This is a genomic window from Leifsonia poae, assembly GCF_050632865.1.
In the GTDB taxonomy this organism is placed as follows: Bacteria; Actinomycetota; Actinomycetes; order Actinomycetales; family Microbacteriaceae; genus Leifsonia; species Leifsonia poae_B.
On the sequence record NZ_JBODSA010000003.1, the window covers coordinates 1,387,180 to 1,440,850 of the forward strand.

A 53,671-nucleotide genomic window follows, 5' to 3' on the forward strand; every position below is an offset into this window, starting at 1 on the left:
TCTTCGTGCTGCGCGGGCGGGCGCGGCTGCGCGCGGGCCGGAGCACCATGCTCGCGCTCGATCTGTTCCGCATCCCGTCGTTCCGCAACGGGAACATCGCCGCGACGATCGTGTCCCTGGGCGAGTTCGGCATCGTCCTGGCTCTGCCGATCTGGCTGCAGAACGTGCTCGGCTACAGCGCACTCGACACCGGCCTCATCCTGCTGGCGCTCGCGATCGGCTCGTTCGTAGCGAGCGGATTCGCAGGCGCGTTCGGCAACCGCATCCCCGCGGTGACGGTCGTGCGCGTCGGCCTCGTGGCCGAGATCGTCGGGGTCGCGGGCCTGGGGTTCGTCATCTCGCCGACGACGCCGTGGGGCGCGCTGCTGCCGTTCCTCTTCGTCTACGGGTTCGGCGTGGGACTCGCGACCGCCCAGCTGACCGGTGTCGTGCTCCGGGATGTGCCGGTCGAGCAGAGCGGTCAGGGTTCCGGAACGCAGAGCACGGCCCGGCAGATCGGCTCGGCCCTGGGCATCGCGGTGCTGGGGACGGTGCTGTTCGCGTCCGCGACCACGGTGCTCGACAGCAGCCTCCAGGACCGCGGGCTCCCCGCCGCGCAGCGCGACGAGGTGGTCTCGGCGGTGATCGACAGCTCCGGCGCCGCCATCGCCGGCCTCGAGAAGGACCCGCGCACGGCACCGATCGCCGAGGATGCGAAGGCGGCCTTCAGCGACGGGACCCGATGGGCTGCGTTCGCCGCCGCGGGGTTCCTCGTCGTCGGTCTCGCCGCCACGCTGTCGCTCGGCAGCGGGCGCCGCGAGCACGACGGCGAAGACGCGCCCGAGGAGGCTGCGGCGGTCAGCCCCGCGCCTCCTGCACATCCCGCGCCTTGAGCGTGCGGTAGGTCGTGACGGGATGCGTCCCCAGCACGATCTTGCCGCGCGAGTGCAGGTTCTGGAGGTCGTCATAGGCGTAGCGGATCTCGTCCAACGGGTAGAAGCCCGAGATGAGGAGGGTGAACGCCCGCTCGTCTGCCAGCTGCGCCAGTCGCGCCAGCTGCGCCGTGCCGTGGGCCACGGACTCCGGGTCGTCCTGCAGCAGCCGCAGCTCGGTGTCGCGGCGATCCGCACTCGACCGGTAGCGGGACGCGGGCACACCCAGCGACTCCGCCAGCGCCCGTCCGTCCTGACCGAAGTTGTCGATGAGGGCGGTGACGCCGCCGGGCGCCTTCTCGCGGATGCGCTCCTCGATCGCCTCGCCGTAGCGCACGGGCGTGATGCCGAGCTGGCGGAGGTAGTCGAAGTTGCGGTCGCCGCAGGTGCCGATGACGCGCGCCCCGCGGTGCTTCGCGAGCTGCGCCTCGATGCTGCCGACGCCGCCCGCCGCCGCCGAGATCACGACGGTGTCTCCGGGACCGATGCGCAGGTCGTCGAGGGTGTCGAGCGCGGTCACGCCTGCGAGATACAGGCCCCCGGCGACCTCCCATGTCACATGCGGCGGCTTCGGCACGAGCGCCGCCACCGGCACGACGAGGTGTGTCGCGTGCGCGCCGCTGCGGACGTGACCGATCACCTCGTCGCCCTTCCGGAACCGGCCGGCTGCGTCTGCTGTTGCGACGATTCCGGCGAAGTCGCTGCCCGAGCCGCGCGGGAAGGGCTCGTCCGCCCAGGCCTCCTCGCGGCCGCTGCGGATGAACCCGTCGATGTGGTTGATCCCCGTCGCCACGATCTCGACCAGCACCTCGTCGGGCCCGGGCGTCGGGAGCGGGCGCGTGCGCTTCTCGAGCACGTCCACATCGCCGTTGCCGTCGTACTCGACGTACATCACCTCTCCGGACTTCCTCGCCATGGGATGCTCCTTCCGCGGGGGCCGCTGCGCCCGACGCCAGGATATGCCTAGCCAGGCTAGAAGCTCTATAGGCTACCGTTCAGGTTCAGTCCCATCCGGACTAGCGTGAAGGCGTGCTGATCTACTCGATGGGCGTTTCGGCCGACGGCTTCATCGCCGACGAGCAGGGCGGCTTCGACTTCACCGCGCCGGGCGACGAGCAGTTCCGGTTCCAGGTGGCCCAGATCGGCCGGCTCGGCGGCTACCTCATGGGGAGGAAGCTCTACCAGACCATGCGGGTGTGGGAGACGGACGACTCGCTGCGCACCCCCGGGGTGGCCACCGTCTTCGCCGACACGTGGGCCGCGCTCCCGAAGGTCGTGTTCAGCCACACCCTGACGTCCGTCGAGGGCAACGCGCGCCTGGCGACCGGGACCGTCGAGGAGGAGATCGCCGCGGCGCTCGCCTCATCGCCGGGGGACGTCTCCATCGGCGGCGCCGACTTGGCCGCAGAGGCCATCCACCTAGACCTCATCGACGAGTACCGCCTTTTCCGCTACCCCGTCGTGATCGGCAACGGGACGCGCTACTGGCCGCCGCTTGAACGGCGGATGCCGCTCACCCTGGTCGGCACTCGGACGTTCGGCGGGCGGGTCGTCTACGAGGAGTACCGCAGGCTCCGCTACGGGGTCACGCCGGATTCCGCCGCAGGTCCTGGGCCAGCATGACGATGATGCCGCTCGGTCCGCGCAGGTAGGTCAGTCTGTAGACGTCCTCGTACTGCGCGACGCCTCGCAGCGGCTCGCAGCCGTGGCGCGCCGCGATGGCGAGCGCCGCGTCCAGATCGTCGACCTGGAAGGCGACGCGGTGCATCCCGATCTCGTTCGGCAGCGTCGGGTCGGTCTCGATCGCATCGGGGTGCAGGTACTCGAACAGCTCGAGCCGGCCGGCGCCGTCCGGGGTCTGCAGCATCGCGATCTTCGCGTGGTTGCCGTCGAGGCCGACCGCGGTGTCGGCCCAGGCGCCGCTCACCGTGTCACGCCCGAGCACGGTCAGGCCGAGGGCGGTGAAGAACGACACGGCCTCCTCGATGTCGCGGACCGCGATGCCCACGTTCTCCAGCCGGATGTCCATGCTGCATGGTACGGCGAAGGGCCGCCGCCCGACGGGACGACGGCCCTTCGCTGCGCCCGCTAGGACTGCAGCCACTCCAGCAGGTCGGCGTTGATCGTGTCCGCCTGCGTGGTCGGCATGCCGTGCGGGAAGCCCGGGTACGACTTCAGCGTGCCGTTCTGCACGAGCTTGGCCGAGAGGGGGCCGGAGTCGGCGTAGGGAACGATCTGGTCGTCTTCGCCGTGCATGACCAGCACCGGGACGCTGATCTTCTTCAGGTCCTCGGTGAAGTCGGTCTGCGAGAAGGCGACGATGCCGTCGTAGTGCGCCTTGGCGCCGCCCATCATGCCCTGGCGCCACCAGTTCTCGATGATCGCCTCCGACGACTCCACACCCGGGCGGTTGAAGCCGTAGAACGGACCGGACGGCAGCGCCCGGTAGAACTCCGACCGGTTCTTGGCGAGCTGCGCCTGCAGGTCGTCGAAGACGCTCTTCGGCAGGCCGCCGGGGTTGTTCTCGGTCTGCACCATGATCGGCGGAACGGCGCTGATCAGCACCGCGCGCGCGACACGGTCTTCGCCGTAGGTGGCGATGTAGTGCGCGACCTCGCCGCCTCCGGTGGAGTGGCCGACGTGGATGGCGTCGTGCAGGTCGAGGGCTTCGACGACCGCGCGCAGGTCGGCGGCGTAGTGGTCCATGTCGTGGCCCTCGCCGGTCTGGGTGGAGCGGCCGTGGCCGCGGCGGTCGGCGGCGACGACGCGGTAGCCGTGCTGCAGGAAGAACAGCAGCTGCGTGTCCCAGTCGTCGGCCGACAGCGGCCAGCCGTGGCTGAAGACGATCGGCTGACCCGTTCCCCAATCCTTGTAGAAGATCTCGACGCCGTCTGACGTGGTGACTGTGCCCATGGTTTTCCTCCCGGATGAGCTTCGCGATGCTGTGGGTCGGTGCTGCAGAACGTGGATGCGCTCTCACCGTAACTTCGGCGCGTTATGGGATGCCAGGGTGCAGCGTTAACGGCAGATGACGAACGCCTCCCAATACGCTGTACGGCGCGGCCAGCGGCGGCCGCGGAATATACACGCTGTACATGCACAGGGCGCAGCCGCCCGCACTAGCCTTCCGGACATGAGCACGAACGCCGACGTCGAGGCCGAGCGGTCCAGCACCGTCCGGGATGCCGTGACGGCCATGCTCTGGACGGGGCCCATCCGCGGTTTCGAAGGACTCGACCCGGTCATCCTCGGGTACGACTGAGCCCCGAGAACGTCGCCCCCGTCGCCGCGCCGTAGACGAGGTGGGCGGCGAGATCCTTGCCCAGCGTCTTCGCGTCGTACTCCGTGATCGGCTTGTACAGGTGCATCGGCGGCAGGATCGCGTAGCCGGACAGCCACATCCCGACGCCGAGCAGCAGGCCGTAACCGGTGTGCGGTCGCCGAAGGGACCCGGCGAGCACCCCGTACGCGGTTGCACCGCCCAGCGCGTACGCCCAGTGCGCGATGTTGTTGAAGAGAGCCGCCCGGCTGTCGGGCAGGTCGGTCTCGAACAGGCCGTTCACGATCCTCCGGCCGACCTGCGCGGGGGCGGGGGCGCCGTCCCATCCGGTGACGTCGGCGGAGAACTCCCAGTCCGCGAACTCCTCCCGGCCGTGGCCGCGCCGGTACTGGAGGTACAGCCAGAGGTCGAAGGCGAGCGTGCCGACGACGCCGGCGGCGACGCCCCGGGCGATGCCGCCGACGGGTGTCTGCGGCCCGGAGGGCCTGCCGCGTCGGCCGCCGATCGCCGCAGCGAGGGCGACCGCCGATCCGGCGGCGGCCGCCACCCCGGTAAGCAGGCGTCGGGTCGTCCGTGCACCGCGCTCGGCGGCATCCGCTTCGCTCATGCGCCCAGGATGCCCGGCGCGGCGCCCGGATGGGAAGAACCGGTTACGACGTGCGCGTGGCCGCGATCACGGACGTCATGGTCCGGTGCAGGGCCCGGAGCTCGTCCGCGTCCATCCCCAGCCGCTGCATCATGGCCGCCGGGATGGTCTCCGCGTAGGAGCGCAGCTCGCGCCCGCGGTCGGTGAGCCGGATCTCCATCACGCGCTCGTCGGCCGCGGAGCGCCGCCGGATGACGTAGTCCAGCGCCTCCAGCCGCTTCACCAGCGGCGAGATGGTGGCGGGCTCCAGTGCCAGCAGCTCGGCGAGCCTGCGAACCGACAGGGGTTCGTTCTCCCAGAGGGCGAGCATCACCAGGTACTGCGGGTGCGTCAGCCCGACCGGCTCGAGCACGGGCCGGTAGGCCGCGATGACGGACCGGGCTGCGACCGACAGCGCGAAGCAGACCTGGCTCTCGAGGGCCAGCGGGTTCGCGTCCGCGCTCACGGGCAGTGGATGCGCGTGGAGGTGCGCGAGTCGGCGAAGCGCTCGATGCGGTGCTGGTCCAGCGGCTTGCCGCAGAGCGGGCAGGCGGCGTCGGCACGTCGCACGTCGGGCCCCTCGGGGTGGCCGGCGCCGAGCTGCGCCGGACCGGTGAAGGTGCGGACGACGTCGTTGGCGCGTTCGTAGAACCGCCAGAAACGGCCGGCCATGGTTCCTCCTGTGCTAATGATTAGGACGCTAACCATTATTGCACGAACGGTGCGACCTGCGCGAGAAGCGTCTGCACCCGGCGCTTGATCTCGTCGCGGATCGGGCGGACCTCCTCGAGAGGACGCCCGGCCGGGTCGTCCAGCTCCCAGTCCTCGTACCGCTTGCCGGGGAAGACGGGACACGTGTCGCCGCAGCCCATGGTGATCACGACATCCGACTCCTGCACCGCCTCGGTCGTGAGGACCTTCGGCGTGCTGCCGGCGATGTCGATGCCCTCCTCGGCCATCGCAGCGACGGCGACGGGATTGATCCGATCGCCCGGCTCCGAACCCGCGGAGAGCACATCCACGCGGTCGCCCGCCAGCGCCCGCAGGTAGCCGGCCGCCATCTGCGAGCGGCCCGCGTTGTGCACGCAGACGAACAGGACGGTGGGAATGCGCTCGGTCATACGTCGATTGTGCCAGCGCGCCTAGAATCGACGCGGTCGGCGCTTGCGAGTCCGCAATGGATGCCGGCCGAAGGGAGCCGACCCATGGACCTGACGCGACTGCTGGGCGTCGACACGCCGATCGTTCTCGGCCCGTTCGGCGGCCTGTCGTCGGTGGAGCTCACCGCGGCGGTCAGCGAGGCCGGAGGGCTCGGATCGTTCGGCCTGTACGGGCTCGGCCCCGAGCGGATCGCCGAGATCGCCCGCGAGCTGCGCGCTCGCACCGCCCGGCCGTTCAACCTCAACCTCTGGCTTCCCTTCCAAGCGCCGGGGAGCGTCCACCAGCAGAGGCCTTCGACCGTGCGGAGTTCGACCGCGCCGTCGAAGCGCTGCGCCCTCTCTTCGAAGCGGCGGGTATCGAGCCGCCGGCGTGGCCCGTGCAGCCGCTCCCGTCGTTCGACGAGCAGCTGGAGGCGGCGCTCGCCGCAGGGCCGGCGGTGCTGAGCTTCGTCTTCGGCGTGCCGCCCGCGGCGGTCGTCGAGGCGGCGCACCGCCGCGGCATCCGGGTGGTCGGCGCCGCGACGACGGTGCCGGAAGCGCGGGCGCTCGCCGACGGCGGAATGGACGCGATCGTCGTGACCGGCCTCGAGGCGGCGGGCCACCGCCCGGCCTTCCTGGCCGAACCGGAGCGCGGTCTCGTCGGCGGCCTCGCCCTCATCCCGCAGGTGGTCGACGCCGTCGACGTGCCGGTGATCGCGGCCGGAGGCATCGCCGACCGGCGCGGCGTGGCGGCCGCTTTCGCCCTCGGCGCGGCCGGTGTCCAGGTCGGGTCGGCCTTCCTCGCCACCCGGCAGTCGGCGGCTCCGGCAGTGCACCGGGAGCGCATCCGCACCGCCGACGCCCACGAGACGGTGCTCACCCGGGCGATGAGCGGCCGCGCGGCCCGAGGGTTGCCCAACCGCGCCGTTCGAACGATCGAGCAGGCCGGCGGGCGCGCGTCGTTCCCGCTGCAGAACATCCTCACCGGCGCCTTCCGCCGCCGCGCCGCCGAACTCGGCGACCCCGAGCTCCTGTCGCTCTGGATGGGTCAGGCTGCCGGCCTCGCACACTTCGACGACGCCGCTGAAGTCTTCGCCGAGCTCGCCGCAGGCATCCCGGACGCGCGCTCCTGACCCGTCGCCGCCACAATGGGAGCGTGCAGCAGCACCTGACGCGCGTCACCACGGCGGACGGCACCGGGATCGCCGTCGCGACGGTCGGCGATGGCCGCCCGATCCTGTTCGTCTCCGGATGGCTGAGCCACCTCGAGCTCGGCTGGCAGCTGCCGGAGGAGCGCTCCTTCGACGAAGCGCTTGCGCGCGGCGCCCGGCTCATCCGCTACGACCGGGCCGGATGCGGTCTGTCCGATCGCACCGATCGTCCGCCGTCGCTCGAGTTCGAACTCGAGCAGGTGGACGCGGTCGCTCGCGGCCTCGGCCTCGACCGGTTCGACCTCGTCGGCGCGTCCCTCGGGGCGCCGGTCGCCGTGGCATGGGCGGCCGCGCATCCCGAGACCGTCCGGCGCCTCGTGCTCTATGGCGGCTGGGCGCATGGCGAGGCCATCTCGCCGCCCAGCGCCCGCGAGCACATCCTGGCGCTGGTCGCCTCGCACTGGGGCCTCGGCTCGGACGTGCTCACCGACCTGTTCGCGCCGGATGCCTCCGCCTCGGCCCGCGCAGGGCTCGGACGCTACCAGCGTGCCTCCTCCGACGCCGAGACCGCTCGCGCGCTGCTCGAGCTGAGCTATCGGATGGATGTGCGCGCGCTCCTGCCGCAGGTCGCCGCCCCGACGCTCGTCGTCCACCGCGCCGAGGACCGCGCCGCACCCGTCGCGCAGGCGGAGGCGCTGGCCGCCGGCATCCCGGACGCACGCCTGACCGTGCTGCCCGGCCGCTCGCACCTGCCCTGGGCCGGGGACCCCGCCGAACTGGTCGCCGTCATCCGCCGCTTCCTGGGACTCCGCGTCGCGCGCACCGAATCCGGGATGCTGACCCCGCGCCAGCGGGAGGTGGCGGCGCTGGTCGGCGCCGGGCTCACGAATCGCGAGATCGCGGCCCGGCTGGGGATCGAGGAGCGGTCGGCGGAAGGGCATGTCGAGCGCATCCGCCTCCGACTCGGGGTGCGGTCGCGGGCGCAGATCGCGGCGTGGGACGCGGCGCAGCGTTGAGTGGGGTATTCCTACGCCTGTGCGGCGCGCGTCGAGTCGCGACGCTGGAGGCATGACAGAGACCACAGAGCGCTCCCCGTCGGCCTTCCACCAGCACGCGGGCCGCGGCGCCTTCAACGCCGCCTTCTTCGCGGCCGTCGGCCCTTATCTGAACGCTGCCCAGCGTCGGTACAAGGGGGCCGTCTTCGCCGACCTGCCCGAGGTCGTCGTCGAGTTCGGCTCCGGTGTCGGCGCCAACCTGCCGTACCTGACGCCGGGTGGGACGCTCATCGCGATCGAACCCAACCGCTCCATGCATGCGCGACTGCGGGCGGCCGCCGCGCGCCGCGGCGTCCACCTCGACCTGCGGGAGCGCACGGCCGAGGACACCGGGCTGCCCGACCGGAGCGTCGACACGGTGATCTCGTCGCTGGTGCTGTGCACGGTGACCGACCCGGCGGGTGTCCTCGCCGAGGTGCGGCGCATCCTGCGCCCGGGCGGGACGTTCCGCTTCGTGGAGCACGTCGTCGCGCCGGAGGGCACGCCGACCCGCACCGCGCAGCGGGTGCTGCGCCGGCCGTGGGCGTGGACGTTCGAGGGATGCTCGTGCGAGCGCGACCTCGAGAGCGCGGTGCGCAGCGCCGGCTTCGCCGACGTGGAGGTCGAGCGCTACCGCCTCCACACCCCGTTCGTGCCGTTCAACCCGCAGATCGCGGGCATCGCGCGGGCGTAGCTGTCACTGGTCGGTCAGTAGTCCTCGCGGCGGTCGCGCTCCGCGTCGGCGACCGGCTCGACGTCGGCGAGCTCTTCCAGCGCTGCGCGCAGCTGCTTCTCCAGCCACTCCGCCGAGGCGCCGCGCGCGACGGCGGCGTCGAGCTGGGTCAGGCGCTCCCGTGCGGAACCGTGCAGATCGTCCATCATGTCCTCCCGGCTTCCCGGCCCCGTGGGGCTGCTGCTCCCGAGGCTAGCGGCCGCCGCCCGGGATGGCGACGTCGTCGCCGCGCAGGATCGACGACATCTTCTTGCCGCGCGCCACCTCGTCCACCAGCTTGTCGAGGTACCGGATCTTCTGCATCAGCGGGTCGTCGATCTCCTCGACCCGGACGCCGCAGATCACGCCGGTGATGAGCGACGCGTTCGGGTTGAGGCGCGGCGCCTGGTCGAAGAACGTCTCGAAGTCGACGCGCTCGTCGACCGCTGCCTCCAACCCGTCCTGGTCGTAGCCGGTCAGCCAGCGGGTGACGGTGTCGACGTCTTCCTTGCTGTGTCCCTTCCGCTCGACCTTCGCGATGTACAGCGGGTACACGTCGGCGAACGGCATGGCGAAGATGCGTTGTGCTGCCATGCCGTCCACCGTAGCCGTCGACCGCGGGACGCGGGCTAGCGGACCTGCTGCGTCTCGCCCGGCTGCGTGCTCGGGCGGGAGCGGCGGAGGTAGTCGCGGGAGCGGGCGACCTGCTGGTCGAGCGCGTCCACCGTCTTCGCCATGCTGGCGATCGCGCCGGTGCGATACGTGTCGATGCTGTCCATGGTCGCGAAGACGTTGTCGAACGCGCGCTGCAGCACCTCCACATCCACCGCGGTCGAGGTCTGCTCCTTCTGCACCTGCTCGGTCTGCGTGCGCAGCACCTCGCCGGTGCGGCCGATCAGCGCGTTCGTGCTGTCATGCAGCGCGCCCAACTGGTCGATGACGAGCCGCTGGTTCTCGAGCGCCTGGGCGACTACGACGGCGGTGCGCAGCGCGGACACCGTGGTGGTCTTCGCGCGCTCGACGCCCTTGATGAGCTCGACGTTGTTCTTCTTGATCACGTCGAGAGCGAGGTACGCCTGCACCGAGACGGCGATCTGGGCCGTGAGGTCCTGGCGCCGCTGGCGGATGGGGAACAGCGCCTCCTTCTCGAGCAGCGTCGCGCGGTCGGGATCGGTCATGCGCAGCTCGGCCGCGGCATCCACCGTCGCCCGGTCCAGCGCGGCCGTCAGGACGACGTACTCATTGAGCCGTTCGGTCGTCTTCCAGAGGGAGGCGCGCTCCTTCTCGATCTCGACGTTGTCCTGGGCCAGCCACTGCTGCCCGTGGTCGAGGGCGGTGACGATGCCGTCGAGCTGCTTCTGCGCCGACTCGAACCGCTGCACGTACTGCCGGAGGCGGCGGCCTCCGGGCATGCGGGCGAGCATCCGGTTGCGTCCGGTGAGGTGCGTCGGGTCGAAGTCGCTGACCGTGGCGCGCAGGTCCTGCAGGGTTCGGATGACGCCGTACTGCGGGTCGGTGCGGATCGCCTTCCCCTTTGCCGCGGCCAGGGAGGTCGCAGGGCGGTTCAGCAGTTGGCGGGACGAATCGCTGGACGCCCGCATCTCCGCATCGCCCAGGTGCGAGAAGCCCGTGATCTTGCGGGTGAACGCGTCCGAGCCGGGCTCGGCGGCGGCCAGCTCGCGGATGAACTCGCGGGCGCGCGTCTCCAGCTCGGCCTCGCGCTCGGCGGAGACGGCGACCATCCCCACCGCTTGCTCCTCCGGCAGCTCGGGCACGGCCTCCGGCGGCCGCAGGTTCTCTTCGCGGGTGTCGCTCATGACTGATCCTCCCCATCGGACGACGATCTGAGGACACGATATATCGCGATTGCCGTCTTGGCGAGAGGTCGCAGAGAACGCTCAGCCGGAATGGCCGGCGCGCGCGTAGCGTTCCGGATGGTGAACGTCGAGGAGGAGCGCATGACCGACACGCAGCAGGGTCAGGAGACCGAGTTCTATGCGGGAGTGGCGGCGGAATTCCTGCAGCACTACGGCCGGGGACCGCGGTTCGTCGCCGTGACCGGCGTGCCGGACGCCGACCCGGCGCGGGTGGCGGACGCATTCGCGGCGGCGTTGCGCGACGCGGGCCAAGACGTCGAGCGTGCGACGCTCGCGAGCGGCACGACGGCCGACGCCTTCCGCGAGGACGTCGTCGCGCCCTTCCGCTCGCGCCAGGGCGTGCTCGTGGTCGAGGGCTCCGGGCTGCTCGCGCCGGAATTCCGCGGCTTCTGGAACTTCTCGTTGTGGGTTGAGCACGACCCGGAGCGGAGCCCCGACTGGTCGTTCGTGACGACCGGCCAGAAGGATCCGCTCGGCGCGCCGCGCGAGGTCGCGTCCGTCCTGCTGGACGACACCGACCCCGAGCGGCCGCGCCGGCTGTGGGCCGACTCCTGCTGACGCGAGAGTCGGCCCGACGTCGCCGCTAGGGGCGCGGGCGGTCGAAGCGAGCGCCCTCGGGCTTCGGCGGAAGCAGCAGCAGCACCAGCAGGATGATCCCGCCGACGAACGGGATCAGCCCGAGGAAGAAGAACGGGCCGGCGAAGTTCGCGTCGTGCAGCCGACGCCAGGTGAGGGCGAGGTGCGGGACGATCGTGCCGACGATCCAGCCGAAGATCAGCAGGGCGGGCAGCCAGAACAGCGGGCCGGGGTTCGTGCCGCCGTTGCCGTTCGGCGTTGCGCCGACGCTGCCGAGGGTGAGGGCCAGGACCTCGAGCACCACCGCGACGATGATGGTGACCAGGTACCACCACCAGTACTCGCTGCGGCTGGCGCGGCCGGTGAAGTCCGCGTACTTCTTGAAGAAGCGCTGGACGGCCTGGGGCAGCGTCGCACCGTAGAGCGGCGCCCAGAGTGGAGCCTCGCCCGCGGGCGAGGCGGGGAAGTGGTCGGATACTGCGGAGACGTCACGAGGAGTCCTTTCCAAACAGGTGTTCTGGTGAGGTGAAGCGCGCACAGTCAAGCGCATGCGTGCGTCCCGCGCTCCTTTCGTGACGCGGCGTGTCCGCCGCCGCCCCGGTCGGGGGAGCGTCACCCGAGCGAGTCGAGCTCTTCGTGGACGAAGCGCGCGAACTGCTCCGCCGCCGCCGACTGCGACCGCGTGCGGTTGCGGGCGAGGCCGATGATGCGGGTCGCCTCGTCGCGGAGCGGGACGGCGACGATGCCGGGTTCCGCGGGGGTGTCCGGGATGAGCGCGACGCCCACCCCGTCGCGGACCAGCCCGCGCAGGGTGGAGAGCTCCGTCACCTCGATGACCGGGTTCATCACCACGCCGTGCGCTGCGAAGTACGCGTCGGCGATATGCCGCAGGCCGGATCCGGTGCGGAGCGCCACGAGATCGTAGGGGTCGAGGTCGGGCACACTTACCGCGTCCCGGCCGGCGAGGGGATGCGCCTCGGGCACGCCGAGCACGAGCCGTTCGGCGGTGAGCGGCTTCCATTCGATGTCGGCGTCGCGCGGGTCGGGGCTGAGGAAGGCGAGGTCGGCGGCGCCGTCGCGCAGCGCGTCCAGGACGGTGTCGGCCGTGCCGCCGCGCAGCACGAACCGGATGTCGGGGAACAGTCCGCGGTACTCGCTGATCACACGGGGGATGAGCCACCCGCCGAACGACGACACGTACGCCAGCGAGACCGTGCCGCCGGACGGGTCGCGCAGCGCCTCGATGCGGGCGCGGGCGTTGTCGAGCTCCGACTCGGCGCGCACCGCGTGAGCGAGCAGGATCTCGCCGTACTGGTTGAGCTCCAGGTGACCGCGGCGGCGGTCGAACAGCTCGACGCCCATCTCCTGCTCCAGCCGGGCGAGGGATCGGGTCAGCGTCGACTGCGAGACGCCCAGAGTCTCCGCCGCGAGGGCCGGGTACCCCTCGGCGACCAGGGCCCGGAAGTGGGCGAGCTCGTCGATGCGCATGCCTCTCATCATGGCGCAAACCGAACGTCACCCGATCGGTGCTCAAATGAGCGTCCTACCCCCGTACGAGTTCTCTGTACGTTCACACACGAGAAACAGTCCCGTTTCACAGCTTCCCTAGCGTGGCCCGCGGACTCATCCCGCACCTCACCGACCGAGGAGAACAATGTCAACCAGATTCGGCAGGCTGGCGCGCGCCGCCGCCGCCGCGATCGCCGGAGCCGGACTCGCTGCCGGGGCGCTCGTCGCCACTCCCGCCTTCGCGACCACCGACGGCACCGGTGTCGTCATCAACGAGGCCTACCTCTCCGGCGGAAGCGCCGGTGCGGCCTACACCAACAAGTTCGTGGAGCTCTACAACCCGGGCGACAGCGCCGTCAGCCTCAGCGGCTGGAGCCTCCAGTACCGCCCGGCGACCGGCACCGCCGCGTCCACCGGCGTGGTCCCCCTGACCGGATCCATCGCTGCGAAGGGCTACTACCTCGTCGGCGGCGGCTCGAACGGCACGAACGGCCAGGCGCTCCCGACGCCGGATGTCGCGAGCAACGCCCTCAACCCGAGCGGCACCACCGGCACCCTCATCCTCGCGAAGTCCGCGTCGGCCCTCACGCTGCCGACCGGCTCGGTCACCGGCAACGCGAGCGTCGCCGATCTCCTCGGCTACGGCACCTCGAACACCTTCGAGACCGCGAAGGCCACCGCGCCGTCGGGCAACACCGACGTGAAGTCGCTGGTGCGCAACGCCGCGAAGGACACCGACGACAACAGCGCCGACTTCACCCTCAGCGCCACCATCACCCCGCAGAACGCGGCCTCCACCCCGGGCGACCCGGGCACGGGCGACCCCGGCAACGGGGACCCGGGAACGCCGGCCGACACGACCCCGATCGCCGAGATCCAGGGGACGGGCGACGCCAGCCCGAAGGCCGGCCAGACGGTCACCACGGTCGGTGTCGTCACCGCGCAGTATGCGACGGGCGGCTTCAACGGCTTCTACCTCCAGACCCCCGGCACCGGCGGCGCGGTCGACCTCGCGACGCACACGGCGTCCGACGCGGTCTTCGTGTTCGGCTCGTCCTTCGCCGGGACGGTCGCCGTCGGCGACTACGTGAAGGTCACGGGCGCGGTCAGCGAGTTCAACGGCCTCACCGAGATCACCGCGACCGCGGTCGCCAAGCAGGACGGCACCGGCATCGTCGCACCGACGCCCGCGACGGTCGGCCTGCCCGGCACCGCGGCGCAGCGCGAGAGCCTGGAGGGGATGCTGGTCGCACCGCAGGGCGCGTTCACCGTCACCGACGTCTACTCCGCCAACCAGTACGGCGAGATCGGACTGGCTGAGGGCGACAAGACGCTCGTGCAGCCGACCGAGGCCGCGCGTCCGGGCACCCCGGAGTACGCGGCCGTCGTCGCCGACAACGCGGCCCGCGCGGTCACGCTCGACGACGGAGCCTCGACCAACTTCCTGAGCAATGCGAACAAGTCGAAGCCGCTGCCGTACCTGTCGCTCGACAACCCCGTGCGCGTGGGCGAGCCGGTGACCTTCACCAAGCCGGTCATCCTCGACTACCGCAACAACGCCTGGAAGTTCCAGCCGACCTCCGAGCTCACCCCGGCGAACGCCGCGACGGTGCAGCCGGTCACCTTCGCGAACACGCGCACCGCGGCCCCGGAGAACGTCGGCGGCGACCTGCGCCTGGCGACGTTCAACGTGCTGAACTACTTCACCACCACGGGTGACCAGCTCAGCGGCTGCACGTTCTACACCGACCGCGACGGCAACCCGATCACGGTGAACAGTGGATGCGACGCCCGCGGCGCCGCGAACGCGGAGAACCTGAAGCGCCAGCAGGACAAGATCGTCGCGGCGATCAACGGCCTCGGCGCGGACGTCGTCTCGCTCGAGGAGATCGAGAACTCGGCCCGCTTCGGCGAGGACCGCGACTCGGCTCTCTCCACCCTGGTCGGCGCGCTCAACGCGGCCGCAGGCGGAGAGGTGTGGGCGTTCGTGAAGTCGCCGTCGCAGCTCCCCGCGACGGAGGATGTTATCCGCACGGCCTTCATCTACAAGAAGGCCAACGCGGTCCCCGTCGGCGACTCGAAGATCCTCGACGACCCGGCGTTCTCGAACGCCCGTCAGCCGCTCGCGCAGGCCTTCAAGAAGGTCGGCGAGAAGGATTCGCAGGCGTTCCTCGCCATCGTGAACCACTTCAAGTCGAAGGGCTCCGGCTCGGGCGCCGACGCCGATCAGGGCGACGGCCAGGGCGCGTCCAACGCCTCCCGCGTGAACCAGGCCAAGGCACTCGTCGCCTTCGCCGACGAGCGCAAGGCGGCGCTGAACACCGACAAGGTGCTCCTCATCGGCGACTTCAACGCGTACCTCAAGGAGGACCCGATCAAGGTCCTGACCGACGCCGGTTACGTCGACCAGGTCAGCACCCGCACCTCCAAGGCCACGTACTCCTTCGGCGGCACGACCGGTTCGCTGGACCACGTGCTCGCGTCGCCGGCGGCGAACGCGGCCATCACGGGCGCGGACGTCTGGAACATCAACTCGGGTGAGTCGGTGGCCCTGGAGTACAGCCGCTACAACTACAACGTCACGAACTTCTACGCGGCGGACCCGTACCGGTCCTCCGACCACGACCCGATCGTGGTGGGCCTGGGTCTCGCGGCCAAGCCCGTGACGCTGAACCTGATGAACATCAACGACTTCCACGGCCGGATCGACGCCAACACCGTGAAGTTCGCCGGCACCATCGAGAAGCTGCGCGCGGAGGCCGGCGAGTCGAACTCGCTGTTCCTCTCGGCGGGCGACAACATCGGCGCCTCCCTGTTCGCCTCGGCCTCGGCCGGCGACATCCCGACCCTCGACGTGCTGAACGCCCTCGAGCTCAAGACGAGCGCGGTGGGCAACCACGAGTTCGACAAGGGGTACGCGGACCTCACCGGCCGGGTGAAGGATGCGGCCGACTTCTCGTACCTCGGGGCGAACGTCTACCAGAAGGGCACCAAGACGCCGGCGCTGCCGGAGTACGCGGTGTTCGATGTGGACGGCCTGAAGGTCGGCGTCATCGGCGCTGTCACGCAGGAGACGCCCACCCTGGTCTCGCCCGGCGGCGTCTCGACGCTCGACTTCGGCGACCCGGTGGAGGCTGTCAACCGCGTCGCCGGTGAGCTCACCGACGGCGACCCCGCCAACGGCGAGGCCGACGTGCTGGTCGCGGAGTATCACGAGGGCGCGGGCTTCGGCACGCCCGAGGGTGCGACGCTCGATCAGGAGGTCGCGGCCGGGGGCGCCTTCGCCGACATCGTCACCAAGACCAGCGCCAAGGTCGCTGCGATCTTCACCGGTCACACGCACAAGCAGTACGCGTGGGATGCGCCCATCCCGGGCGTGACCGGCAAGACGCGCCCGATCCTCCAGACCGGCAGCTACGGCGAGAACATCGGGCAGATCACGCTGACGGTGGACCCGGAGACCGACGGGGTCACCGCGTACACCGCCCGCAACGTCGCCCGCACGACCGACGCCGACAGTGCACTGGTCGCCGCGTACCCGCGGGTCGCGGCCGTGAAGACGATCGTCGACAAGGCGCTCGCCGACGCGGCGGTCATCGGCAACCAGAAGGTCGGCTCGGTGACGAAGGACATCACCACCGCCTACCTGAACGGCGCCCGCGACGACCGGTCGAGCGAGTCCACCCTGGGCAACCTCGTGGCCGACTCGCTGCTGGCGACGCTGTCGCCGGCCGACCAGGGCGGCGCCGAGATCGGCGTCGTGAACCCGGGCGGCCTGCGTGCGGAGCTGCTGTACGGCACCGACGGATCGGTCACCTACGCCCAGGCCAACGCGGTGCTGCCGTTCGTGAACAACCTGTGGACCACGACCCTCACCGGGGCGCAGTTCAAGCAGGCGCTGGAGCAGCAGTGGCAGCGGGACGCGCAGGGCAACGTTCCGAGCCGGCCGTTCCTCAACCTGGGGCTGTCGAAGAACGTCCACTACACGTACGACGCCAGCCGGCCGGAGGGCGACCGCATCACCAGCATCCTGGTGAACGGTGCGCCGATCGACCCGGCGAAGTCCTACCGGATCGGGTCGTTCTCGTTCCTCCTCCAGGGCGGTGACAACTTCCGCGCCTTCGCGGCCGGGACCAACACCAAGGACTCGGGCCTCATCGACCGGGACGCCTGGATCAGCTACATCCAGAAGAACAGCCCGCTCTCGCCCAGCTTCGAAAAGCTCGGCGTCGGCGTGAGCGGCGTGCCGACCGGCACCCTGCAGCGCGGTCAGCTGGTCACCCTCCAGGTGTCCAAGCTGAACCTCACCTCGCTCGGCAGCCCGGCGAACACGAAGCTCGACCTCTCCTGGAACGGCACGACCGCCCTCGGCAGCGCGCCGGTGGACGCGGCCGGCAACGCGACCGTGACGTTCACCGTCCCGGCCGACGCCGCCGGTGCGAGCACCCTCGTGCTGACCGCTCCGGACTCGGGAACGACGGTCCGCGTCCCGCTCGCCGTGGCGGACGCCCCGACGAACCCGAAGCCGGGCACCGACCCGAAGGCGGCCAAGGAGTCGGCGCTCACCAAGGCGCTCGAGGACAAGGTCACCGTCGACAAGGACACCTACCGTCCGGGCGACACCGTCCTGGTCGCCGTCGGCGCGAAGCACGCCGGCGAATGGGTCTCGGTGTGGCTGTACTCGAAGCCGCAGAACATCAGCGGCGGCTGGGTGCAGGTCCCGGCCGACGGCGTGGTGAAGGTCACGCTCCCGAAGGACGCCGGCAACGGCCAGCACAAGCTGTCCGTGCAGAACGCGTCCAACGGGGTCGTGGGCTGGACCACGCTCAAGGTCAAGGCCGACAAGCCCTCGACGGGCATCCCGGCCCTCGACTGGCTCATCGACCTCCTGGACCGCATCTTCAGCTGGTTCTGACCTGATCGCCTAGCCGCCGAGCACAGGGAAAACGTCGCCGATCAGCCCGATCGGCGACGTTTTTCCTGTGCTCGCGGGCTGCGTCAGACCTCGAAGTAGAGGGGGTGGAGATGGCAGCCGGGGTTGAAGGGGGCGGCGCAGCGAGGGCAGGACTCGGCGGCCAGGTACTCGGCGATGGTCAGCTCGCTGCCGCAGACGCCGCAGAGGACGGCCTCGCGGTCGCGGTCGGCGATGGGCCACTGGCGGGCGGGGTGGTCGGCGGCCTCGGCGTGGCAGAGGTGGCACGGGTAGTACTCGCCGCAGCACGCGAAGCGGATCGCGATCACGTCGAGCGGCGAGTGGTAGTGGATGCAGCGGGTCTCGTCGTCGACGACCGGCCCGAGGACGCGCGGGCGGCTCATCGCACACCCCGCGCGGACAGCGCCTCGCCGAGCTGGTCGGCGTGCTTGAGCGACAGGATGAGGAACGGCACCGCGAAGAAGCGTACGCCCGGCCGGACGCCGCGAGCGCGCTGCGCCTCCCGCACCTCGCCTGCGAGGCGTGCGAGCACCGGGACCGTCGTGATCGTCACGGTCAGCAGAACGGCGGCGCGTTCGGAGTCGAACCGCAGCCGGTCGAGCGGGCGCAGCCCACGCTCCACCGCGTCCAGCAGGTCGGTCACACGGGTGGTCAGGGACAGGAGACCGGCCAGCAGCACCGCGGCGGTGACCCGGGTCGTGTTGGCGACGGCCGCCTCGGGCCCCAGGAAGATCAGCTGCAACGCCAGGGTGACGATGATCAGCCAGCGGAGCGCCACCGTCTGCCGGGCCAGCTCGCGCATCCCGAGCAGGCCGTCGCGCAACCCGGCGCAGGCGTAGACGACCACGACGACACCGGCGGCGACGGCGGCCGACCACCAGTGCGAGGGAAGGAGCGACACCGCGAGCACCAGCACCAGCAGGAGCAGCAGCTTCGGCCCGGCGGGCATCCGGTGCAGGATGCCGTTCCCCGGCCGGTAGAGGCTCAGCACGCGAGCACCGTCTCGTACTCGGCGATGACGTCCGCCGGACGCCCCACCGCCGCGACCGCGCCGCCCGCGAACAGCAGGGCGACGTCGCAGCGTGCCGCCAGCGCGAGGTCGTGCGTCACCAGCACGAGCCGGTGGCCGGCGTCGGCCAGGAGGTGATCCGCGACGAGTCGTGCGTTGCGCGCGTCGAGGTACGTTGTCGGCTCGTCGGCGATCACCAGCTCGGGCCGGCGCACGAAGGCCCCGGCCAGCGCGAGCAGCTGCTTCTGGCCGCCCGAGAGCTCGTGCGACGACCGCTCGCGCAGCTCCGAGAGCCCGAAGCGCGCGAGCGTGTCCTCCACCCGCCGCCGGGTCTCCTCCCGGCCCAGCCGGTCGGGGCGCAGGGAGAATGCGACGTCCTCCGCGACCGTCGGCATGACGATCTGCGCGTCGGGGTTGCTGAACACCACGGCCACGCGACGGCGCAGCTCGGTCGCCTGCCGCGCCGGGTCCAGGCCCAGGATGCGCGCGGTGCCGGCGGTCGGGGCGACCAGCCCGGCGGCCAGGCGCGCGAAGGTCGACTTGCCGGAGCCGTTCTCGCCGATGACCGCGATGGTCCGCGCGTCGAGGTCGAGGTCGACGCCGCGCAGGGCGTCCACGTCGCCCAGGCGCACGCCGACCCCGTCGAGCACGAGCGCGCGCGGCGTCACGGCACCCGGGGCTCGGCCGGCTCCGACGGGGTGGAGGCCTCGGCGGTGGGCGCCGTCGCCGGGCGCGGCGTCACCCAGTTCCGCCGGAAGGCCCGCGGGTACGCGCGCACCAGGGTCATCACGATCGCGGTCGCGATCACCGCCTTGGCCAGGTCGCCCGGCACGAACACCAGGGCGGACTTCGCGATCACGTCCAGCGGCAGCCGCAGCACCAGGCTCGTCACGGGCACGCCGAACGCGTAGACGACGAGGATGCCGCCCACGACCATCCCGAGCAGCGTGCGCCACCACACCGGCTTCCGGTTGCCCGCGTGGACGATGAGGCCGATCACGAACGCCCCGACGATCCAGCCGAACAGGTAGCCGGCGGTCGGACCGACGAACACTCCGAGGCCGCCGGTGCCGCCGGAGAGGAGGGGAGGCCGAGGGCGACGAGCGCGAGGAGGACGGCCATCGAGAGCGCGCCGAGCCACGGGCCCAGGATGGCGCCGGCCAGCATCACGCCGAGGGTCTGCGCGGTGATGGGCACCGAGCCGAAGACGCTGATGCCGCCGGGGAGGCCGAGGACGGCGACGATCGCGGCGAAGACGGCGACGCGGGCGAGGTCGGTGGCGTCGAGCCTGCGGCGGGCGGGGGTGGAGAGGGTCACGGGAGCATCCTTACCTGAACGGTGTTCACCTGAACAGCGTTCACTATACTGACGACGTGGCAGGGAACGAAACCGGACGACGGCACTCACGCGACGACGTGGCCGAGGCCGCGCTGCGCATCCTCGACGACCTGGGCCTGCCCGACCTGACGATGCGGCGCCTGGCGTCGGCGCTCGACGTGCAGCCGAGCGCGCTGTACTGGCACTTCCCGAACAAGCAGTCGATGCTGGCGGAGGTCGCCGATCGCATCGTCGCGGCCCGTCGACCAGCTGCTCTGCCCGACGACGCGCCGTGGCAGGACGCCGTGCGGGCCGAGGCGGACGCCCTCCGCGACGCGCTGCTGTCGTACCGCGACGGAGCGGAGGTCGTGTCCAGCACCCTCGCGCTCGGCCTCGGCTCGCCCGCGACGCTCGACCGCCTTGCTCGCGCCGTCGCTCGGGGCGGCTTCGACGCCGAGACTTCGCGGCGCGCCGCGACGGCTCTGCTCCACTTCGTGCTCGGTCACGTCTCCCACGAGCAGCAGCGCATCCAGTACGACTCGCTCGGCGTGCTCGCGGACCAGCCGGCATCGCCGCTCGACGAGGACGACCCGGCCGCGGCGTTCGCCTTCGGCGTCGGACTGCTCGTCGGCGGCCTGGAGCTCAGTCGCTCCCGAAGGTGACCTTCCAGCCGCCGACCACGTGGACGGCCAGGTTGTAGAGCGCCGCGAAGATCGCACCGAGGGCGGAGACGACGATGACCTCGAGCAGCGCGACCACCAGCGTGAACGTCATCACGTTCGGGAAGGTGAGCCCCGCGACGAGGTTGGCCCCCTGCGCTCCCGCGATGTCCTCGAGGAACGCGCTCACGCCCGAGACGACGCCGAACCGCTCCATGAGCGACCAGACGATCAGGCCCAGGACCATCGTGATCGCGGCGACGATGATGCTCACGAGGAACGACATCTTCAACGCCGACCAGAAGTCGATGTAGACCAGTCGCATCGTCGCGCGCCGGTTCTTCGGCTTGCCCTTCGGCGGCATACAGCATCCTCCCCAACCGCTTCCGCCGTCGCCGGCGCTCCCCGTCGGGCAAGTCTACGGGACGTCCGCAGCGCAGCCCGGCAGGGCGTGCTGTGAGCGAGCAGCGAGTTCATACCGATCGTCCGGTTATCCCGTAGAATGCATGAATGCCCGGCACGGCCGTAGCGGATTGGGGGCGCTGCGGCCGGGTCGGCCGCGTCCCCGGCTCAGCGGATGAGCTCGGGGAGGTCTCCCAGCGTCTCTCTCCGGCCTGGGGCCACGATGCCGGGCAGCAGCACGATCCACAGCTCGCGCACGCGCTGGAGCAGATCGGCACGGTGCGTGAACGTCTCCGATACCAGCTGCACGCCGGTGTACGACGCGACGACGACGCGGGACAGCACGGCCGCATCCAGATCCGCCCGCAGGTCGCCCTCCTCGACGCCCTGCCGGAACAGCTGTTCGGCCGTGCGCAGCCAGTCGCGGTACGGCCCGGTCACGGGGTCGTCGAGGGATGCCACATCGGTCGTCAGCCGGATGCCCGCCTGCACGACGGGGTCGGTGAGCAGCTGGCGGGCGAGCGCGGCGCTCAGCAGCACCATCGTCTCCAGCCCGGGGCGCCCCTCGGCGACGACGGCGCCGGCGGCTTCCATCGTCCTCCGGTGCTGCTCGTCGATGACGGCCCGCGCCAGCTCGTCCTTCGATGGGAAGTGGAAGTACAGAGCGCCCTTCGTGACGCCCGCGGCCTCCGCGATGTCCGCGATCGAGGCGAGCCCGTACCCACGCCGTCCGAACACCTGCGCCGCTCCGTCGACGATGGTGTCGCGCGTGACCTGCGCCCTCGCCTGCTTGATCATGATGCGCTCACGTTAATGCACAGTTCCTCTGTGCAGGATGAACGATGTTCGCTCCGAGGCGTAGCGTTGCCCTGTCGGACGTGCACAGGGGCCGACCGGCGTCGCAACCATCGCCCATCGAGGGGAGTCCGCCATGCCCACCGTCGCCGACACCATCGTCGAAATCCTTGAAGACGCGGGGGTGAGCCGGGTCTACGGCATCCCCGGCGACTCGCTCAACGGGTTCACCGACGCGATCCGCCGCAGCCGCGGCGGCCTGCACTGGGAGCACGTGCGACATGAGGAGGCGGCCGCCTTCGCCGCGTCGGCGGATGCCGCGCTGACCGGCGAGCTCGCCGTGTGCGCCGGCAGCTGCGGGCCGGGCAACACACACCTCATCAACGGGCTGTACGACGCCAACCGGAGCCGCGTCCCGGTGCTGGCGATCGCCGCGCAGATCCCCGGCGCCGAGATCGGCAGCGGGTACTTCCAGGAGACGCACCCGCAGGAGCTGTTCCGTGAGGCCGCCGTCTACACGGAGCTCGTGAGTCAGGCCGACCAGATGCCGCGCATCCTGGAGATCGCGATGCGCACCGCGGTGGAGCGCCGCGGCGTGGCGGTGGTCGTCGTCCCGGGTGAGATCTTCCTGGCCGACAGCGCGGGGCGCCGCAAGTCCGCGCCGATCACGTTCTCTCCGCGCGTCACGCGGCCGACCGACCCCGAGCTGCAGGCGGCGGCCGACATCCTGAACTCCGCCAAGAAGGTCACCATCCTCTCCGGCGCGGGAGCGGAGGGTGCGCATCCCCAGCTCGTCGCCATCGCGGACGCGCTCAAGGCCCCGATCGTGCACGCCATGCGCGGCAAGGAGTTCATCGAGTACGACAACCCGTACGACGTGGGAATGACCGGCCTGCTCGGCTTCTCCTCCGGTTACCGGGCGATGGAGTCCTGCGACGCGCTGCTCATGCTCGGCACCGACTTCCCGTACCAGCAGTTCTTCCCGTCGAAGGCGAAGATCATCCAGGTCGACCTCCGGGGAGAGAACCTGGGCCGCCGCGTCCCGCTCGACCTCGGCCTCGTCGGCAGCGTGAAGGACACGGTGGAGGCGCTGCTCCCGCTGCTCAGCGCACGGAAGGACCGCAAGCACCTCGACGCGTCGCTCGCGCACTACGAGAAGACGCGCAAGAGCCTCGATGACCTGGCCGTCAACGACCGCAACCGCACGCCCATCCACCCGCAGTACGTCGCGCGGCTGATCAGCGAGTTGGCGACGGAGGACGCGGTGTTCATCCCGGATGTCGGCTCGCCGGTGGTGTGGGCCGCCCGCTACCTGAAGATGAACGGGCGGCGGCGCTTGATCGGGTCGTTCACCCACGGCAGCATGGCGAACGCCCTGCCGCAGGCGATCGGCGCGCAGACGGCGTTCCGGGACCGGCAGGTGGTCGCGCTCGCCGGGGACGGCGGCCTCGCGATGCTGCTCGGCGAGCTGCTGACGCTGCGCCAGAACAAGCTGCCGGTGAAGATCGTCGTCTTCAACAACTCCTCGCTGAACTTCGTCGAGGTGGAGATGAAGGCTGCCGGTTTCGTCAACTTCGGCACCGGCCTTGAGAACCCGGACTTCGCCGAGGTCGCGCGGGCGATCGGGCTGCACGGTCAGCGCGTCGAGAAGCCGGACGACCTCGAGGGCGCGCTGCGGGCGGCCTTCGCGCACGACGGCCCGGCGCTGGTGGATGTGGTGACCGCGCGCCAGGAGCTCAGCATCCCGCCCGCGATCACGGCGAAGCAGGTGAGCGGCTTCACGCTCTACGCGCTGCGCACGATCATGAACGGCCGCGGCGACGAGCTGATCGACCTCGCCGACACGAACGTCTTCCGCCGCCTCTTCGACTAGTTGATGCAGACGGTGGAGCTGTAGTTCGTCGCGGGTCCGGAGGGAGTTGGAGCCGGGGCGGCGGGCGCTGCGGGTGCGGAGCCGGCCGCGGCGGGGGCGGTCGGCATGATGCCGTCGTCGCCGAGCACCACGGTGACGGTGCTCACCGAGTCGGTCTGCTGCACCGACGCGCCCGGGAGGTAGGCGGCGACGGCCTTGGCCTGCGCCTCCTGGCCCGCCTTGTACTGGATGACCGTCGTCGCGTGCGTGTCGGCGTCGCCGGGGGTGCCGGTCTTGAAGCCTGCGGCGGCGAGGGTCTGCGTCGCCGTGGTCGCCGCGCCGTTCGCGCTGCCGCCGTTGAGAACGGTGACCGTCGTGTCGGCCGGCTTCGCCGCGGTCGCGTTGTCGTACGCAGTCGGCGTGCCCATCAGGCTTTGGATGAACGCGGGCATGGCGGCCGTGTCCACCTCGACGATCGACACGTCGTCCCCGTCGACCGTGATCGTCGGCGTGCCGGAGATCGGGATGGTCGCCGACTGGATCTTGCCGCCGGTCAGCCCCTGCAGCTGCGCCGCGAGCTGAAGGAAGTTGAGGCCAGGGTCGGTCTCGAGCGAACCGCTCACCGCGTCCAACGTGTTGGTCAGCTTGGCCGGGTTGAGCAGCGTCCCCGCCGACAGGAACTTGTGCGCCTCGACCGACAAGAAGTATTGCTGCCGCACCACGCGGTCCAGGTCGCCGCGCGGCAGCCCGTGCCGCTGGCGCACGAACGACAGCGCCTGCTTCGCATCCAGCGTCGAGACGCCGGCCGGGAAGTTCGCGCCCGAGTACGGGTCGTCGACCGCGTTGTTGAGGCACACCTGCACCGGGCCCAGCGCCTGCGCGATCGTGTAGAAGCCGAGCAGGGACACGCGCACGTAGTGGTCGATGCTCAGACCTGTGAGGTTCTGCACGGTCTGGATGAGCAGCTTCGCCCCGGCGGTCGGGTCGCTGCCGCCGCCGCCCAGCGAGAAGGCGGAGTTGAGCTTGTTCATGCCGTGGCCCGGCACATCCACCCAGGAGTCGCGGGGGAGTGAGATGAGGGTCGCCGACTTCCCGTTCGCGGGGATGTGCAGCACCATCATCGTGTCGGTGTTCGTGCCGCCGCCGTCGTCCGTCGTGCTCAGCTGGTCGAGCTCGGCCTGGCTCGCGCCGTCGGGGCGGTGGTCGTCGCCGACCAGCAGGATGTTCTGGTCCTGGCCGTCCACGTCGTTGGCCGGCTTCGAGATCACGTCGACGTGCTTGACGCCACCGACGAAGCGGAAGTAGCTGTACGCGGCGTAGCCGCCGACGACCACGAGGATGATCGCGAGAGCGGCCGCGGTCCAGGCGACGATGCGCTTGGTGCGGCGGCGCTTGCGCGGCGGCTTGCCCGGGGTCGGGCCGGTGCCGTCGCCGCCGTCGCCGCCGTCGCCGTTTCCGCCGCCGTTTCCGCCGCGACCGTTGTCGCGGCCGTCGCCGCCGCGACCGTTGCTCCCGTCGCGTCCGGCGCCCGAGCCGCCGAGACCGGGCGCGTCCCCGCCCATCCCGAACGGATCGAACGGCGCGGGCGAGCCTCCGGTGGGCACGCCGGACGCCGGCCGGGTGGCCCGGACCGGGCGTCGCGGGTCCGCGGGTGGCACGCGTCCGAAGACCTCGGTCGCCGGCAGCTGCTCGTCGCGGCCGTCGGCACCGGATCCGGAAGCGGGATAGTTCGGGCGTCGCACACGAAAACGCTAGGGGGAGCCGCCTTGGAACCGGCTGGTTTCCGCCGGTGTTCCCGACGAATGACCAGCGAATCCGCGAGGGCTTCCCAGCAGAAGTACGACCTGCGATGGACGCGGTCTGCGAGAACCCTCAGTCGTCGCAATCGTCCGGGGGTGCGCAGTCCTCGGCGGTGATGGCCGCGTTCATGGTCCGGGCGATGCCCAGCAGCTCGTCCTGCTGCTCGGGCGACAGGGCGTCGAACAGGATGCGACGGATGGTCGCCGAGTGCTTCGGGAGCGCCCGCACGACGACACGACGCCCGTCGCCGGTGAGGTGGATCCAGGTGGCCCGGCGGTCCTCCGCGCACTCCTGCCGTTCGACGAAACCGCGGCCCGTCATCCGGCTCACCTGGTGCGAGACGCGGCTCTTCTCCCAGCCCGTCGCATCCACCAGGTCGCGCACCCGCAGGCGGCGCCCGGGCGCCCGAGTGAGCGCCATGAGCACTTCCAGCTCGGAGATCGAGATGCCGTCGTCGTGCTGGAGCTGCGCATCCAGGGTGCGGTCGAACCCGCGGCGCATCAGGTGGAAGGCGCGGAACAGCTCCAGCTCGTCGTCCGACAGCTTCCTCGGGTCCGGACGGGTGCGCACGGTGGCCATAGCCCATCCTGACACGCGCGCGCTGACTAGTGGACGAGCGCCTCCAGGAACACGACGAGCACGCCGAGCCCCACCAGCACCGCGAGTGCGAGGAACCGCCGCCACCCCGTCAGACCCGTCCGCGAGATGGCGATGCGCGCGATCACGGCGAGCGACACGATGAGCGCGACGATGGCGATCGTCATGCCGGTGCGTGCCTCGATCACGTCGAACACGGCCAGGGCGACCGCGATCACCGGCACCACCAGCACGCCGAGCGCCCGCGACGAGACGGCCGCCATGTGCCGGAACTCCTTAGCCGACGGCAGGCTGCTGTGCACGATCATGTGCGAGACCAGGTCGGACGCCAACCCGGCCAGCAGGACGCCGAGCACCGAGACGACGAGCGTCCAGAGGACCGAGGGCGAGTCCAGCTCGCCGTGTCCGTTCATGGCCATGAGGATCGCCAGCGCCGTGAACGTCACGTAGATGCGCTCGCGCAACCGGTCGCCGGCCTGGCGCCGCTGCTCCTCGGTCGCGTCGGCGGGCAGGTGGATGTCGTCTGTGCGGTCGGCGCGGTCGTCGGACATGCGGCGAGCCTAGCGGGAATGCATCCCGGGGCGAGGTGGTTCAGAATAGGTGACACGTCATCAAAAGGAAGGCTGACATGACGAAGATCGCGATCATCATCGGTAGCACGCGCCCCGGACGCAACGGCGAGGCCGTCGCCCGCTGGGTGTACGAGAACGCTGCGAAGCGCACGGGCGTCGAGTACGAGCTCGTCGACCTGGCGGAGTGGAACCTCCCTCACCTCGACGAGGCGATGCCCGCCGCCATGGGGCAGTACGCAGGCGAGCACACCAAGGCCTGGGCGGCGAAGATCGCCGAGTTCGACGGCTTCGTGTTCGTCACCCCCGAGTACAACCACAGCACCTCCGGAGCCCTCAAGAACGCCATCGACTACGTCGGCGCCGAGTGGTACAACAAGGCGGCCGGCTTCGTCAGCTACGGCGTCTTCGGCGGCGCCCGCGCGGTCGAGCACCTGCGCCTCGTGCTGTCGCAGCTCCAGGTCGCCACGGTCAGCGCCCACGTGGGCCTGAGCCTGGCGCACGACTTCGAGAACTGGCAGCTCAAGCCGACCGAGCAGCAGACCGCGGCGCTCACGCCGCTGTTCGACCAGCTCGAGGCCTGGTCCGCTGCGCTCGAGACCGTCCGCGCGGCGGCCGACGAGGACGAGGACGAGGCGGCGGCGTAACCAGCCCCTCACCCGACCTGCTTCTGCCCGGTGCTGCCTACGTCTGGCACACCGGGCAGAAGTACGTCACCCGTTCTTCGAGCTCGGTGCGGCCGAGCGAGCCGGAGCGGATCGGCGTCCCGCAGCGCCGGCACGGCTGGCCCTTGCGTCCGTAGACCCAGGTGTTGCGGCCGCGGCGGGTGTCTCCGGTGGTGACGCGCAGCGGGCGGTCGCGGTTGGCCACGATCAGCCGGTGGCCCAGGTCGACGGCGGCGGCGAGGTCGGTCTCGCCGGCCGGGCGCGTGGGCAGCATCCCGCGCAGGAAGCACAGCTCGTTCGCGTAGACGTTGCCGAGGCCTGCCAGGTTGCGCTGGTCGAGCAGGGCGACCGCGACCGGGACCTCCGGGTGCTCCTGCAGACGGCGCAACGCCTCGTCGGCGTCCCAGTCGGGGCCGAGCAGGTCGGGACCCAGGTACCCGACCACGTCGTCCTCCCGGTCGCGGGGGATCACTTCGAGAACGCCGAGCAGGAAACCGACGGCCTGTGCGTCCTCGGTGCGCAGGACTGCGCGCGCCTGGTAGCCGGGATGCCTCCAGCGGCCGCCGAGCGGGTACACCTCCCACGAGCCCTCCATCTTCAGGTGGCTGTGGATGGTGTGCTCGCCGACGTGCATCAGGAGGTGCTTGCCGCGCGGGACGACCTCGTCCATCCGTTGGCCGGAGAGGTCGACGGTCGCGTAGGCGGGCACGCGGAAGTCCGTCTCGGTGAGGATGCGGCCGGCGAGGGCGCGGTCGAGCCGCTGTGCCGCCTGGTAGACGGTGTCGCCCTCAGGCACGGGCCGCCCCGGTCGTCGCGCAGAGCCTCATCCGCGGGGCCTCATCCGCGCAGCCGCAATCCGCGGGGAGTCGCGAGGAAGCCCGCCTCCGAGAGGGCGTCGCCCAGCGGTGAGCCGATCACGAACTCGCCGTTGACCGTCTCGATCGCCAGCTTGTCGACGCGGCGCGACGTGACCAGTGCGGCCAGCGCGCGGGCCGCGGCCCGCAGCACGGTGCCCGCGGTCTCGTCGGCGCCATCGGCGCCCGGATCGACGAAGCACAGCAGGCTCTTGCCACCGCGCTCGACGTAGAGCGTCAGCTCGCCGTCGACCAGCACGACGAGGGCACCCGCCTTCCGGCCCGGGCGGTGGCCCGTCCCGGTCTCACCCGGGACGGCCGGCCACGGGAGGGCTGCCCCGTATGCGTTGGCAGGATCGGTCGCGGCGAGGGCGACCGCCTCGTTCGGCCGCTCCTGGGTGTGGTCGCGCGCGTACGACCGCAGCCGGTCCACCGTGGCACCGCTGGCGAACTGCGCGCCGCCGAGGGTTTCGATGAAGTAGCCCCGGCGGGCCCGCCCGGTCTCCTCGAAGCCGCTCAGGACCTTGTAGGCGAGGGCGAAGCCACCGGGTGTGCCCTCGTTCATCACCGAGCCGCGCGTCACGACGCCGTAGCGATCGAGCAGCGTCTCCGCCTGGCCGTGCGCGCGAACGGTCGAGTCGAGGTCGCGCTCGGGGAGCAGCGACCACCGGCCGGCGACCGTCGGGGGTCCCATCCGGGTGACCATCGCGGAACGGGTGGGGACGCGTCCCCGATACATCCGCGCGCGGGTCGGCTGGCGCGGACGCTTGTGCGCGCCGGATCCGCCCGCCGTGAGGGTGCGAAGCGGGGCGAGGGTGTCGTTGGTGACGCGGCCCGCCCAGACGAGATCCCACAGCGCCGTCACCAGCTCGGAGTCGTCGATCGCCGACCCGCGCTCGGTGCCGAGCGCCTCGGACAGCTGCCGGAAGAAGTACCCGCCGCCGCGACCGAGCGCGTCGAGGATTCCGCGCTGCAGCTCATCCGGCTCGTGGTCGGAGGGCGGCGCGAGGGTCAGCGGGGCCGAGTCGGCGAGATGCAGGCTGATCCAGCCGTCGTCGCCGGGGAGGCTGCCATCCCCCGCCCAGATCACCTCGCCCGTGGCGGTGAGCTCGTCCAGCATCGCGGGGCTGTAGTCGGAGACACGGCTGGGGAGGATCAGCGACTCCCACGCGGAGGCCGGGATGCGCGCGCCGGCCAGCTGCTCGATCACCGAGGCGACGGCGTCCACCCCGCGGAGCGTCGAGCCGACGTGCTGCCACTCGGGCAGGAAGCGCCCGAACGTGGGGGTGTCGACCGGCTCGACCTCGTGCCGGAGCGCCGCCAGCGACATCCGCCGCAGGCGCCGAAGCACCTCGGCGTCGCTCCACTCGCTGCCCTGGGCGTGCGGACGGAACTCGCCCTCGACCACACGCCCGTCGCGGGCGAGGCGGCGCAGGGCGTCGTGGACGATCGCCGGCCCGAGGCCGAGTCGGGACGCGACGTCGGCCGTCTCGAACGGACCGTGCGTGCGCGCGAATCGGCTGACCAGGTCGCCGAGCGGGTCGTCGACCGGCTCGATGAACGCCAGCGGCACGCCGATCGGAAGCGGGACGCCGAGGGCGTCGCGCAGCCGCGACGCGTCTTCGATGGCGGCGAAGCGCTCGACGCCGGCGATGGAGACCGCGAGGGCGCGGTGGGAGTCGACCAGGGTGGCGAGATGCGCGGCGGCCGTCGCGCGGTCGGCGTGCGGTGCTGCGACCTCGGCGTCGGCGTCGGCGTCCGCGTCCGCGTCTGCATCCGCATGCAGGTCGGGGCTCGCTGCGCTGCCTTCGGCCTCCAGGCGCTCCGCGACCTCCTCCACCGACAGCGGGCCCAGCAGCCGCAGCAGATCGGCCACCCCCTCCACCCCGCGCACCCGGCGCTCGGGCGCGAGGCGCTGCAGCTGCAGCTCCACCCGCTCGATGACCTGCGGGTCGAGCAGTTCGCGCAGTTCCGCCCGGCCCAGGAGTTCCGCGAGCAGGCCCGCGTCGAGCGAGAGCGCGGCGGCGCGCCGCTCCGCGAGCGGGCTGTCGCCCTCGTACATGAATGCGGCGACATATCCGAAGAGCAGCGATCGGGCGAAGGGCGACGCTGTCTCGGTGGCGGCCTCGACCAGACGGATGCTGCGCTGCTCGATCTGCTTGGCGATGTCGGTCAGTGCGCCGAGGTCGTAGACGTCCTGCAGCACCTCGCGGATGGTCTCCAGGATGATCGGGAACGTCGGGTACTTGCGCGCCACATCCAGCAGCTGCGCAGCCTTCTGCCGCTGCTGCCAGAGCGGCGAGCGCTTGCCCGGGTTGTACTTGGGCAGCAGCAGCGCCCGAGCGGCCGACTCGCGGAAACGCGACGCAAACAGCGCCGACCCGCCGACCTCGGACGTCACCAGCTCGTCCAGCTCCTGCGGCTCGAACACGAACAGCTCGCCCCCGGGCGGCTGCGCCTCGGTGTCGGGGATGCGCACCACGATGCCGTCGTCGGCCGCCATGGCCCCCGCGTCGATCCCGTACCGCTCGCGCACCCGCGCCTGCACGGCGAGCGCCCACGGTGAGTGCACCTGCATGCCGAACGGGGAATGCAGCACGACGCGCCAGTCGCCGAGCTCGTCGCGGAACCGCTCGACCACCAGCGTGCGGTCGGTCGGCACGTGGCCGGTGGCCTCCTTCTGCTCGCGCAGGAAGGCCAGCAGATTGTTCGTCGCCCACGCATCGAGTCCCGCCTCGACGCAGCGCAACTCGGCGTCGGCGGGGGAGGCAGTGCTCAGCTCGCGGGTGAACGCGCCGACCGCGCGCCCCAGCTCCGCCGGCCGCCCGATCCCGTCGCCCTTCCAGAACGGCAGCCGTCCGGGCTCGCCGAACGCGGGCGTCACCAGCACGCGGTCGTGGGTGATCTCCTGGATGCGCCAGCTCGTCGAGCCGAGCGCGAACACGTCGCCGACGCGCGACTCGTAGACCATCTCCTCGTCGAGCTCGCCGACCCGGCTGGCCTTCTCGCCGACCATGTAGACGCCGAAGAGTCCGCGGTCGGGGATGGTGCCGCCGCTCGTCACCGCGAGCCGCTGGGCGCCGGGCCGGCCGGTCAGGGTGCCGGTGTCCCGGTCCCAGACGATGCGCGGCCGCAGCTCGGCGAACTCGTCAGAGGGATAGCGCCCGGCCAGCAGGTCGAGCGTCGCGTCGTAGGCACTCCGCGGCAGGGTCGAGAAGGGCGCGCTGCGGCGCACGGCATCGAACCAGTCGTCCGCGTCCACCGGTTCGAGCGCGACGGCCGCCACCGTCTGCTGCGCGAGGATGTCGAGCGGGTTCGCGGGCACCTTCAGCGACTCGATGAGCCCGGCGGTCATCCGCTCTGTGGCGACCGTCGAGTGGATGAGGTCGGCCCGGTGCTTGGGGAAGACCACGCCGCGGGAGATCTCGCCGACCTGGTGACCGGCGCGTCCCACGCGCTGCAGACCGCTCGCGACCGACGGAGGAGCCTCGACCTGGATCACAAGGTCGACCGCGCCCATGTCGATGCCGAGCTCGAGGCTGGAGGTGGCGACGACGCAGCGCAGGCGGCCCGTCTTGAGGTCGTCCTCGATCAGCGCCCGCTGCTCCTTGCTCACGGAGCCGTGGTGAGCGCGGGCGAGCACCAGCGTGTCCTCGTCGGCGACGGCCTGCGAGCCCCGGGTCTGGCCGGAGCCTCCCATGAGCTCGGCCGGCGCGCGCCGTGCGCCGGCCTCGTCGACCTCGCCGACCTCGCCGCCGAGCAGCCGCTCCTCGTAGATCTCGTTGAGGCGCGCGGTCAGCCGCTCGGCCAGGCGCCGCGAGTTGGCGAACACGATCGTGGACCGGTTCTCGAGCACGCGGTCGACGATCGCCTCCTCGACGTGCGGCCAGATCGAGCCCGCTTGCGGCGGCGACCCGTCTCCGGGGTTCTCGCTCGCGTAGGTGGACGTGCCGAGCTCGCTCATGTCCTCGACCGGGACCACGACGCGCAGATCGAAGCGCTTGCCGGCCGGCGGCGCGACGACCTCGACGGGCGCCTGCCCGCCCAGGAACCGGGCGACCTCCTCCGGCGGACGCACCGTCGCCGAGAGGCCGATGCGCTGTGCCGGCTTCTCGAGCAGCTGGTCCAGCCGCTCGAGCGACAGCGCCAGGTGCGCGCCGCGCTTGGTCGAGGCGACCGCGTGCACTTCGTCGACGATCACCGTCTCGACCGAGGTCAACGTCTCGCGCGCCTGTGAGGTGAGCATGAGGAACAGGGACTCGGGGGTCGTGATGAGGATGTCCGGCGGACTGCTCAGCAGCGCCCGGCGATCGGAGGCCGGGGTGTCGCCCGAGCGCACGCCCACACTGACGTGCGGAGGCTCGTCCCCGAGCCGCTTCGCCGTCTGCGTCACGCCGACCAGCGGCGCGCGCAGGTTGCGCTCGACGTCGACGCCCAGTGCCTTGAGCGGGGAGATGTAGAGGACGCGCGTGCCCGGCTTCGCGTCGGCCGCCCGCGGCGCGCTCGCCAGCCGGTCGATCGCCCACAGGAACGACGCCAGCGTCTTGCCCGAACCGGTCGGCGCGATCACCAGCGCGTGCTTGCCGTGGGAGATCGCCTCCCACGCGCCCTGCTGCGCCGCCGTGGGCGCGGCGAAGGCCCCGCGGAACCATTCGCGGGTCGCGGGGAGAATCGGTCGAGCACGTCGCTCATCCCTCCATCCTCCACCCGACCACCGACACTGTCAGGGCCGTCGGCCGGACCTGTGGAGAACGCTCAGCGGGGCAGATGCGTGCGGATGAAGGAGGAGATGTCGCCGAGCTCCGTCGGCGAGATGGCGTGCCCCATCCCCTCGTAGATGCGGGCGTCGAGGGTCGCGTGCTCCGGAAGCCACTCGGTCGTGCGGTCGAGCGACGCGGAGGGGATGGTGTCGTCGAGCGTGCCGCGCCCCCAGAAGACCGGCACGGGCGCCTCGGCGAGCTCGGCGTCTCCCGGCTGGTCGCCCTTCACGACGAACCCCGACAGCTGGACGGCGTAGTCGAAGCGCTCGGGCGCGAGCCGCAGCAGCTGGAGGGCCATCGCGCCGCCCTGGGAGAAGCCGAGCAGCCCGGTGGGCACGGAAGGCTGGTCGTCGAGCCAGTTCAGGACCGCCCGCGCCGCGGCGTCAGCGTTGCCCGCCAGCGGATCGCCGGGGACGTTGGTGAAGCGCGAGAACCACGCGAAGCCCGGGCCCTCGGGGATCGGCGCCCGCAGGGACGCGATCACCGGCTCCAACGGCAGGTAGGCCGCGATGCCGAAGAGGTCGGCCTCATCTGACGCGTACCCGTGCATCAGGACGAGCAGCGGACGGCCGGCGCGATCACGTTCGGACGCGGACCACAGCACAGCATCGCGGTCGATGCGGAGGTCGGGGGCGGGAAACGGCACCCTCCATTCTCTGCCGGATCCAGAAGTCGTCCACAGCCCCCGTCGGAGTGCCGCCCATCCACAGATCCGGCTGTGCCCCGTAGACGCGGTGGTCGCCTTCCGTAGGATTCATGCATGAGCGTTCGCACCCCGGATCCGGATCCCACTCCCGACCCGCTCCCCGGCAACGGTCCGCAGCCCGGCCCGGCCTGGCTCTCCGACCTCGAGCTGGCGCAGATCCGGGGGCGGCTGCCCCTCCTCTATGTCGAGGCGGTGCCGGTCCGGGTGGACGGGCTCGGGCAGGTGACCGAGGTCGGCATCCTGCTGCGTGCCAATGCGGTCGGTGAGATCACGCGCACCCTGGTCTCCGGTCGCGTGATGTACGGCGAGACGCTGCGAGAGGCGCTGTTCCGGCACCTCGAGAAAGACCTCGGCCCCATGGCGTTCCCGCAGTTGCCGGCTAGCCCCGTGCCGTTCCAGGTGGCGGAGTACTTCCCGCTGCCGGGCGTCTCCCCGTACGTGGATGAACGCCAGCACGCGGTCTCGCTGGCTTACGTCGTGCCCGTGACCGGCACGTGCGAGCCGCGGCAGGATGCGCTGGAGTTGACGTGGATGACGCCGGAAGAGGCAACGTCCCTGACGGTGACGGAAGAGCTCGAGGGCGGACGCGGGGCGCTGGTCAAGGCTGCGATGGCGTCGCTGGGACGCATCGCCTGACGGTTCGCGGGACCGTTTCATTTTCTTCTTGTGCCATAAAGCTAATGGTGTTAGCTTTATGGCTATGAACACTTCCGTCGAATCGCAGGTGCATTTCCTGCAGCGTCCTGAGGGACGCGTGAGCTACACCGTCGAGGGGCACGGGCCTCTCGTCGTGGCGGTGCCCGGCATGGGCGACCTCCGCTCCAGCTTCCGCGAGCTCGTCGGTCCCCTCGTCGCGGCAGGCTTCCGCGTCGCGGTCACCGACCTGCGCGCTCATGGCGACTCCGACGTCACCTTCCGCGAGTTCGGCGACCTCGCGACCGCGGGCGACCTGATCGCCCTCATCGAAGAACTCGGCGGACCTGCGGTCGTGCTGGGCAACTCGATGGGCTCCGCCGCCGCGGCGTGGGCCGCCGCCGAGCGGCCCGGCCTGATCGCAGGCCTGGCCTTCTACGGGCCGCTCCTGCGTGATCCCGCGATGGGACGCGCCGCGACCGGGCTGCTCCACACCATGTACCGAGCGATGTTCGCGCGACCGTGGGGAGCCTCGGTCTGGACCGGGTACTATCGGCGCACGCTCAACCGCGGGCGCACGGCGCCCTGGCTCGACGAGCACGTCGCCGCCATCCGCGCGTCGCTGTCCGAGCCGGGCAGGCTGGCGGCCTTCCGCCACCTGACGCTGCAGCTCACCCATGCGCCGGTCGCGCCGCGTGTCCGCGAGGTGCGGGTGCCGATGCTGGCGTTCGTCGGCGAGCTCGACCCCGACTACCGAGACCTCGAGGCGGAGTGCGCGTGGATGCAGGAGCAGGGTGTGGAGGTCGTGCGCGTCCCCGAGGCCGCCCACTATCCGCACGCGCAGCGGCCCGACGTCACGGTCGCCGCGACGCTGGCCTTCGTGGAGTCGCGCCGTTCGGCTGACGGTTCGGCCTGGGCGGAGTCGAATGCCTAGGGTCGGACTCACCCGGGCCGCCGTGACGGCCGTCGCGGTGGACGTGGTCGACGAGGGCGGGACGGCCGGCTTCGACACGCTGACCCTGGCCGCCGTGGCCGGGCGAGCCGGCGTCGCCGTACCGAGCCTCTACAAGCACGTCGCTTCACTCGGCGACCTGCGTCGTCTGGTGGCGACGGAGTCCGTCGCCGAGCTGACCCGGACGCTCGCCGCCGCGACGATCGGACGCGCCGGCCCCGACGCGATCCGGGCGGCGGCGGACGCGATGCGCGACTTCGCGCGACGGCACCCCGGCCGCTACGCCGCGACGCAGGTGGCGGCGGACCGGTCCGATCCGGCCGACGACGAGCTCAGCGCGCGCTCGGCCGAGACGCTGGCCGTGCTCGCCGGCGTGCTCCGCGGCTTCGGCCTGCCCGACGACGAGCTGGTGGACGCGGTCCGGATGCTGCGCAGCGCCGTCCACGGCTTCGTCACGCTGGAGCTCGGCGGAGGATTCGGGCTGCCGGACGACCTCGACCGCAGCTACGCCGTGCTCGTCGACGGCGTCATCGCCGGTATCGAGCGCCTGGCCGCGACCGCCAGGACACCCTGACGCCCCACCCCGGAGTACGCAAAGAGTGCACGCCGGACGGGGTCCGAGCGTGCACTCTTTGTGTACTCGATGGCGGGGTCACCCCCGTCGCGTGAGTCCGCCCACCCCGAATACGCAAAGAGTGCACGCCGGACGGGGTCCGAGTGTGCACTCTTTGCGTAGTGGATGGAGGGCGACCTGCGTCGCGGGAGTCCGCCCACGCGCGAGTACGCAAAGAGTGCACGCCGGCCGGGATCCGAGCGTGCACTCTTCGTGTAGTGGATGGAGGGGGTCAGCCCTGCGCGCGACGCGAGCCGCGGCCGCGGCTCGTCGAGGCGTCGGCGCGAGCGGCCGTCGGGCGCGCGGCGCCGCCGGAGCGGCCGCCGTCGCGCGAGCCGGCGCCGGACTGGGCGCCACGGTGCTGCCCGCCGCCGTGAGCGGCCGAGGACTGCTGCGCCGGACGCTGGCCGCGGCGACGCGAGCCGCCGTTGCCCGTCCCGGAGCCGGCGGTCGCGCCGGACGTGCGGTTGGAGCCGCCGGCCGCACCCGTGCCACGGCCGGAGCCGTTGCCCGAACCGCCGCCAACACGGCCGGAGCCGTTGCCGGCACCCGTGCCGCCCGCGCCGGCGCCGGCGCGACGCGCCCGCTTCCGCTGTGCGTTGGCGCCCTGCGACGTGCCCCCGCCGCTCGCGGGCCGCTGGACCGGCGCCGGCGCCACCTTCGCGGCGACGTCGCCCACGAGCTCCGTCACGACGGCCGAGGTCGCCGTCACGCGCTGCGGGGCCGCGCTGATCGCCGCCTTGCGCAGCAGCGTGCGCACGTCGTCGGCCTGCGCCGACAGCATCACGGTCACCACGTCGCCCGCGCTGCCCGCGCGAGCCGTGCGTCCCGAGCGGTGGAGGTACGCCTTGTGCTCCGCGGGCGGGTCGACGTGGACCACGAGCTCCACGTTGTCGACGTGCACGCCGCGCGCGGCCACATCCGTCGCCACGAGCACCTTCACGCTGCCGTCGCCGAACGCTGCGAGGTTGCGGTCGCGGGCGTTCTGGGCGAGGTTGCCGTGCAGATCCACGGCCGGGATGCCCGACGCGGTCAGCTGCTTGGCCAGCTTCTTGGCCTGGTGCTTGGTGCGGGTGAACAGGATGCGGCGGCTGGTGCCCGACGCCAGCGCCTCGACCAGCGCCTTCTTCTCGTCCGGGGTGTCCACCTGCAGCACGTGGTGGGTCATCGCCTCGACCGGGCTGGTCTCGTCGTCGACCGAGTGCAGCACGGGGGAGTGCAGGAACCGGTTGACGATCTTGTCCACGCCGTTGTCGAGCGTCGCCGAGAACAGCAGGCGCTGCCCGTCGGTCGGCGTGGCGGAGAGGATGCGGGTGACGACGGGCAGGAAGCCGAGGTCGGCCATGTGGTCGGCCTCGTCCAGCACGGTGATCTCGACCGCGTCCAGGGAGACGAAGCGCTGCTTCATCAGGTCCTCGAGCCGGCCGGGGCAGGCGACCAGGATGTCGACGCCGGCCTTGAGCTCGGCGACCTGCTTGTTCTGGGAGACGCCGCCGAAGACGGTGGAGACGCGCAGACCGTAGGCGTCCGCCAGCGGGCGGAAGGTCGCGGCGATCTGCGTGGCCAGCTCGCGGGTCGGGGCGAGCACAAGGGCCAGCGGGCGTCCGGAGCGACGGCCACCGCCGGCGAGGACGGTGCCGAGGCGGGAGACGAGCGGCAGGGCGAACGCGATGGTCTTGCCCGAGCCCGTCTTGCCGCGGCCGAGAACGTCCTTGCCCGCCAGGGCGTCGGGGAGCGTGTCCTTCTGGATGGGGAACGCCGTGGTCTTGCCGTCGGCCGCGAGTGCGGCGACGAGCGGAGCGGGGACGCCCAGCTCGGCGAAAGTCATTGAAGTCATGGGGGTGCCTTTCCGGCAGGGGACCCGCTCGGCGTCGTGCCGTGGCGGGTCGGGTGGCGAGCGCGCCGAACAGCGCGATCGTTCGCCGTATGAAGAGAAGCGTGCGGAGCAAAGTGGCCCGGCGCAACGCGAAGCGTTCTACGACGCAGCGGGCGACGATCGGCCCGCAGAACTTCACTCTACGGCATCGGGCCGTACGACTGCTGGGAGCATCCACACATCCGGAGGTCGTAGACTGTCGGCCCGGAAACGAAGGGCGGCCATGGGCGTGCAGGAGTCTGAGCTCGATCGCGAACGCGCCGTGGTCTCGGGGCTGTATGAGCGGCTGGATCAGCTGCGTGCCGAGACCGAGGAACGGCTCTCGCGCGTGCGCCGCGACAGCGTCGGCAGCAACCACCAGGCCCGCAGCGAGCGGGACGCTTTCGCACGCCTGTACGAGGACCAGCTGACCCAGCTCCGCGACGTGGATGCGCGGCTCGTGTTCGGCCGCCTGCTGCTCGAAGAGCCCGTCGACGGCTCCGACCACCGGTACATCGGCCGCATCGGCCTGCGCGACGACGACCAGCGCTCCCTGCTGGTCGACTGGCGTGCCCAGCAGGCGGGCGCCTTCTACCAGGCGACGGCGAACGAGCGGATGGGCGTGCGCGCCCGCCGTCACCTCACGATGTCGGGCCGCCAGGTGACCCGCATCGACGACGAGGTCTTCGACGAGGCGCTGCTCGATGGCGACCGCGCGGGGGAGCAGGTGCAGGGCGAGGGCGCGCTGCTTGCCGCCCTGACCGCGCAGCGCACCGGCCGCATGCACGACATCGTGGCGACGATCCAGGCCGAGCAGGACCGCATCATCCGCTCCGACCTCCGCGGTGCGCTGGTCGTGCAGGGCGGCCCCGGCACGGGCAAGACCGCCGTCGCACTGCACCGCGCCGCCTACCTCCTGTACGCGAACCGTCAGCGGCTCAGCGCCTCCGGTGTGCTCGTGGTCGGTCCGTCGACCGCGTTCCTCCGCTACATCGAGGCGGTGCTTCCCTCGCTCGGCGAGACCGGCGTGGTCATGTCAAGCCTCGGCGAGCTGTTCCCGGGCGTGGAGACCACGGTCCAGGATGCGCCCGAAGCCGCGGTGCTGAAGGGATCGGCGCAGATGGCGCGGCTGCTGCAGCGCGCCGTGAAGTCGCGGCAGAAGGCGCCGGACGAGGCCCAGACGATCGTCGTCGACAACGAGCGGCTGGTGGTCGATCCGGCGCTCATCCACCGGGCCATCGCCAAGGCGCAGCGCACGGGAAAGCCGCACAACGTCGCGCGCGTCACCTTCGTGAAGGCCGCCCTGTCGGAGCTGACCGACCAGCTGGCCGCGCAGTTGCGCGCCGCCGGTTCGACGATCGACGACGCCGACCTGAAGGTGCTGCGCGAGGACCTGCGCACCTCCTACGACGTCCGGGTCCTGCTCAACACGGCCTGGCTGCCGCTGACCCCGCAGAAGCTGCTGCAGGACCTCTTCGCCCGTCCGGCCTGGCTCGCGGAGCTGACGCCGCGGTGGTCCGCGCAGCAGCGGCTGGCGTTGCAGCGTGAACGGAGCGCACCGTTCACGGTGTCGGATGTGCCGCTGCTGGATGAGGCGGCCGAGCTGCTGGGCGACTTCCCCGGCCGCGCGGACCCGGCCGACCGCGAGCGGGAGCGCCAGCGAAAGCGGGACCTTGAGAATGCACGTGCCGCCATCCGGAACATGGGCGTGCAGGGGCTGGTCAGCGCGGAGCAGCTGGCCGACGGGTTCGCCGAGCAGGTCGACCGCGGCACGACCGCCGAGCGCGCCGCCTCCGACCGCAGCTGGACCTACGGGCACGTCGTCGTCGACGAGGCGCAGGAGCTGTCGCCGATGCAGTGGCGGGTGTTGGTGCGACGCTGCCCGATGAAGTCGTTCACGATCGTCGGCGACATCGCGCAGGTGGCGTCCGCCGCCGGGGCGACGAGCTGGCAGGAGGCGCTGGACCCGGTGTTCAAGGATGCCTGGCGCCTGGAGGAGCTGACGGTCAACTACCGCACGCCCGCGCAGATCACGCGCGAGGCCGAGCGCATCGCCGCCGACGCCGGGCTGCCGATCACGCCGACGCGGGCGGTGCGGGAGGGCGAGTGGCCGATCCGACGCGTGGAGGCGGACGCGCCGGACGCGCTCGGCCTCGCCGTCGCTGACGCGGTCGCCCACGACCGCGGGATCGACGACCAGGGGACGCTCGCGGTCATCACGACCGCGTCCGACCTGCCGGCGGTCTCGTCCGCGGTCGCCGAGCGCTTCGGGGACGCCGCCGGCCGTGGGGCCGCGGGGCTCATGCGTCCGATCGCCGTGCTCACCGGCTACGAGGCGAAGGGACTCGAGTTCGACGCCGTCGTGCTCGCCGATCCCGACGCGCTCGCCGCCGAGTCGCCGCGGGGTGCCGCGTCCCTCTACGTCGCGATGACGCGCCCGACGCAGCGACTCACGCTCGTCCGCCGCTGACCCTCTCGCCTTGGGGGTGCATTCGTGCCGAATGTGCGCTCTCGCGCCGCCAGAACGCACATTCGGCACGAATGCGCGATCTCAGCGCGGGGTCACGCGCCGGCGTAGCGCTCGCCGACGGGCACCTCGACCGCGAGCGTGTTGCCCGCCTGCGCCAGCGGGCACGCCCACGCCGGGTCGTACGCGCAGGACGGGTTGTACGCGAAGTTGAAATCGAGCACGAGCGACGCCTCGCCGTCTCCCGCGTCGAGCCCCAGGTCGGCGCCCTTGATCGTGTCGATCAGGTAGCGTCCACCTCCGTAGGTGCCGCCGGGACGACCGGCCAGCGCATCCTTGACCGGCACGAACAGCCCGCCGCCGTAGGACGCGAGCCGCCACACGTCGAGCGTGCCGGCGAACGGGATGCGCACCGTGCCGAGCAGGTCGAACGGCACGACGCCGTCGGTGCCGGTCTCCACATCCATCCGCTTCGGCGACCCGGCCGGCTGGATCGGCAGCTCGAAGCGCCACTCCGGGTCGTACGGCACGACGGGCAGCCCGGTGAACCGGTCACGGTCCTCGGGCAGCAGCGGGGACGCGGGATGCGACGCGAACAGGTCGTTGCGGCAGGAGATCCAGTGTGCGTGCGCCTCCGCCGGATCGTGCGCGGCGAGGCGGCGCACCGACGCGTAGAGCGCGAACACGCGCCGTCGCCAGTCGGCCGTCTGCACCGCGGTCACCGCTCGGGCGTCGCTTGCCGCGTCCCTCGGGGCTGCTCCACGCTGGTCATCTCTCCACAACTCCCGTCTCCGGCTGCTCGTCCGCCGGGCGTATCTCCGGATCGTAGGCCCAGGTCGGGGCCAGCCGCTTGAGGCGCACCCCGCGCCACTGCCAGAACGCCCACATGGCGTACCACGCGAACGGCGTCAGCGCCCCCGCTCGCACGATCAGCTGGTCCCGGTACAGGGTCCGCAGCCGTCCGTCCTCGTCGGGGCCGGCCGGGTCGGGCGCGATCGCCATCCGGTGGTCGAGGTGCGGGATCGCGGACAGCGCGCCGCCCGTCCCGCCGCCGCTGTCGCGCAGGATGCGCGTCCCGCTCTCGCGGGGATCGGTCGACCGCAGCGTGTCCAGCCGGATCGCCTGCGTCCCCACGGTGAACGCCCCGAGCGCCTTCACCCGCACCCGGTGCTCGGCGCCCCAGCGTGTGGGGAACCCGCCCGGCTCCTCCGACCGGAAGTCGAGCCACGGCATGGCCACCTCGCGGAACGCGGTCGGGCTCTGCAGGGCACGCCAGGCGGCGTCGGGGTCGCAGTCGAGCAGGAGCTTCAGCAGCACGCGCATGATCCCAGTGTCGCTCCGTCAGCCGCGGATGGGATCGGTGGAGGCCCGACTCAGAGGCATTCCGCGGCTCGCGCGAGCAGCAGGTCCCGTTCCCGGGCGTTGTCCGTCATCGCGGCCGCGCGCTCGAACTCCTGCCGCGCGTCCTCCCGGCGCCCCAGCCGTAGCAGCAGGTCGGCGCGGACCGACGGGAGCAGGTGGTACGACGACAGGGCGCCCTCGACGGCCAGCCGGTCGACGACCTCCAGCCCGGCCTCCGGCCCGTACGCCATCGACAACGCGACGGCGCGGTTGAGCTCGACCACCGCCGAGGGTCGCAGCGACGCGAGCGCCCCGTAGAGCGCGACGATCTCCTCCCAGTCGGTCGCCTCGGGCGTCGCGGCCGTCGCATGGCAGGCTGCGATGGCCGCCTGCAGCGCGTACGGCCCGCGGCTCACCGGCGGCCGCCGGGTCGTCCGAAGCGTGTCCGACCGCTCCAGGGCCGCGAGCCCGCGACCGATGAGGACCCGGTCCCACCGCGTCCTGTCCTGGTCCTGCAGCAGGATGGGCGACCCGTCCTCGGTGGTCCGCGCGCCGAGCCGGGAGGCCTGCAGCTCCATCAACGCCACCAGCCCGTGGACCTCCGGCTCGCGCGGGGTCAGCTCGGCAAGCACACGGCCGAGGCGAAGCGCCTCGCGGCAGAGGTCGGGGCGCATCCAGTCGTCGCCGGCCGTTGCCGAGTAGCCCTCGTTGAAGATCAGGTAGACGACCTCCAGCACCGACGCCAGCCGGTCGGCGAACTCCGCCCGCTCGGGCACCTCGAACGGCACCCCCGCCGCGCTCAGGGTCTTCTTGGCGCGCACGATCCGCTGCGCCATGGTCGACGGCGGGACGAGGAACGCGCGGGCGATCTCCTCCGTCGACAGCCCGCCCAGCATCCGCAGCGTCAGGGCGACCCGCGACGCCTGCGGGAGGACAGGATGGCAGGCGACGAAGACGAGCCGCAGCAGGTCGTCGCCGATCGGCTCCTGCGCGGCCCGTGCGGGGTCGTCGCGGCCGAGCTCCTGCTCCAGGTCGTGCGCGATCGCGGCATAACGGTCGTCCAGCCGCTCCCGCCGCCGCCAGCCGTCGACCGCTCGGCGCTTCGCCACCGTCGTCAGCCACGCGCCGGGATTGCGCGGGATGCCGGATTCCGGCCACTGCTCCAGAGCGGCCACGAGCGCGTCCTGGGCCAGCTCTTCAGCGAGTCCGACATCGCCCGTCGAGCGTGCGAGCCCGGCGATGAGCCGGCCGGACTCGATGCGCCACACGGACTCCACCGCCCTCCGGGTCTCGGCCGTGCGGTCGGGCGCATCCCGCGTCGTCCTCTCGCCGCTCATCGACCGTCGTCGCCCGCCACGCGGCGCACCTCCACCGTCCCGGACGTCAGCGGTAGCCGCCGCGCCCACTCCAGCGCCTCGTCCTCGCCGGCCGTCTCCACCATCCAGAGCGCACTCACCGTGCTGGTGGCGGGACGGCTCAGGATGCGCTCCTCGCCCGTGCAGCGGACGCTGACTCCCGCGCTCGCCGGCTCCAACGCGTCCGCCGCGAGCAGCACCCCCGCGCGGACCAGCTCGGCGCGGTACCGGTCGAGCTCCGGCCGGGTGGCAGCCGTCTCGGCCTCCTCGCCGAGTGCCATCAGCACGAATCGCATGGTGTCATCCTCTCCTTGGCACTCAGTTCCGTACAGAGACACGTCGAACCCCGACCACCCGTTTCGACACCCGTGACGGTGGTGTGCGCTACAACGGGAGCATGGCGATCCGTTACTGGCTGGGCGTGGTGCAGCACGACCACGTCCTGCGCGGGGTCGCCGGCGGCTTCGCCCAGGTCAATCACGGGGCGCGGGGTCCGCTCGAGTGGATGGGCCCCTCCGACGGGTTCGTCTACTACTCGCCGCGCGACTCCTACCCGGACGGCGAACCGCTCAAGCAGTTCACCGCGGTGGGTCGCGTGGCCGACGACGACGTGTTCCAGGTCACGCAGGGTCCCTCCATGACCGGACCGGCCGGCGACTTCAAGCCGTGGCGCCGCCGCATCGACTGGGACCACGACGCGGTGCCCACGCCCATCCGCCCGATGCTCGGGATGCTCGACTTCACCCGCGACCGGCCCGACTGGGGCTACCAGCTGCGGCGTGGCGTCATCGAGCTGACGCGGCACGACTTCGAGCTCATCCGACGCCAGATGCGTCCGTCGCCGGGAGAGGCGCGGCCGCGTCCGGCCGGCCGAACTACGATGCCCCGGTGACCGACTCCCGCACCGCCGCCATCCCCGACGCCCACCGCCAGGCCAAGTACCAGGTGCGGTTCGACTGGGGTGTGGACGGCCTGGACGCGGTGGCGCAGGACGCCGACGTCATCGTCTGGGTCGACGCGCTTCCCGGCGCCGAGCCTCCCGCGTTCCCCGGCGAGGGAGCGGCGCTCGCCGCGGGTCTCACCGATGTGCAGGCCGTCGCCCGGTGGATCCTGGACGAGCAGGTCCGCCTCGGCCGGCGCACCATGGTCGCGCTCGTCGCCGCAGGAGGCGCGACCGCCACCGGGGCCCCGCGGTTCGCCGTCGAAGACCTCCTCGCCGCCGGCGCTGTCGTGGACGCCCTCGCCGCCCTCGGCATCGACTACGCGTCACCCGAGGCCGCCGCCGCGTGCGCCGCCTTCACCGGTCTCCGCGGCGCCGTCGCGCACCTCCTCACCGCCTCCGCCTCTGGGCAGGAGCGGATCGCCGCGGGCGTTCCGCTCGCCGACATCGCCGCGGCCGGCCGCCTCGGCACCTCCGACGCTGTGATGGTCCTGCGAGCCTCCCGGCAGAGCGGTGCACGCCCCGAGGAATGAACCCGGGCCGCGGTACGTTCGCCAGGACAGGAGGTTTTACATGAAAGCCGTGCTGAACGACACCGTAATCGCCGAGGCCCCGCAGGAGGACCTGATCCGCATCGAGGGCAACTGGTACTTCCCGCCCGCGAGCGTGAACTCCGACTACCTCGTCGAGAGCGCCACCCCGTACACGTGTCCGTGGAAGGGCGAGTGCCAGTACTTCTCCGTGAAGTCGGACGAGGGCCTGCTGCAGGACCGCGCCTGGAGCTACCCCACCCCGTACCCGAGTTCGTTCGACCGGGTCGGCAAGGACTACAGCAACTACGTCGCGTTCTGGAAGGACGTCCGCGTCGTCGACTGACGGCTGCGGGCCACGATGATCCGTCTCGGCCGCCGCTCAGGGCTCCTCGCCCTGACGGCGGCCGTTCTCGTCCTGGCGGGATGCTCATCGCCCGCCCCGGAGCCGGATCCCACGGTCACCCGGACCCCGACGGCGACACCGCGGCCGACCGGCACCTCGGCGGCCGTCGCGGCCATCCCGTGGCAACCGAGTGGGCAGACCACCGAGCTCGCGACGGGCCTGGACGCGCCCTGGTCGGTGGTGCCGCTCGCGAGCGGGTCGGCCCTGATCAGCGAGCGCGATTCCGGGCGGATCCGGGAGCGGCTGCCACAGGGCACGCTCCGCGATGTCGGGACCGTGCCCGGCGTCGTCCACCAGGGGAGAGCGGCCTGCTCGGCCTCGCGGTGCGGTCGACGGACGCGCCGAGCGAGGTCTACGCCTACCTCACCACCGCCGAGGACAACCGCGTGGTGCGGATGCCGCTCAGCGGTGCACCCGGCTCGTATGCGATCGGGGCTCCGACGCCCGTGCTCACGGGCATCCCGAAGGCGGGCAGCCACGACGGCGGCCGCATCGCGTTCGGCCCCGACGGCATGCTCTATGTCACAGCCGGGGACGCGTCCGATCCGGCCAATGCGCAGAACGTCGGCTCGCTGGGCGGCAAGATCCTCCGCGTCACCCCGGATGGTCGGGTGCCGGCCGACAGCCCCTTCGCGGGCTCGCCGGTGTGGACATACGGCCACCGCAATCCGCAGGGCATCGGCTGGGACTCGCGCGGCACCATGTGGGCGTCCGAGTTCGGCCAGAACACCTGGGACGAGCTGAACATCATCCGCCCCGGGTCGAACTACGGGTGGCCGGTCGTCGAGGGCGTCGGCGGCGACCCCGCGTACACCGACCCCGTCTACCAGTGGCCGACGTCCGAGGCGAGTCCGAGCGGACTGGCCATCGTCGGAGACACCGTGTTCCTCGCGGCCCTCCGCGGCCAGCGGCTGTGGACGGCGTGGTCGACCGACGGCGCGGCGCCGGTGACCGCGGCTCCCTTCTTCGAAGGCGCGTTCGGACGGCTCCGGGATGTGGTGGCCGTGGGTGACCGCTTGTGGGTCCTGACGAACAACACGGACGGACGCGGATCGCCGCGCACAGGCGACGACCGGCTCATCGAAGTGCGACTCACGCCGGCTCAGGCTGTCAAGCGCCCGGGTTGACCCGCGTCTGCGGGTAGTCTTGGGGCGTCACACCGATCGGGAGCAGAACCCTGAGCATCATCCTCGGATACGATCCGACCACCCTGCGCGAACGCGTCGATCTGCGCGCTGCCGGCGAGCGTCTTGAGGAGCTCGGCAGCCTGCGCAGCCTCAGCGCGCTCAACGAGAAGGCCGTCCTCCTGCGCCTGCTGGGCCGGCTCGACGAGGCCTACGAGGTGGCCAACGAGGCCGTGCGCCAGGCGCGCTTCACCGGCGACCGCGAGCAGCTGCTCGGGGCGCGTGTTCGCAGAGCGCAGGTGCTGCAGTACGAGGGCAAGGCCGACGAGGCCATCGTGGAGCTGACCGGCTGCGTGGATGAGGCCCGCGGTCGCGAGTGGACCGCGCTCGAGGCGTTCGCCATCCAGAACCGCGGCAAGGTGTACTTCGACATGGGCGACTACGAGAACGCCCTCGCGGACATGACGGCCGCCGTGTTCCTGCGCGAGAAGCTGGGCGCGTCCCCGGCCGAGATCCAGGCGGCGCTGACCGCCGTCGCGGTCGTCCAGTCGGCTCTGGACGCCCACCGCGGCGCCTCCGGGGCCCCCGCCGCTGCCGCTCCTGGCGCCGAGACGGACACCGATCGCGCGTAGGATGCTCGGCATGGAGCAGTGGAGCGCTTCGGAGAGGAGCCGTGCCTGATGGCCGAGCTCGAGCGCGTCCGGCGCTGGGCCGACGCCCTTATCGCGCTGCACCTCGACCCCTCCGTCTGGACCTTCGGCTTCGACAACGCCAAGACCCGGGCCGGCCTCTGCAACTACACCTCCAAGCGGATCACCGTCTCCCGCTACCTGGCCGCGCGGTACGAGGACGACGAGATCCATCAGATCCTCCTGCACGAGGTCGCGCACGCGCTCGCCGGACCCCGAGCCGGGCACGGACCGCGCTGGCGCGCCATCGCCATCGACCTCGGCTACGAGGGCAAGCGCCTCCACGGCGGGGCCATCGCCGACGATCTCGCACCGTGGGTTGGCACCTGCCCGAACGGGCACACGCACTATCGCTACCGCAAGCCCGCGCGGGCGCTCGCCTGCGGCGCGTGCTCACGCCGGTTCGACGCCGCCAACCTCATCTCATGGCAGCACCGCGAGGTGTCGCCGGCGCAGCGGCGCGTGGCCGCGGCGCGCGCAGCCGAGTAGCCGCCGCTCAGGCGCGGGTCGCACCGATCCGCTCGTCGAGCGCATCCCGCACCGCCGGCCACTCCTCGCTGAGGATGGAGTACACCGCCGTGTCGCGCCAGCTCCCGTCGGCGCGGCGCTGTGTGTGGCGCAGGACGCCCTCGTAGCGGGCGCCGAGCCGGACGATCGCGGACCGAGACCGCTCGTTGAGCACATCCGCCTGCAGCTTCACCCGCTCGAAGCCGTGGTCGAACGCGGTGCCGAGCAGCAGTCGCTTGGTCTCGGCGTTGACGCGGCCGCCCCACGCCTCGGGCGCATACGCCGTCCAACCGATGTGGGCCGAGTCGTTGACGAGGTCGAAGTCGCCGAGCGTCGTCGTGCCGACCAGCCGGTCCCCGTCGCGCAGCACGACGGCGGTGACGTTGCTGCGGTCCCAGTCGAGGTAGCCCAGGATGAAATCGCGCCACTCCTCGTAGGTGTCGCGGTACGCCGCGGGCCCTCCGCCCCAGCCCCCGGCGAAGACCTCGGGGTGCCCGATGGCGTCGAAGAGGTCCGGCAGGTCGTCGTGGGTCAGCGCCCGCAGCAGCACCGTCGGTCCTTCGAGCGTCGCCTGCGGATCGGGCCTCGTCGCGGTCATCCGCCCAGTATGCCGCAGCGGTCTCGGGTAGGGTTCTTCGTGGCCGGGGGACCGAGCCTGTAACCGATATCGTTGGTTACATGGCGACGGAAGCGATACTCACCCGAGGGACCGGTCAGTGGATGGAGCCCGCCGACGGGCAGCGCTGGTGGTTCGACTCGGGCTCGCTCGCCCTCGACTTCGCCTACACCGGCGGCCTCGACCGCGACGCGGAGGAGGCGCACCCGGTCCGCGACGCGCACTCGCTGAACGACTGGCTCGCCGAGCGGTTCCCCGAGGTCGCGCCGACCGCGGGGGAGCGCGAGTTCCGCGACGCCCGCACGCTGCGCTCGGCCATCGGCCGCCTGGCGCGCCAGGCCAGCCTCGCCGAGGCGCTGTCGCCCGACGACGTGGATGTGGTGAACCTCTTCGCCGCCACCCCCGACATCCCCCGGTGCTCGCCGGCGGTGCGCGTCAGGCGGGCCGCACGAAGGCGCGCCCCCACCAGGCGCTCGGTTCGATCGCCCGGGATGCCGTGCGCCTCTTCGGCCCGGATGTCGACGGCCGCATCCGCGAGTGCTCGGCCGACGACTGCGACCTCGTCTACCTGGACACCTCGCGCAGCGGCACCCGACGCTGGTGCTCGATGCAGCGCTGCGGCAACCGCGCCAAGGTGCGCGCGCATCGCGCCCGCGCGCGCCGCTGACCCCCTCCTCGTACGCCCGCAGCCGCCGAGCACAGGAAAAACGTCGCCCCATCGCCGGATCAGCGACGTTTTCCTGGGCTCGGCGGCGACCGGCGGGGGCTGAGACAATAGGCGGCATGCGCGCAGCGATCGACGTCAACAGCGACCTCGGCGAGTCGTTCGGCGCGTGGTCGATGGGCGACGACACCGCCCTGCTGCGGGTCGTGTCCAGTGCCAACGTGGCGTGCGGCTTCCACGCCGGGGACGCGTCCACCATGCTCGCCACGTGCCGCGAGGCCGCCGCCAACGGCGTGACGGTCGGCGCGCACGTCTCGTACCGCGACCTCGCCGGATTCGGCCGCCGCTCGATGGATGTGCCGCCCGGCGAGCTGCGCGACGAAGTCCTCTACCAACTGGCCGCGCTGACCGGCCTCGCCCGCGTCGCCGGCACCGCCCCGCGCTACGTCAAGCCGCACGGCGCCCTCTACAACCGCATCGTGCACGACGAGACCCAGGCGAACGCGGTCGTGGACGCCGTCGTCGCCTTCGACCCGTCGCTCGCACTGCTCGGCCTCGCCGGTTCGGCCGTCGAGCGCGCGGCGGGGGAGGCGGGCCTGCGCTTCGTCCACGAGGCCTTCGTCGACCGCGGCTACCGGGCCGACGGAACGCTGGTCCCACGCACCGAGCCGGGCGCCCTCCTGTCCGACGCGGACGCGATCGCCGACCGCGCGGTCCGCATGGTCGCCGAAGGGCGCGTGACCGCGATCGACGGCACGGACATCGACGTGCGGGTCGACTCGCTGTGCGTCCACGGCGACACCCCGGGCGCCGTCGCGATGGCACGCGCGGTGCGCGACGCCCTCGCCGCCTCCGGCGTCGCTGTGGAGCCGTTCGCGTGAGCCGCCGCATCCTGCCGTACGGCGACCACGCCCTGCTCGTGGAGCTGGACGACCTGGATGCCGTGCTCGCCCTGTTCCGGGGCCTGGAGGCGAGCCGCCCGACCGGTGTGGTGGACCTGGTGCCCGCGGCCCGGACCATCGCGGTCGTCGTGCAGCCGCGCATCCTGCCCCTCAGCGTCGCCGCCGCCTGGATCGACGGCGCCGAGCCGCTGCCCGCCCCGCCCGCGGACGCCGGGGTTGTGGAGCTCGCCGTCTGCTACGACGGCTCCGACCTCGCCGAGGTCGCGCGCCTGACCGGACGCACCGAGGCCGACGTCATCGCCTTCCACACCGGCCGCCCGTGGCGCGTCGCCTTCGGCGGGTTCGCGCCGGGATTCGCCTACCTCGTCCCCGACGGCGACCCGCTCGACGTGCCGCGCCGGTCCACCCCGCGCACGGCGGTGCCCCAGGGCGCCGTCGGCCTGGCGGGCTCGTTCAGCGGCGTCTATCCGCGCTCCAGCCCCGGCGGCTGGCAACTGATCGGGACGACCGACGCCGTGCTCTGGGACGAGACCGCCGACCCGCCCGCGCTGCTGCGCCCGGGCACCGTGGTGCGGTTCCGGGAGGCGACATGAGCGGCGGCATCCGCATCCTGACCCCCGGCCCGCTCGCCCTGCTGCAGGACCTCGGCCGCCCCGGCCTCGCCGCGCTCGGCGTCGGCGTCTCCGGCGCGCTCGACCGCGGCGCGCTGCGCCTCGGCAACCGCCTGCTCGGCAACGCAGAGGGCGCCGCGGGGATCGAGGTGCTGCTGGGCGGCTTCGAGGCCCGCTTCGAGCAGGACACGTGGTTCGCGGTGACCGGTGCCACCGGCCCCTGCTGCTCGATGATCGGCCCGTGGATGCGCACCAAGCCGTCCGCGCGGCCGCCGGCCAGGTGCTCCGCATCGGCACCGCCGCGACCGGGATGCGCTGGTACCTCGCCGTGCGCGGCGGCGTGGCCGTTCCGCCCATCCTCGGATCCCGCTCCCGCGACACGCTCGCCGGTCTGGGCCCCGCGCCGCTCGCCGCCGGCGACCTGCTGCCCGCGGGCGCCGCCTCCGGCACCGACGTGCCCTTGCTCGACTTCGTGCCCGTCGCCGATCCCGAGCCCGGACCCGTCGAGGTCCGCGCGCACCGCGGGCCACGGGCTGACTGGTTCACCGACGCGGCCCTCGAGGCGTTCTTCACCGTGGAGTGGCGCGCGGGGCAGGAGAGCGACCGCATCGGGATGCGCCTCGACGCGCCCGCCACGGCGCGGCACGTCGCGGCGGCGGCACCCCTGCTCGAACGCGCGGTCGACCGCGAGCTGCCCAGCGAGCCCATGGTCGCCGGGGCCGTGCAGGTGTCGCCCGACGGACGCCCGACCGTGCTGCTCGCCGACCATCCCGTCACCGGCGGGTACCCGGTGATCGCGGTGATCGCGGACGCCTCGCTCGACGCGTTCGCGCAGCTGCGGCCCGGCCAGGGCGTGCTGTTCCGGCACGCCTGAACGGCCTCGGCCTGCGGGTCAGTCCCGCCGCGTCCCGCTCTGGAAGATGCTGCGCGCCGGCGTCGGCGACGGCACGCTGGTCGCGTCCGTCACGATCGGCGCCCCGGCCGCGAACGTCCGCAGCTCCTCCCCGGCCACCGCCTTGGCTGGATGCGGTCCGCTGGCGAGCAGCCGCGGCAGCCACTCCAGCGGCAGGGGCGAGTTGGACCCGACCAGCACCACGTTCCCGAACCGTCGGCCCTTGAGCACCTGCGTCTCCGCCAGCGCCGCCACGTTCTCCACCGCGGCCCCCAGCGTCGACACCTGGCTGCGGGCGAACGTCAACGGTGGGCCGTCCGCCACGTTGACGAGCACGATCCCGTCCGGCTTCAGCAGCGAGACGGCCGATCGATAGAACTCCACGCTCGTCACATGCGCGGGCGTCCGCGAGCCGCTGAAGATGTCGACGACCAGCAGGTCGACCGAGCCGCGTAGCCCGGCGGGCAGCTTGCCGACCACCTCGCGGGCGTCCCCGTGCCGGATGCGGATCTGCGCGTAGCGGGGAGCGGCAGCTGCTCGCGCACCAGCTCCACCAGCTTGCTCTCGAGCTCCACCACCTGCTGCCGCGATCCCGGCCGCGTGTAGGCGATGTAGCGCGGGAGGGTGAGGGCGCCCGCGCCGAGATGGACCGCCGTGATCGGCTCGCCGGGCTCGCCGATCAGGTCGATGACGTTGCCCATCCGCTGCACGTACTCGAAGAACAGCTGCGAGGGGTCGTCGAGGTTCACGTGCGACTGCGGCGTCCCGTCCACGACGAGCTGGTAGGCGCCCGGCACGAACCGGTCCGGCTCCACGGTGGCCAGGTACCCGCTCTCGGAGAGGGTGACGGACGGGTTCTGGGAGGCGGGCACGCGGCAAGCCTAGTCGCGCTCCTCCCGCGTCCCGGCGGATCTCCACCCGGCCTCCACCCGCGGGTGGTCCCGTCCCCCGCGCGACGACGCGAGGCTGAGGTCATGACACTCCAGATGATCGCCAACGGCCTTCTCATCCTCCTGCTGATCGTGTGGATCGGCGTGCGCCAGATGACGTGGCGCCCGGTCGTCGTGAGCCGGATGTGGCGCTCGCCGCTGATCCTCGGCATCGTCGGCTGCGCACTGATCGCGCAGCAGGTGAAGCCCGCCTCGATCACCCCGCTCGACATCGCGGTGCTCGTAGGCGAACTGCTCTTCTCGCTGGGCGTCGGCGCATGGATGGGCGCCATCGCGCACTTCCGCCGCCTGCCCGAGCCTGTCGCCGCGGGACGGGACGGACGCGACCTCGCCGTCTACGAGTCCCGCACGGGGGCGTGGGGTATGTCGCTCTGGCTGGTGGTCGTCGCGGTCCGCATCGTCGTGGACGTGCTGGCCGCCCAGGCCGGGTCGCACCTGGCCGCGGCGACCGGCGTCATCCTGCTCGTCTTCGCGGCCAACCGGGTGGCTCGCACCGCCGTGTTCGCCGCGCGGCTCGAGCGCCACGCCGCCGTCGGCCGCATGATGGTCGAGTGATCGTCTCCTCCCGACCCGGCGGCCTCGCCCTCGCGCTGACCGTCTTCGGCGCGGCGGCCGTCGGCTACGGCCTCGTCACCACCCACAGCGGCGCGCGTCCGCTGTGGGTGGTCGTCGTCGCCTTCGCGTCCCTCGCCCTCTGGGTCGCGCGGAGCGTGCTCGCGCATTACGGGCTGGCTCGCTCGGCCCTGGTCTGCGTCCTGCTGTCGACCGTTCTAGGGTCGGTCGCGGCGGCGGCGACGGACGGCCTGACGGTCGTGCCGGCGGCCGTGGGCGTCCTCGCGGTTCTCGGGGACATCGCCGTGCCCCTCTGGAGCGGGTTCGCGCTCGCCGCCCTCGCGCTGCTCCTGACGGCGGTGGGCGCGGTGCCCGTCGGCACGCCGGTGCCGGCGCTGCTCTCGATGCTGGGCGGCATCCTGCTCGGCGCGTTCGGCGGCCTCAGCCGACGGCAGTTCCGGCGGGCGGAGGAGCGGGAGGCGCTGCTGAGGGAGCAGGACGCGGCGATGCGCGAGGAGGCGTCCCGCGTCGCCCTCGCCCGCGACCTGCACGACGTGCTCGCGCACAGCCTGGGCGGCCTGGTGATGCAGCTGGATGCGGTCGACGCGCTCCTCGAGGCCGGCGACGACGCCGCCGCGCGCTCCCGCGTCATCGACGCGCGACGGCTCGCGGCCGACGGTCTCGCGGACGCACGGCGAGCTGTCGCCGCCCTCCGCACGCCCGTCGAGGCGAGCGGTGCGGAGACAGTGACCGCGAAGGACGTGCAGCGGACCCTCGACGACCTGGTGTCGGCCCACCGCTCGCTCGGCGGCTCCGTGGAGCTCGCGGTCGACGGCGAGGGCCGCCCGCTCGCCGCGGATGCGGCCGGCGCCCTGCAGCGCGCTCTCCAGGAGGCGCTGAGCAACGCACGCAAGCACGCTCCCGGCGCGCCGGTCGACGCGCGGCTGTCCTGGCAGACTGACCGCGTGCGCCTCGTCGTCTCCAACCCCTCACCGCGCCGTATCCCGGGCTCGCGCGCTCCGGAGGCGGTCACGGCCTCGTTGGGATGGCCGAGCGCTTCGCCGCTCTCCCGCACGGCGGCTCCGCGACCGCGACGGCCGACGCCGGACGGTTCACCGTGACCGCGGAGGCGCTGCTGTGACGGACGCAGCCCGCATCCGGGTGGCGGTGGCCGACGACCAGGCTATCGTCCGGGACGGCCTCGTCACCGTGCTCGGGCTGCTGCCGGACGTCGAGGTCGTCGGCCAAGCCTCTGACGGGGCGGAGGCCGTCGCGCTCGCCGTGTCCGAGCATCCGGACGTGCTCCTGATGGACCTGCGCATGCCCGTCCTCGACGGCGC

The 53,671-nt window shown here is 72.1% G+C and carries 57 protein-coding genes and 5 pseudogenes (2 of these 62 running past the window's edge); 31 read left to right on the forward strand and 31 right to left on the reverse strand.

Features of this window, described 5'->3' with window-relative positions; translation table 11 throughout:
• Positions 1-872, forward strand: the 3' portion of a protein-coding gene (locus ACRAWB_RS17265) for an MFS transporter (RefSeq protein ID WP_431354442.1). Its footprint begins 766 nt before the window's first position; the window shows 872 of its 1,638 coding nt (coding positions 767-1,638); its start codon lies off the left edge, out of view; its stop codon occupies positions 870-872.
• Here ACRAWB_RS17265 and ACRAWB_RS17270 read toward each other — a convergent pair.
• Positions 838-1,827, reverse strand: a complete 990-nt coding sequence (locus ACRAWB_RS17270) for an NADP-dependent oxidoreductase (RefSeq protein WP_431354443.1) — start codon at positions 1,825-1,827, stop codon at positions 838-840. The two genes, ACRAWB_RS17265 and ACRAWB_RS17270, sit on opposite strands and share 35 nt — an antisense overlap.
• A gap of 113 nt (positions 1,828-1,940) precedes the next feature.
• Here ACRAWB_RS17270 and ACRAWB_RS17275 point away from each other — a divergent pair, with 113 nt between their 5' ends.
• Positions 1,941-2,534 carry a dihydrofolate reductase family protein gene (locus ACRAWB_RS17275; protein ID WP_431354444.1) on the forward strand — a complete coding sequence of 198 codons (594 nt, stop codon included), beginning with the start codon at positions 1,941-1,943 and terminating at the stop codon, positions 2,532-2,534.
• On the opposite strand, the gene ACRAWB_RS17280 is transcribed toward ACRAWB_RS17275, so the two are convergent.
• Positions 2,497-2,940 (reverse strand): VOC family protein, encoded by a 444-nt coding sequence (locus ACRAWB_RS17280; RefSeq protein ID WP_431354445.1) that lies wholly within the window; start codon positions 2,938-2,940, stop codon positions 2,497-2,499. The two genes, ACRAWB_RS17275 and ACRAWB_RS17280, sit on opposite strands and share 38 nt — an antisense overlap.
• A 59-nt stretch (positions 2,941-2,999) precedes the next feature.
• Entirely contained in the window at positions 3,000-3,824 is an 825-nt protein-coding gene (locus tag ACRAWB_RS17285) for an alpha/beta fold hydrolase (RefSeq protein ID WP_064109857.1), read from the reverse strand.
• 220 nt (positions 3,825-4,044) lie between these two features.
• Between ACRAWB_RS17285 and ACRAWB_RS17290 the strand changes: the two genes are divergently transcribed.
• Positions 4,045-4,173 carry a hypothetical protein gene (locus tag ACRAWB_RS17290; protein ID WP_431354446.1) on the forward strand — a complete coding sequence of 43 codons (129 nt, stop codon included), beginning with the start codon at positions 4,045-4,047 and terminating at the stop codon, positions 4,171-4,173.
• Here ACRAWB_RS17290 and ACRAWB_RS17295 read toward each other — a convergent pair.
• From ACRAWB_RS17295 to ACRAWB_RS17310, 4 genes are read right to left on the reverse strand one after another with little or no spacing between them, the layout of a single operon-like run.
• The gene (locus tag ACRAWB_RS17295; protein ID WP_431354447.1) at positions 4,154-4,798 is read right to left on the reverse strand and encodes a hypothetical protein; all 645 of its coding nucleotides are present in this window, start codon (positions 4,796-4,798) and stop codon (positions 4,154-4,156) included. The genes ACRAWB_RS17290 and ACRAWB_RS17295 overlap by 20 nt on opposite strands.
• Before the next feature lie 43 nt (positions 4,799-4,841).
• Positions 4,842-5,282, reverse strand: coding sequence for a MarR family winged helix-turn-helix transcriptional regulator (locus ACRAWB_RS17300; protein WP_431354448.1), 441 nt, complete (start codon positions 5,280-5,282; stop codon positions 4,842-4,844).
• On the reverse strand, positions 5,279-5,488 hold the full coding sequence (locus ACRAWB_RS17305; RefSeq protein WP_363805487.1) for a hypothetical protein: 210 nt from the start codon (positions 5,486-5,488) through the stop codon (positions 5,279-5,281). The genes ACRAWB_RS17300 and ACRAWB_RS17305 overlap by 4 nt, the downstream gene beginning before the upstream one ends.
• 35 nt (positions 5,489-5,523) lie before the next feature.
• Positions 5,524-5,937, reverse strand: coding sequence for an arsenate reductase ArsC (locus ACRAWB_RS17310; RefSeq protein WP_431354449.1), 414 nt, complete (start codon positions 5,935-5,937; stop codon positions 5,524-5,526).
• A gap of 84 nt (positions 5,938-6,021) precedes the next feature.
• Here ACRAWB_RS17310 and ACRAWB_RS17315 point away from each other — a divergent pair, with 84 nt between their 5' ends.
• From ACRAWB_RS17315 to ACRAWB_RS17330, 4 genes are read left to right on the forward strand one after another with little or no spacing between them, the layout of a single operon-like run.
• Entirely contained in the window at positions 6,022-6,420 is a 399-nt protein-coding gene (locus tag ACRAWB_RS17315; protein WP_431354450.1) for a nitronate monooxygenase, read from the forward strand.
• The gene (locus tag ACRAWB_RS17320) at positions 6,354-7,088 is read left to right on the forward strand and encodes an NAD(P)H-dependent flavin oxidoreductase (RefSeq protein ID WP_431354451.1); all 735 of its coding nucleotides are present in this window, start codon (positions 6,354-6,356) and stop codon (positions 7,086-7,088) included. Before ACRAWB_RS17315 ends, ACRAWB_RS17320 begins: the two co-directional genes overlap by 67 nt.
• Positions 7,089-7,111: 23 nt before the next feature.
• Positions 7,112-8,122: an alpha/beta fold hydrolase gene (locus ACRAWB_RS17325; protein WP_431354452.1), complete on the forward strand. Its 1,011-nt coding sequence runs from the start codon at positions 7,112-7,114 to the stop codon at positions 8,120-8,122.
• A gap of 52 nt (positions 8,123-8,174) precedes the next feature.
• A complete protein-coding gene (locus ACRAWB_RS17330; protein ID WP_431354453.1) occupies positions 8,175-8,834 on the forward strand; it encodes a methyltransferase domain-containing protein in 660 nt (219 codons plus the stop codon).
• Positions 8,835-8,848: 14 nt separating this feature from the next.
• Here ACRAWB_RS17330 and ACRAWB_RS17335 read toward each other — a convergent pair whose 3' ends face one another.
• Genes ACRAWB_RS17335 through ACRAWB_RS17345 form a run of 3 tightly spaced genes read right to left on the reverse strand, consistent with a single transcriptional unit; the run spans position 8,849 to position 10,669 of the window.
• Positions 8,849-9,022: a hypothetical protein gene (locus tag ACRAWB_RS17335; protein WP_431354454.1), complete on the reverse strand. Its 174-nt coding sequence runs from the start codon at positions 9,020-9,022 to the stop codon at positions 8,849-8,851.
• Between the two features lie 43 nt (positions 9,023-9,065).
• Complete coding sequence (locus tag ACRAWB_RS17340) at positions 9,066-9,446, reverse strand: DUF2200 domain-containing protein (RefSeq protein WP_431354455.1); 381 nt, start codon at positions 9,444-9,446, stop codon at positions 9,066-9,068.
• A 35-nt stretch (positions 9,447-9,481) separates the two neighbouring features.
• On the reverse strand, positions 9,482-10,669 hold the full coding sequence (locus ACRAWB_RS17345; RefSeq protein ID WP_431354456.1) for a toxic anion resistance protein: 1,188 nt from the start codon (positions 10,667-10,669) through the stop codon (positions 9,482-9,484).
• A gap of 141 nt (positions 10,670-10,810) precedes the next feature.
• On the opposite strand from ACRAWB_RS17345, the gene ACRAWB_RS17350 reads away from it, so the two are divergent.
• The gene (locus ACRAWB_RS17350; RefSeq protein WP_431354457.1) at positions 10,811-11,287 is read left to right on the forward strand and encodes a hypothetical protein; all 477 of its coding nucleotides are present in this window, start codon (positions 10,811-10,813) and stop codon (positions 11,285-11,287) included.
• A 25-nt stretch (positions 11,288-11,312) separates the two neighbouring features.
• Here ACRAWB_RS17350 and ACRAWB_RS17355 read toward each other — a convergent pair whose 3' ends face one another.
• Entirely contained in the window at positions 11,313-11,855 is a 543-nt protein-coding gene (locus tag ACRAWB_RS17355; protein WP_431354458.1) for a DUF805 domain-containing protein, read from the reverse strand.
• 62 nt (positions 11,856-11,917) lie between these two features.
• Positions 11,918-12,793: a LysR family transcriptional regulator gene (locus tag ACRAWB_RS17360; protein WP_431354459.1), complete on the reverse strand. Its 876-nt coding sequence runs from the start codon at positions 12,791-12,793 to the stop codon at positions 11,918-11,920.
• Positions 12,794-12,959: 166 nt separating this feature from the next.
• On the opposite strand from ACRAWB_RS17360, the gene ACRAWB_RS17365 reads away from it, so the two are divergent.
• Positions 12,960-17,729: an ExeM/NucH family extracellular endonuclease gene (locus ACRAWB_RS17365; RefSeq protein WP_431354460.1), complete on the forward strand. Its 4,770-nt coding sequence runs from the start codon at positions 12,960-12,962 to the stop codon at positions 17,727-17,729.
• Between the two features lie 83 nt (positions 17,730-17,812).
• Here ACRAWB_RS17365 and ACRAWB_RS17370 read toward each other — a convergent pair whose 3' ends face one another.
• From ACRAWB_RS17370 to ACRAWB_RS17385, 4 genes and pseudogenes are all read right to left on the reverse strand, one after another.
• Positions 17,813-18,130 (reverse strand): CHY zinc finger protein, encoded by a 318-nt coding sequence (locus ACRAWB_RS17370; RefSeq protein ID WP_431354461.1) that lies wholly within the window; start codon positions 18,128-18,130, stop codon positions 17,813-17,815.
• Positions 18,127-18,738: an energy-coupling factor transporter transmembrane component T gene (locus tag ACRAWB_RS17375; protein WP_431354462.1), complete on the reverse strand. Its 612-nt coding sequence runs from the start codon at positions 18,736-18,738 to the stop codon at positions 18,127-18,129. Before ACRAWB_RS17375 ends, ACRAWB_RS17370 begins: the two co-directional genes overlap by 4 nt.
• The gene (locus ACRAWB_RS17380) at positions 18,732-19,424 is read right to left on the reverse strand and encodes an energy-coupling factor ABC transporter ATP-binding protein (RefSeq protein ID WP_431354463.1); all 693 of its coding nucleotides are present in this window, start codon (positions 19,422-19,424) and stop codon (positions 18,732-18,734) included. The genes ACRAWB_RS17375 and ACRAWB_RS17380 overlap by 7 nt, the downstream gene beginning before the upstream one ends.
• A pseudogene (locus ACRAWB_RS17385) lies at positions 19,421-20,073 on the reverse strand (biotin transporter BioY). Before ACRAWB_RS17385 ends, ACRAWB_RS17380 begins: the two are co-directional and overlap by 4 nt.
• Positions 20,074-20,129: 56 nt before the next feature.
• On the opposite strand from ACRAWB_RS17385, the gene ACRAWB_RS17390 reads away from it, so the two are divergent.
• On the forward strand, positions 20,130-20,735 hold the full coding sequence (locus ACRAWB_RS17390) for a TetR/AcrR family transcriptional regulator C-terminal domain-containing protein (protein ID WP_431354464.1): 606 nt from the start codon (positions 20,130-20,132) through the stop codon (positions 20,733-20,735).
• Here ACRAWB_RS17390 and ACRAWB_RS17395 read toward each other — a convergent pair.
• A complete protein-coding gene (locus tag ACRAWB_RS17395; protein WP_431354465.1) occupies positions 20,716-21,096 on the reverse strand; it encodes a DUF3566 domain-containing protein in 381 nt (126 codons plus the stop codon). The genes ACRAWB_RS17390 and ACRAWB_RS17395 overlap by 20 nt on opposite strands.
• A 206-nt stretch (positions 21,097-21,302) precedes the next feature.
• On the reverse strand, positions 21,303-21,932 hold the full coding sequence (locus ACRAWB_RS17400) for a ScbR family autoregulator-binding transcription factor (protein ID WP_431354466.1): 630 nt from the start codon (positions 21,930-21,932) through the stop codon (positions 21,303-21,305).
• Between the two features lie 133 nt (positions 21,933-22,065).
• On the opposite strand from ACRAWB_RS17400, the gene poxB reads away from it, so the two are divergent.
• Positions 22,066-23,802: a ubiquinone-dependent pyruvate dehydrogenase gene (gene poxB, locus ACRAWB_RS17405; protein ID WP_431354467.1), complete on the forward strand. Its 1,737-nt coding sequence runs from the start codon at positions 22,066-22,068 to the stop codon at positions 23,800-23,802.
• On the opposite strand, the gene ACRAWB_RS17410 is transcribed toward poxB, so the two are convergent.
• The 3 genes from ACRAWB_RS17410 to ACRAWB_RS17420 form a co-directional block, all read right to left on the reverse strand.
• A complete protein-coding gene (locus ACRAWB_RS17410; protein ID WP_431354468.1) occupies positions 23,799-25,523 on the reverse strand; it encodes an LCP family protein in 1,725 nt (574 codons plus the stop codon). The two genes, poxB and ACRAWB_RS17410, sit on opposite strands and share 4 nt — an antisense overlap.
• Positions 25,524-25,653: 130 nt before the next feature.
• Positions 25,654-26,160, reverse strand: coding sequence for a MarR family winged helix-turn-helix transcriptional regulator (locus tag ACRAWB_RS17415; RefSeq protein WP_431354469.1), 507 nt, complete (start codon positions 26,158-26,160; stop codon positions 25,654-25,656).
• 26 nt (positions 26,161-26,186) lie between these two features.
• Entirely contained in the window at positions 26,187-26,729 is a 543-nt protein-coding gene (locus ACRAWB_RS17420; RefSeq protein ID WP_431354470.1) for a hypothetical protein, read from the reverse strand.
• Between the two features lie 77 nt (positions 26,730-26,806).
• On the opposite strand from ACRAWB_RS17420, the gene ACRAWB_RS17425 reads away from it, so the two are divergent.
• Entirely contained in the window at positions 26,807-27,394 is a 588-nt protein-coding gene (locus tag ACRAWB_RS17425) for an NADPH-dependent FMN reductase (protein WP_431354471.1), read from the forward strand.
• A gap of 37 nt (positions 27,395-27,431) precedes the next feature.
• Here the strand turns inward: ACRAWB_RS17425 and ACRAWB_RS17430 are convergent, their stop codons facing one another.
• From ACRAWB_RS17430 to ACRAWB_RS17440, 3 genes are all read right to left on the reverse strand, one after another.
• Entirely contained in the window at positions 27,432-28,208 is a 777-nt protein-coding gene (locus ACRAWB_RS17430; protein WP_431354472.1) for a DNA-formamidopyrimidine glycosylase family protein, read from the reverse strand.
• A gap of 41 nt (positions 28,209-28,249) precedes the next feature.
• Positions 28,250-32,938 (reverse strand): Lhr family ATP-dependent helicase, encoded by a 4,689-nt coding sequence (locus tag ACRAWB_RS17435; protein WP_431354542.1) that lies wholly within the window; start codon positions 32,936-32,938, stop codon positions 28,250-28,252.
• A gap of 83 nt (positions 32,939-33,021) precedes the next feature.
• Positions 33,022-33,672, reverse strand: coding sequence for an alpha/beta hydrolase (locus ACRAWB_RS17440; protein WP_431354473.1), 651 nt, complete (start codon positions 33,670-33,672; stop codon positions 33,022-33,024).
• 114 nt (positions 33,673-33,786) lie between these two features.
• On the opposite strand from ACRAWB_RS17440, the gene ACRAWB_RS17445 reads away from it, so the two are divergent.
• The 3 genes from ACRAWB_RS17445 to ACRAWB_RS17455 all read left to right on the forward strand — a co-directional run bounded on the left by ACRAWB_RS17445 (position 33,787) and on the right by ACRAWB_RS17455 (position 35,891).
• On the forward strand, positions 33,787-34,368 hold the full coding sequence (locus ACRAWB_RS17445) for an NUDIX hydrolase family protein (protein WP_431354474.1): 582 nt from the start codon (positions 33,787-33,789) through the stop codon (positions 34,366-34,368).
• A gap of 64 nt (positions 34,369-34,432) precedes the next feature.
• Positions 34,433-35,299 carry an alpha/beta fold hydrolase gene (locus ACRAWB_RS17450; protein WP_431354475.1) on the forward strand — a complete coding sequence of 289 codons (867 nt, stop codon included), beginning with the start codon at positions 34,433-34,435 and terminating at the stop codon, positions 35,297-35,299.
• Positions 35,292-35,891 (forward strand): TetR-like C-terminal domain-containing protein, encoded by a 600-nt coding sequence (locus ACRAWB_RS17455; RefSeq protein WP_431354476.1) that lies wholly within the window; start codon positions 35,292-35,294, stop codon positions 35,889-35,891. Before ACRAWB_RS17450 ends, ACRAWB_RS17455 begins: the two co-directional genes overlap by 8 nt.
• A gap of 271 nt (positions 35,892-36,162) precedes the next feature.
• Here ACRAWB_RS17455 and ACRAWB_RS17460 read toward each other — a convergent pair whose 3' ends face one another.
• Positions 36,163-37,767 (reverse strand): DEAD/DEAH box helicase, encoded by a 1,605-nt coding sequence (locus ACRAWB_RS17460; protein WP_431354477.1) that lies wholly within the window; start codon positions 37,765-37,767, stop codon positions 36,163-36,165.
• A gap of 262 nt (positions 37,768-38,029) precedes the next feature.
• Between ACRAWB_RS17460 and ACRAWB_RS17465 the strand changes: the two genes are divergently transcribed.
• Positions 38,030-40,255 (forward strand): HelD family protein, encoded by a 2,226-nt coding sequence (locus ACRAWB_RS17465; RefSeq protein ID WP_431354478.1) that lies wholly within the window; start codon positions 38,030-38,032, stop codon positions 40,253-40,255.
• A 92-nt stretch (positions 40,256-40,347) separates the two neighbouring features.
• On the opposite strand, the gene ACRAWB_RS17470 is transcribed toward ACRAWB_RS17465, so the two are convergent.
• From ACRAWB_RS17470 to ACRAWB_RS17485, 4 genes are read right to left on the reverse strand one after another with little or no spacing between them, the layout of a single operon-like run.
• Positions 40,348-40,974 carry a DUF1684 domain-containing protein gene (locus tag ACRAWB_RS17470; protein ID WP_431354479.1) on the reverse strand — a complete coding sequence of 209 codons (627 nt, stop codon included), beginning with the start codon at positions 40,972-40,974 and terminating at the stop codon, positions 40,348-40,350.
• A 46-nt stretch (positions 40,975-41,020) separates the two neighbouring features.
• A complete protein-coding gene (locus ACRAWB_RS17475) occupies positions 41,021-41,575 on the reverse strand; it encodes a hypothetical protein (RefSeq protein WP_431354480.1) in 555 nt (184 codons plus the stop codon).
• A 50-nt stretch (positions 41,576-41,625) separates the two neighbouring features.
• Positions 41,626-42,930: an RNA polymerase sigma factor gene (locus tag ACRAWB_RS17480; RefSeq protein WP_431354481.1), complete on the reverse strand. Its 1,305-nt coding sequence runs from the start codon at positions 42,928-42,930 to the stop codon at positions 41,626-41,628.
• Positions 42,927-43,244, reverse strand: a complete 318-nt coding sequence (locus ACRAWB_RS17485; RefSeq protein ID WP_431354482.1) for a YciI family protein — start codon at positions 43,242-43,244, stop codon at positions 42,927-42,929. The genes ACRAWB_RS17480 and ACRAWB_RS17485 overlap by 4 nt, the downstream gene beginning before the upstream one ends.
• A gap of 101 nt (positions 43,245-43,345) precedes the next feature.
• On the opposite strand from ACRAWB_RS17485, the gene ACRAWB_RS17490 reads away from it, so the two are divergent.
• The 6 genes and pseudogenes from ACRAWB_RS17490 to ACRAWB_RS17515 all read left to right on the forward strand — a co-directional run bounded on the left by ACRAWB_RS17490 (position 43,346) and on the right by ACRAWB_RS17515 (position 47,126).
• Positions 43,346-43,840, forward strand: coding sequence for an EVE domain-containing protein (locus ACRAWB_RS17490; RefSeq protein WP_431354483.1), 495 nt, complete (start codon positions 43,346-43,348; stop codon positions 43,838-43,840).
• Positions 43,837-44,421, forward strand: coding sequence for a 2-phosphosulfolactate phosphatase (locus ACRAWB_RS17495; protein ID WP_431354484.1), 585 nt, complete (start codon positions 43,837-43,839; stop codon positions 44,419-44,421). The genes ACRAWB_RS17490 and ACRAWB_RS17495 overlap by 4 nt, the downstream gene beginning before the upstream one ends.
• Positions 44,422-44,461: 40 nt before the next feature.
• Positions 44,462-44,764 carry a DUF427 domain-containing protein gene (locus ACRAWB_RS17500; RefSeq protein WP_431354485.1) on the forward strand — a complete coding sequence of 101 codons (303 nt, stop codon included), beginning with the start codon at positions 44,462-44,464 and terminating at the stop codon, positions 44,762-44,764.
• A gap of 15 nt (positions 44,765-44,779) precedes the next feature.
• Positions 44,780-45,951 (forward strand): annotated as a pseudogene (locus tag ACRAWB_RS17505) (PQQ-dependent sugar dehydrogenase).
• 215 nt (positions 45,952-46,166) lie between these two features.
• The gene (locus ACRAWB_RS17510; protein ID WP_431354486.1) at positions 46,167-46,580 is read left to right on the forward strand and encodes a hypothetical protein; all 414 of its coding nucleotides are present in this window, start codon (positions 46,167-46,169) and stop codon (positions 46,578-46,580) included.
• Positions 46,581-46,628: 48 nt separating this feature from the next.
• The gene (locus ACRAWB_RS17515; RefSeq protein ID WP_431354487.1) at positions 46,629-47,126 is read left to right on the forward strand and encodes a SprT-like domain-containing protein; all 498 of its coding nucleotides are present in this window, start codon (positions 46,629-46,631) and stop codon (positions 47,124-47,126) included.
• Between the two features lie 7 nt (positions 47,127-47,133).
• On the opposite strand, the gene ACRAWB_RS17520 is transcribed toward ACRAWB_RS17515, so the two are convergent.
• Positions 47,134-47,742 (reverse strand): GNAT family N-acetyltransferase, encoded by a 609-nt coding sequence (locus tag ACRAWB_RS17520; protein WP_431354488.1) that lies wholly within the window; start codon positions 47,740-47,742, stop codon positions 47,134-47,136.
• Between the two features lie 122 nt (positions 47,743-47,864).
• On the opposite strand from ACRAWB_RS17520, the pseudogene ACRAWB_RS17525 reads away from it, so the two are divergent.
• The 6 genes and pseudogenes from ACRAWB_RS17525 to ACRAWB_RS17550 all read left to right on the forward strand — a co-directional run.
• Positions 47,865-48,215 (forward strand): annotated as a pseudogene (locus ACRAWB_RS17525) (ABATE domain-containing protein); the annotation flags it as partial.
• Positions 48,216-48,256: 41 nt separating this feature from the next.
• A complete protein-coding gene (locus ACRAWB_RS17530; RefSeq protein ID WP_431354543.1) occupies positions 48,257-48,427 on the forward strand; it encodes a CGNR zinc finger domain-containing protein in 171 nt (56 codons plus the stop codon).
• Between the two features lie 116 nt (positions 48,428-48,543).
• Complete coding sequence (locus ACRAWB_RS17535) at positions 48,544-49,305, forward strand: LamB/YcsF family protein (RefSeq protein WP_431354489.1); 762 nt, start codon at positions 48,544-48,546, stop codon at positions 49,303-49,305.
• Positions 49,302-49,919 carry a 5-oxoprolinase subunit B family protein gene (locus ACRAWB_RS17540; protein WP_431354490.1) on the forward strand — a complete coding sequence of 206 codons (618 nt, stop codon included), beginning with the start codon at positions 49,302-49,304 and terminating at the stop codon, positions 49,917-49,919. The genes ACRAWB_RS17535 and ACRAWB_RS17540 overlap by 4 nt, the downstream gene beginning before the upstream one ends.
• Positions 49,916-50,092, forward strand: a pseudogene (locus ACRAWB_RS17545) (allophanate hydrolase subunit 2 family protein); the annotation flags it as partial. The gene ACRAWB_RS17540 and the pseudogene ACRAWB_RS17545, both read left to right, overlap by 4 nt.
• An 86-nt stretch (positions 50,093-50,178) precedes the next feature.
• Positions 50,179-50,811 carry a biotin-dependent carboxyltransferase family protein gene (locus tag ACRAWB_RS17550; RefSeq protein ID WP_431354491.1) on the forward strand — a complete coding sequence of 211 codons (633 nt, stop codon included), beginning with the start codon at positions 50,179-50,181 and terminating at the stop codon, positions 50,809-50,811.
• A gap of 18 nt (positions 50,812-50,829) precedes the next feature.
• Here ACRAWB_RS17550 and ACRAWB_RS17555 read toward each other — a convergent pair.
• Positions 50,830-51,701, reverse strand: a pseudogene (locus ACRAWB_RS17555) (spermidine synthase).
• 102 nt (positions 51,702-51,803) lie between these two features.
• Here ACRAWB_RS17555 and ACRAWB_RS17560 point away from each other — a divergent pair.
• The 3 genes in view from ACRAWB_RS17560 to ACRAWB_RS17570 are tightly spaced (at most 16 nt apart) and all read left to right on the forward strand, a layout consistent with a single transcriptional unit that may run on beyond the window.
• Complete coding sequence (locus tag ACRAWB_RS17560; RefSeq protein WP_431354492.1) at positions 51,804-52,334, forward strand: hypothetical protein; 531 nt, start codon at positions 51,804-51,806, stop codon at positions 52,332-52,334.
• A complete protein-coding gene (locus ACRAWB_RS17565; protein ID WP_431354493.1) occupies positions 52,331-53,452 on the forward strand; it encodes a sensor histidine kinase in 1,122 nt (373 codons plus the stop codon). Before ACRAWB_RS17560 ends, ACRAWB_RS17565 begins: the two co-directional genes overlap by 4 nt.
• 16 nt (positions 53,453-53,468) lie before the next feature.
• Positions 53,469-53,671, forward strand: the beginning of a protein-coding gene (locus ACRAWB_RS17570) for a response regulator transcription factor (protein ID WP_431354494.1). The gene runs 457 nt beyond the window's last position; only the first 203 of its 660 coding nucleotides appear in the window; it begins with the start codon at positions 53,469-53,471; its stop codon lies beyond the right edge, outside the window.

What these genes read in the sequence shown, in the direction of transcription:
- ACRAWB_RS17270 (WP_431354443.1), bottom strand. Translation starts at nt 1,827, where the DNA reads ATGGCGAGGAAGTCCGGAGAGGTGATGTACGTCGAGTACGACGGCAAC.
- ACRAWB_RS17280 (WP_431354445.1), bottom strand. Translation starts at nt 2,940, where the DNA reads ATGGACATCCGGCTGGAGAACGTGGGCATCGCGGTCCGCGACATCGAG.
- ACRAWB_RS17285 (WP_064109857.1), bottom strand. Translation starts at nt 3,824, where the DNA reads ATGGGCACAGTCACCACGTCAGACGGCGTCGAGATCTTCTACAAGGAT.
- ACRAWB_RS17290 (WP_431354446.1), top strand. Translation starts at nt 4,045, where the DNA reads ATGAGCACGAACGCCGACGTCGAGGCCGAGCGGTCCAGCACCGTCCGG.
- ACRAWB_RS17295 (WP_431354447.1), bottom strand. Translation starts at nt 4,798, where the DNA reads ATGAGCGAAGCGGATGCCGCCGAGCGCGGTGCACGGACGACCCGACGC.
- ACRAWB_RS17305 (WP_363805487.1), bottom strand. Translation starts at nt 5,488, where the DNA reads ATGGCCGGCCGTTTCTGGCGGTTCTACGAACGCGCCAACGACGTCGTC.
- ACRAWB_RS17310 (WP_431354449.1), bottom strand. Translation starts at nt 5,937, where the DNA reads ATGACCGAGCGCATTCCCACCGTCCTGTTCGTCTGCGTGCACAACGCG.
- ACRAWB_RS17315 (WP_431354450.1), top strand. Translation starts at nt 6,022, where the DNA reads ATGGACCTGACGCGACTGCTGGGCGTCGACACGCCGATCGTTCTCGGC.
- ACRAWB_RS17330 (WP_431354453.1), top strand. Translation starts at nt 8,175, where the DNA reads ATGACAGAGACCACAGAGCGCTCCCCGTCGGCCTTCCACCAGCACGCG.
- ACRAWB_RS17335 (WP_431354454.1), bottom strand. Translation starts at nt 9,022, where the DNA reads ATGATGGACGATCTGCACGGTTCCGCACGGGAGCGCCTGACCCAGCTC.
- ACRAWB_RS17340 (WP_431354455.1), bottom strand. Translation starts at nt 9,446, where the DNA reads ATGGCAGCACAACGCATCTTCGCCATGCCGTTCGCCGACGTGTACCCG.
- ACRAWB_RS17345 (WP_431354456.1), bottom strand. Translation starts at nt 10,669, where the DNA reads ATGAGCGACACCCGCGAAGAGAACCTGCGGCCGCCGGAGGCCGTGCCC.
- ACRAWB_RS17350 (WP_431354457.1), top strand. Translation starts at nt 10,811, where the DNA reads ATGACCGACACGCAGCAGGGTCAGGAGACCGAGTTCTATGCGGGAGTG.
- ACRAWB_RS17355 (WP_431354458.1), bottom strand. Translation starts at nt 11,855, where the DNA reads ATGCGCTTGACTGTGCGCGCTTCACCTCACCAGAACACCTGTTTGGAA.
- ACRAWB_RS17360 (WP_431354459.1), bottom strand. Translation starts at nt 12,793, where the DNA reads ATGCGCATCGACGAGCTCGCCCACTTCCGGGCCCTGGTCGCCGAGGGG.
- ACRAWB_RS17365 (WP_431354460.1), top strand. Translation starts at nt 12,960, where the DNA reads ATGTCAACCAGATTCGGCAGGCTGGCGCGCGCCGCCGCCGCCGCGATC.
- ACRAWB_RS17370 (WP_431354461.1), bottom strand. Translation starts at nt 18,130, where the DNA reads ATGAGCCGCCCGCGCGTCCTCGGGCCGGTCGTCGACGACGAGACCCGC.
- ACRAWB_RS17395 (WP_431354465.1), bottom strand. Translation starts at nt 21,096, where the DNA reads ATGCCGCCGAAGGGCAAGCCGAAGAACCGGCGCGCGACGATGCGACTG.
- ACRAWB_RS17400 (WP_431354466.1), bottom strand. Translation starts at nt 21,932, where the DNA reads ATGATCAAGCAGGCGAGGGCGCAGGTCACGCGCGACACCATCGTCGAC.
- poxB (WP_431354467.1), top strand. Translation starts at nt 22,066, where the DNA reads ATGCCCACCGTCGCCGACACCATCGTCGAAATCCTTGAAGACGCGGGG.
- ACRAWB_RS17415 (WP_431354469.1), bottom strand. Translation starts at nt 26,160, where the DNA reads ATGGCCACCGTGCGCACCCGTCCGGACCCGAGGAAGCTGTCGGACGAC.
- ACRAWB_RS17420 (WP_431354470.1), bottom strand. Translation starts at nt 26,729, where the DNA reads ATGTCCGACGACCGCGCCGACCGCACAGACGACATCCACCTGCCCGCC.
- ACRAWB_RS17425 (WP_431354471.1), top strand. Translation starts at nt 26,807, where the DNA reads ATGACGAAGATCGCGATCATCATCGGTAGCACGCGCCCCGGACGCAAC.
- ACRAWB_RS17445 (WP_431354474.1), top strand. Translation starts at nt 33,787, where the DNA reads ATGAGCGTTCGCACCCCGGATCCGGATCCCACTCCCGACCCGCTCCCC.
- ACRAWB_RS17450 (WP_431354475.1), top strand. Translation starts at nt 34,433, where the DNA reads ATGAACACTTCCGTCGAATCGCAGGTGCATTTCCTGCAGCGTCCTGAG.
- ACRAWB_RS17455 (WP_431354476.1), top strand. Translation starts at nt 35,292, where the DNA reads ATGCCTAGGGTCGGACTCACCCGGGCCGCCGTGACGGCCGTCGCGGTG.
- ACRAWB_RS17460 (WP_431354477.1), bottom strand. Translation starts at nt 37,767, where the DNA reads ATGACTTCAATGACTTTCGCCGAGCTGGGCGTCCCCGCTCCGCTCGTC.
- ACRAWB_RS17465 (WP_431354478.1), top strand. Translation starts at nt 38,030, where the DNA reads ATGGGCGTGCAGGAGTCTGAGCTCGATCGCGAACGCGCCGTGGTCTCG.
- ACRAWB_RS17475 (WP_431354480.1), bottom strand. Translation starts at nt 41,575, where the DNA reads ATGCGCGTGCTGCTGAAGCTCCTGCTCGACTGCGACCCCGACGCCGCC.
- ACRAWB_RS17480 (WP_431354481.1), bottom strand. Translation starts at nt 42,930, where the DNA reads ATGAGCGGCGAGAGGACGACGCGGGATGCGCCCGACCGCACGGCCGAG.
- ACRAWB_RS17485 (WP_431354482.1), bottom strand. Translation starts at nt 43,244, where the DNA reads ATGCGATTCGTGCTGATGGCACTCGGCGAGGAGGCCGAGACGGCTGCC.
- ACRAWB_RS17490 (WP_431354483.1), top strand. Translation starts at nt 43,346, where the DNA reads ATGGCGATCCGTTACTGGCTGGGCGTGGTGCAGCACGACCACGTCCTG.
- ACRAWB_RS17500 (WP_431354485.1), top strand. Translation starts at nt 44,462, where the DNA reads ATGAAAGCCGTGCTGAACGACACCGTAATCGCCGAGGCCCCGCAGGAG.
- ACRAWB_RS17515 (WP_431354487.1), top strand. Translation starts at nt 46,629, where the DNA reads ATGGCCGAGCTCGAGCGCGTCCGGCGCTGGGCCGACGCCCTTATCGCG.
- ACRAWB_RS17520 (WP_431354488.1), bottom strand. Translation starts at nt 47,742, where the DNA reads ATGACCGCGACGAGGCCCGATCCGCAGGCGACGCTCGAAGGACCGACG.
- ACRAWB_RS17535 (WP_431354489.1), top strand. Translation starts at nt 48,544, where the DNA reads ATGCGCGCAGCGATCGACGTCAACAGCGACCTCGGCGAGTCGTTCGGC.
- ACRAWB_RS17560 (WP_431354492.1), top strand. Translation starts at nt 51,804, where the DNA reads ATGACACTCCAGATGATCGCCAACGGCCTTCTCATCCTCCTGCTGATC.